Consider the following 57,671-nt stretch of genomic DNA (forward strand, 5'->3'; position numbering starts at 1 on the left):
GCAGCGGGCCATCCGTCGTTGGTAGCGGGCCAGGTTCGCGGCCTTGCGGGCCAGGTGCCGCGGATTCGCGATCCGCTCACCGTCACTGGTCACCACCAGGTCCGTGAGACCAAGGTCGACGCCGATCGCATGCCCGGTGGGCTCGGCCGGGGCGGGCTCGGTGGTGCCGGTGATGTCGATGGCGAACGTTACGTACCAGCGGCCGTCCGGCTCGCGAGACACCACCACCATCGTCGGCTCCAACGAGGCCAGGTCCACCTCGCCGAACGACCACACGAACCGCAGCGGCGTACTGGTCTTGGCCAGCGTCAGCACACCCTCGCGCATCCGGAACGCCGAGCGGGTGTAGTGCGCGCTCTGCCGTCCGGTGCGGGACTTGAACCTGGGCAAGCGGGCACGCCCGGCGAAGAAGTTGCCGAACGCGGTGTGCTGATGGCGCAGCGTCTGCTGCAACGGCACACAGGACACCTCCGACAAAAACGCGAGTTCCCCGGTGCGTTTCCACCCGGTCAGCGACGCATCGGTCTGCCGGTACGACGTGCGCACACCCTCCGTGCGGTAGCGGTGGTTCCGCTCACTCAAAGTCTTGTTCCACACCAGACGCACACACCCGAACGTGCGATTCAACACCGCAGCCTGCTCAGGAGTCGGGTAAGCCCGGCACCTGTACGCCGTTCGCACGAACCACAACCTACCGGGAACACCATGACGACCACGACGCAGGACCGCCGGCCTGCGCACCGCGTACTTGGACCGCCCCGGCTCTGCCAGGACGAACTCACCGCCGTTCACGGCAGGACCGCACCGGAAGAGGTGACTCGATGAAGAACCGGTTGCTGTGGCCGCTGCTGGCGCTGGTCGCGCTGTTGCTGCTCAACCTCGCCGTGACGCCGTCCTTCTTCGCGTTGCGGATGCAGGACGGCCACCTCTACGGCGGCCTCGTCGACGTGCTGAAGAACGGCGCGCCGACGCTGCTGATCGCCCTCGGCATGACGCTGGTGATCGCCACCCGCGGCATCGACCTCTCCGTCGGCGCCGTGGCGGCGATCGCGGGAGCCGTGACGTGCGTCCACATCGGAACGTCCGGCAGCGCCGCCACCGCGTTCGCCGGAATGGCGATCGCGCTGGTCCTCTGCGCGGCGCTGGGACTGTGGAACGGGTTCCTGGTGGCGGGGCTCGGCATCCAGCCGATCATCGCGACCCTGGTGCTGATGACCGCGGGCCGTGGCGTCGCCATGCTCGTGACCGAGGGACAGATCGTCACGGTCAACAACACCGCCTACCGCCAGGTCGGCGCCGGGTTCGTGGTGCTGCCGATCTCGATCCTGATCGCCCTGCTGGTGCTGGGGCTGGTGGCGTTCGTGACCCGCAAGACCGCGCTCGGCATGCTGATCGAGGCAGTCGGGGTCAACCCGGAGGCGTCGCGGCTGGCCGGGGTGCGGTCCCGCACGATCATCTGGACCGTCTACGTGTTCGCCGCGGTGTGCGCGGGCATCGCCGGGCTGATGATCAGTTCCAACGTCAGCGCGGCCGACGCCAACAACGCCGGTCTGTGGATCGAGATGGACGCCATCCTCGCCGTCGTCATCGGTGGCACGTCGCTGGCCGGAGGGCGCTACTCGCTCACCGGCACGCTGCTCGGCGCGCTGATCATCCAGACCCTCACCACCACCGTCTACACGATCGGCGTCGCCCCGGAGGTGACGCTGGTCTTCAAAGCGATCGTCGTCATCGCCGTGTGCCTGCTCCAGGCACCGAAGGCCCGCGCCGCACTGAGCTTCCGGAAGGTGGCCGTCTCATCATGACCACTCTCACCCAACGGGTGCCCTCGCGGTTCCTGCCGGTGCTCGCGACCGTGGTGCTGTTCGTCCTGGCGTTCGGCTTCGGCTCGGCGCGCTACGACGGGTTCGCGTCCGGTCAGGTGATCGCGAACCTGTTCATCGACAACGCCTTCCTGATCGTGCTCGCCGCCGGCATGACGTTCGTGATCCTCAGCGGTGGCATCGACCTGTCCGTCGGTTCGGTCGTCGCGCTGTCCACGATGGTCACCGCATCGGGTCTACAGGCCGGCTGGCCCGTGCCGCTGGTCGTTCTCGCGGTGCTGCTCACCGGCTCCACGCTCGGTCTGCTGATGGGCCTGGTGATCCACAAGTTCGACATCCAGCCGTTCATCGTCACGCTCGCCGGCATGTTCCTCGCCCGCGGCCTGTGCTTCCTGATCAGCGTGGAGTCGGTGTCCATCAAGGACAAGACGTTCCGCACCGTCGCCACCACCGCGATCGAACTGCCCGGTGGCGTGACCATCACCTACAACGTGGTGATCGCGCTGCTGGTCGTCGTCGCGGCGATGTACGTGCTGCACCGCACCCGCTTCGGCCGCACGGTCTACGCCGTCGGCGGCAACGAGTCGTCCGCGCTGCTGATGGGCCTGCCGACCACCCGCGTCAAGGTGGGCGTCTACGTCATCAGCGGCCTGTGCTCGTCGCTGGCCGGTCTGCTGTTCAGCCTCTACATGCTGTCCGGTTACGGCCTGCACGCCGTCGGCATGGAACTGGACGCCATCGCGGCGGTCGTGATCGGCGGGACGCTGCTGGCGGGCGGTGTCGGGTACGTGCTCGGCGGCCTGGTCGGCGTGCTCGTGCTCGGCACGATCCAGACGCTGATCTCGTTCCAGGGCACGCTCAGCTCGTGGTGGACGAAGATCGTGATCGGTGTTCTGCTGCTGGTGTTCATCGCCGTGCAGCGGACTATGGTTCGGCGGTGAGACGCACCCGCCCACTGCTGTTCGTCCTGCTCGCGTTGCTGGTGGCGGTCGCCGGCGTGGTGGTGCTGCGGGATCCGCCGAGTGTCGCGGGCACCGCCGTGGCCGGCTCGAGCGCCGCGCCCGCCACCACCACCGCGCCCCCGGTGACCACGACGACCACGCCGGTCCCGAGTTCCACCACCACGACCACCACGACGACTCGGGCGGGCGCTCCCCTGGCCGGGAAGATCAAGCCGGGTGAGCCTCGTCAGGGTGTCGCGACGTTCTACGACTCCGACGGCGGCGGCGCCTGTTCGTACGACCCGGGCCCCGATCCGCTGACCGCCGCGATGAACGAGGCGGACTACGAGGGCTCGGCCGCCTGCGGCGCGCACGTCCTGGTCCAGGCCGGTGGCAAGAGCATCACGGTGCGGATCACGAACCTCTGCCCCGCGCCGTGCCGTCCAGGGCAGCTGGACCTCAGCGCCGAGGCGTTCGCCCTGCTGGCACCGCCTGTGAAGGGCGAGATCCCGGTCACCTGGTCGCTCGTCAGCCCGGAGACGGCCAAGACGATCGCGATCCGCTACAAGACCGGTTCCAGCCAGTACTGGTGCGGCATCCAGGTGCTCGACCACCGCAACCCCCTGGCCCGGCTGGAGGTCCAGGCGGGCGGGCAGTGGCGGCCGCTGAAACGCGCCGAGTACAACTACTTCCTCGCCGAGAACGGCGCCGGGTGCGGCGGGGCGATCGCGGTCACCGACGTTTACGGCGAACGCCTGGTGGTGAATGCCCTGTCGGTCAAGCCGGACGCGGTGCAGGCGACGAACCTGCAGTTCGCCCGCGCAGGGGAATGAGACGGGCACGGGAGTTGTTGATCGTGGACATGGCAGATGTGAAGCTCAGCCCTACCGAGTGGGTCCAGAACCAGACGAAGCAGATCCTCGAGACCGGGACGACCGAGGGCATCAAGGTCGTCGGCAGGCCGATCGTGCTGCTGACCGTGCGCGGCGCGAAGAGCGGCGCCCTGCGCTACACCCCGGTCATGCGCGTGGAGCACGAGGGCAGCTACGCGGTCGTCGCGTCCAAGGGCGGCGCGCCTGAGCACCCCACCTGGTACTTCAACATCAAGGCGCACCCGGAGATCGTCCTGCAGGACGGCACCGAGGCGAAGGAGTACGTCGCCCGCGAGGTGGACGGCGCCGAGCGGGCCGAGTGGTGGGAGCGCGCCGTCGCGGCCTTCCCCAACTACGCCGAGTACCAGGAGAAGACCGACCGGCTGATCCCGCTGTTCGTGCTCGACCCGAAGTAGGCGTCACCAGGCCAGGGGAAGCGTGGCGAGGTAGTCGCCGAGCTTCCCCGCGATCAACCTGTGGTCGCGGGCGGAGAAGTGCCAGTCGCACCCGAGGCGGTCCAGCGCCGGGTCGCTGTAGTTCCAGTGGCGGACCCGGCTGTCGCCCTGGCTGTTGCGGTCCTGCACGACCTGGCGGACGGCGTCGGCGAACGCGCCGGACGCCTCGGGGACGCTGACGACGATCGTCGTGGCCGGGCCGTAGCGGGTGCGCAGCTTGTCGAGGAAGCCCTGGTACGCGGACTTGTACGCGGTGACCAGGCTGTTCTGGTCGGGCCACTGCTCACCGGGGTTGAGGGCGGTGGAGAAGTCGTTGGTGCCCAGGCCGACCACGACCAGCTGCGGCCGCCACGTGCCGGGGTTGCGCCACACGTCGCCGTCGACGTGCAGCAACGCCCGGTCGTAGTAGGTGCGGTAGCTGGTGCCGGGCGTGTGACCGTTGTAGTTGCGCACCACGCCCAGGCCGGAGAACGCGTTGACCTGGTAGTCGGCGTTCAGCGCCTTCGCCGCCAGTGCTCCGAAGCTGATGTCGGTGTTGGTGTTGCGGGCGACGCCGCCGTTCGCGGAGCAGTCGCGGGTGGTCGAGAGGTTGCCGTAGCCCGCGGTCAGCGAGTCGCCGATGAACTCGACCTGCCGGGTCCGTGCGGCGGGCTTGGCGAGGATGGACCCGCCGTTCGCCGCCACGAAGCCGCCGAACTCCCCCGCCGCCCAGGTGCTCTCGGTCCGCTTGACCAGCCGCACGCGGTGCTCGGTGTTGCTCAGGTCGCGGACCCAGTGCGTGGTCCTGCCCGGCGTCACCAGCGTCGCGACGGTCGTGCCGTCGATCTGCACGTCGTAGTCGTTCACCGAGTCGTTGAGGACGATCCCGACGCCGGTGCCGCGGAACCTGCCCTCGAAGTAGACGCCCGGCCAGGTGTACTGACCGGAAGCGGTGACCCGGCCCGCGGTGTGGGCCTGGGTCAGCGGGTCCGGTGCGGGCGGCGTTCCCGTGCACTCCGTGCCGTTGAGCGAGAAGCCGGCGGGTGCGGGGTTGGCGGCGCCGTTGGTGGCGCCGACGAAGCCGAACCCCGCACTGGTGCCGGTGCCGAGGGAGCCGTTGTGGCCCGCGTTGTCGACCGAGACCTGCGGACCGGACTGGCGCACCGTGCCGTTCCAGAGCTGGGTGACCGTCTGGGCGGCGCCGAACGACCACGTCAGCTTCCAGGCGGTGACCGGGTCGCCGAGGTTCGTGACGCTGACGTCCGCGCTGAAGCCGCCCTGCCACTCGTGGGTGACCTGGTAGGCGACCCGGCAGCCCGCGGCGGCTCCGGCCTGCGGGACGCTGGTGATCGTGACCGCCGCGGTCAGTGCGGCGGTGAGGACGGCGGCCGCCGCCGGTTCGAACCGGTACACCTGTGCTCCTTGAGTCCACTGTGGATGGCTGCGCGAACACGGAACGTCGTTGAGGACCAACGGTAGTGTCGAACGACGTCGAACGGGAGGGGCGATCCCGTTCGACGCCACGACAGATCAGACCGTCGTGCCGGTCACCGAACTGCCCGACCTGACGACGGAGTAGGTGACCTTGACGCCGCTCCAGTAGTGGAACGTCAGCGTCACCCGCGCGTTCTCCCTGACAGCGGCGAAGAAGTCCGGCGTCAAGGTGGTGTGCCCGTCGGTGTAGTCGGGGCGGAACGCCCGGTCGTACTCCTTGAAGGACGTCCAGTCGTGCGGCCCCGCGTTGGTCCCGTCGTCGTACCTGGCCTCCATGGTGGCGAGCTGGTCACCGCGGAAGGCCGTGGGGATCTCGAACTCCTCCGTCGTCCCGGAGGCGTTCGACAGCACCGGGGTGTCGTAGGTGATGACGTAGAACCGCCACGGCACGCCCTGGGAGAAGCGGGCCGTCAGCACCGCGTTCGTGCCGTAGCCCCGCGAGCCGCTCAGCCTCGTCAACGCCGGCGCGGTCAGCGTGAGCTGGTCGCCCGAGATCGTGTAGTCACGGCCGCGCGTCAGCTTCGTGGAGCCGTGGTGGAGGTCGGTGAACCTCGTGCCGTTGAGGTTGAGCGCGATGGTCTTGTCGGTGATGGGGCTCGACTTCTCGTTGAACACCTGGTCCGTGTAGGCGGTGCCGGAGCGGGTCGTCCAGCTCGACCTGATGTGCGCGTAGAGCTCGGGGTCGTTCCACTGCCCCGTGGTGCGGTTGAGGTGCTGGCCGTTGTCCCACAACATGGTGGTGAGCTTCTTCGTGCGGGCGTAGTGGCCGAGGTGCTCGAAGAACTTGAGCTTCTCGCCCTGCTCGATGGTGCCGGTGTGGCGGTCGAACCCGAGCAGGCCGTACTCACCGATGACCACCGGGATGCCACGCGCGACGAAGCTGTCGTGCACGCGGTCGAACGAGTCGGTGACGTCCTTCTGCGCGGTCGCGTCGAAGCGCGTGCCGCCGGCCACGTTCACGCTGAACGGCCAGTAGCCGTAGTAGTGCACGGTCGCGATCAGGTTGGGGTCGGCCAACCCGCGGATCTGCTCCACCAGCGGGTCGACGTACGTCTGCTCGGACGAGGTGTGCAGGGTCGGCAGGACCAGCAGGCGGGTGGCGTTGTTGCCACCGGACCGGCGCACGACGTCGTGGAACGACGCGTTCAGCTCGCTGTTGAGCGCGATCTCCTGCGGCTTGCCGGTGCTCCCGGTGAACTGCGGCTCGTTCCAGCTCTCGAACGTCAGCTTGGGCCCGAACTCCGCGAAGGCGCCCGTCAGCTGCGTCCAGATCGCGTTGAACCGGGTGAGCACGCCGTCGTGGTCCGCCGGCATGTTCAGCATCCACTGCCACGAGTCGTGGTGGATGTTGAGCATCACGTACAGGTCGCGCGCCAACGCCCAGCGCACGACCTCCTTCACGCGGGCCAGGTACGCCGCCTCGATCACGTGGTCAGGCCCCAGGTGCGCGCTCCACGTCACGGGCAGGCGCACGCTCTTGAAGCCCTGCGCCTTCACGTTGTCCAGCAGGGCTTCGGTGATGCGCGGATTGCCCCACGACGTCTCGTCGCTGCCCGTCGAGTCGAGCGTGTTGCCGAGGTTCCACCCCGGCTGCATCGCCGCGGTGTGCTGCATCGCGGTCAGGCGCGGGCCGCCGTGGACGCAGGTGACCCCGTTGAGGGAGAACGACAACGGCGCCGTGTTGGCCTCCGCCCACGTGCCGTAGAAGCCGAACTTCACCGTCGCGCCGGTCGCGATCTTCGCGTTGTAGCCGGCATTCACGGCCGTGACGTGATCACCGGACTCGGTGATCTTCGAGTTCCAGCCGTGACCCGCCTGCTGGCCCGACGGCCACTCCCAGCTCAGCGCCCAGCCGTCGAGGGCGGCACCTCGGTTGGTCACGGCGACGTCGGCGACGAAACCGCCCTGCCACTGGCTCGTCGTGGAGTACGTGATCTCGCAGCCGGTCTCGGCGGCCGCGGACGCTGTCGCCGGCACGACGGCGGCCACCAGGGCCACCACCGCGCCGAGCACTGTCCTGCGTGATCCGTTCATGAACCCTCGCTCTCAGTTGAGCTGCTGGTACTCGAACCAGTCGAAGTGGACGGTCCCGGCCGCGGCGTACAGGCCGATGACTCGGCCGGTGAACCCACCGGCCACCTCGGTCGAGAGGTACTTGCCGTCGAGCGTGGCGAGCGCGCTGAAGGTGCCGTCGGGCCCCTCCACACCGAACGACAGCGTGTCCGGCCCGGAACGTGCGTCCCGCAGCGTCCTCGCCTCGTCGACCCGCACCACCAGCACCAGCGGCCCTTCCGGCACCGGTCTGGAGGCGACTACGGCGCTCACCGGTCCGACACGGGCGACAACCCGCACCTCGCCGTACGCGACCTCGATCTCGTAGTGGTGGTCCTCGTCGAGCCGGACCGCCAGGCCACCGCGCCCCTCCGCCGGGTCGAGCAGCGTGCGGGCGAGGCAGGACAGGTGCTGCTGGCGCCGCCCGGCGAACACGACGGCGGGATCGTCCATTCCGGACCCGCGGGCGTGCAGCGTGAGCCAGCCAGCGCGTTCCTTCGTCGTGCAGTGCTGCTCGGAGCGGTCGCGCGGGGAGATCCAGCACGGCGGCAGCTCGGTGAGGTCGAAGTCGTCCCGTTCCGGTTCAAGGGAACCGGGCGCACCAGGCGACAGCTCGCCGACGACCGGCCAGCCGTCGACCCAGGTGACCGGTGCCAGGAAGGTCTCCCTGCCGAGCACGTGCCAGCCGGGGGTGCCGCCGCCGGGCCGCACACCGAGCAGCACCATCCACCACGCGCCGTCCGGGGCCTGCACCAGATCCGCGTGACCGGTGTTCTGGACGCGCTCGTCGGTGCTGCGGTGACTCAGGATCGGGTTGACAGGACACGGTTCGAACGGGCCGTCCGGCCTTGAGGCACGGGCGATCGAGACGCCGTGGCCGCGTTCGGTGCCGCCCTCGGCGATCATCAGGTACCAGTGGTCGCCGATCCGGTACAGGTGCGGCGCTTCCGGTGCCTTGGCTCCAGGAGTGCCGGACCACAGCCGTCGCGGCTCACCGAACGTCTCGCCGGTGGCCGGGTCGACGCGGTACTGCCGTACTCCGGCGACCGTGCACCAGCAGGTGCCGTCGTCGTCCCAGGCGAGGTCGGGATCGATGCCGGCGACGCCGGGCAGCATGACCGGGTCGGACCACGGCCCTGCCGGATCGGTGGCGGTGAACACCATGTTGCCGCCGCCGTGGCTCACGCTCGTGACGATCAGCCAGAACCGGCCGTCGTGGTGGCGCAGCGTCGGCGCGTAGATCCCCGCCGACGACGGCGTTTCCGCGGTCAGGCGCAGTTGGCTGGGACGCTCGAGGGCGTTGCCGATCTGGGTCCAGCTCTTCAGGTCTCTGCTGTGGAAGACCGGGATGCCGGGGAAGTACTCGAAGCTGGAGCACACCAGGTAGTAGTCCTCCCCCACCCGGCACACGCTGGGGTCGGGGTGCATTCCCGGGATCATGGGGGTCACCGCGGACTCCCCTCCAGCACAACGCATCCGCCGGCCGGCAGGTCCCGCACCGGGCCACCCGTCAGCACGTCGTGAGCGGCATCGGGCAGCGACACGGGTTCAGCGCTGTGGTTGAGCACGAACTGCCAGCGGCGGCCGTCCTCCCCCTGGCGGACGACGACCTCGACGCCGGGCGGCAAACCGGGCAGCACAGGTCCGACACCGGTGGCTTCCAGCAGCCGGGACACCAGCGCCGTGTAGTCCACGTCGTCGAGCCGGGTGGACAGGTACCAGGCTTCGCCCGCACCGCAGTGGTTCCGGGTCAGCGCGGGAGAACCGGCGAGCGCGCCGTGGGTGTAGGCGGCGACGGTCTCCGCGCCCTGTGTCCGCACCGACTCGCTCCAGGCAGTGCCGTGCGAGGAGTCCGAGAGCACGATCCGTTCCTGGTGCCGCAGCGGCCGGTACTCCTCGACCCGGATGCCCAGGGCCTCGCGCAGCGGAGCGGCCGGGTAGCCGCCGAGCCGGGCGTGCGCGCGGCTGTCGACGACCCCGCTGAAGTACTGGACCAGCAACGTTCCACCGCCGACGACGTACCGGCGCAGGTTGTCCGCGCCTGCGTCGGAGAGCAGGTACAGCGCCGGGGCGACGACCAGCCGGTACCGACTCAGGTCCGCTTCCGGGTGCGCGAAGTCGGTGACCGCCCCGTTGTCCCACAACGCCCGATGCGCTTTTCGAAGCGCGGAGTGGTAGCCCAGTTCGGACGACGGCAGGCCGTCCGAGTTCATCGCCCACCAGGCGTCGGAGTCGTGCAGCACGGCCACGTCGGCCGTCACGGTCGAGCCCGCGAGGCCGCCGAGCCGGGACACGGCCTCGCCCGTCGCCTTCACCTCGGTGAAGACGCGGCTGTCCGGGCCGGCGTGCGGGACCATCGCCGAGTGCCACTGCTCGGCGCCCGCCTTCGACTGACGCCACTGGAAGAACAGCGCCCCGTCCGAGCCGCGCGCGATGTGGCCGAGGGAGTGCCGCAGGATCTCGCCGGGTTCCTTGGCCAGCGTCCGCCCCTGCTCGTAGACGGTGCTGGTGCCCTGTTCCATCAGCAGCCACGGCCTGCCGCCGCCGAACGAACGGGCGCGGTCCGCCGCGAACGCCACGTCCGCCGCGGCGTCGAGGCCCGGCCGGTCCGGGTAGTGGTCGATCGCGACCAGGTCGACCTCGCGGCTCAGCGCCCACAGGTCGACGTTCTGGTAGCCGGGCTGCATCATGTTCGTCGTCACGGGCCGGTCGCTGTGCGCGCGGATGGCGTCCCGCTGCTCGGAGTAGGCGGCGACGACCTCGTCGGAGAAGAACCGGCTGAAGTCCAGCGTCAGGCCGGGGTTGCGGTGCCACTGGGTGGCGCGCGGCGGCAGGACCTGCTCCCAGCTGCCGTACCGCTGGCTCCAGAACGCCGTCCCCCACGCCTCGTTGAGCGCGTCCAGCGTGCCGTGCCGGGCGCGCAGCCAGACCCGGAACGCGGCGGCGGTGTGCTCGCACCAGCACAACGTCACGTACTCGTTGTGCACGTGCCACAACGCGACCGCCGGGTGGTCGCCGTAGCGTTCCGCGAGCGCGGAGGCGACGCGCCGGGCCGCCGCGCGGTAGGCCGGGGCGCTGATGCAGTAGGTGTCACGGCTGCCGTGCACCAGCCTGGTGCCGTCGGGGGTGACGGGCATGGCGTCCGGGTGGGCCAGCGTGAACCACGGCGGCGGCGAGGCCGTCGGCGTGGCCAGGTCGACCGCGACCCCGTTGGCGTGCAGGCGGTCCAGGTGCGCGTCGAGCCACGCGAAGTCGTAGCGGCCCTCCTCCGGTTCGAGCAGGGCCCAGGAGAAGACGCCGACCGTGGCCAGGTTGACCCTGGCCTCACGCATCAGCTCGTCGTCCTCCTTCCACACCCGCTCGTCCCACTGCTCGGGGTTGTAGTCACCGCCGAAAGCCATGCCCCCCAGGCGGTCCGCGATCACGCCTCCTCCCGCACGGGCAGCCGGGCGTCGTCGCGCAGGAACAGCGGGATGCGGTCGAGCGGTGCCGCGACGGTGACCGTCCGCCCGCCTTCGTGCTCCTCACCGGTCCAGGCGTCGGTCCACCGCGCACCGGCGGGCAGGTGGACGTCGCGCTCACGAGCGCCCGCCTCGGTGATCGGAGCCACGAGCAGGTCGGGGCCGAGCAGGAAGGCGTCCTCGACCCGCCACGCTTGCGGGTCGTCCGGGAACTCCAGGAACACCGGCCGCATCGGCGGCACACCGGTCCCGGAGGCCGCGCGCATCTGCTCCATCACATACGGGCGCAAGCGTTCGCGCAGCCGCAGGTGCCCGGCGAGGATCTCGTACGCCTCCTCGCCGTAGGACCAGACCTCGTTGGCCAGCCCGGTCATCGCGGGCTCCAGCACCTGTTCGTCGCCGCGGAAACCGTGCAGGCGGAACAGCGGGCAGAAGGTGCCGTACTGGAACCAGCGCACGAGGACCTCGCGGTAGGCGGGATCGTCCGGGTCGCCGCCGTGGAAGCCGCCGATGTCCGTCGTCCACCAGGGGATGCCGGACATCATCACGTTCAACCCGGCCTTGATCTGCGTGCGCAGCGTGGCGAAGTCCGTGCCGATGTCCCCGGACCACAGCGCGGCGCCGTACCGCTGCGCGCCCGCCCACGACGAGCGGTTGAGCGAGATGATCTCGGTCTCCCCCGCCGCGCGCAGTCCGTCGTGGACGGTGCGGGCGTTCTCGCGCGGGTAGAGGTTGCCGACCTCCAGGCCGGGACCCGCGTGGTAGCGCAGGTTGTACTGGTGGCCGGGCTTGAGCTCGGGTTCGCCGGCGTCCAGCCAGTACACGGAGATGCCGAGGTCGTGGTAGCCGCGCCGGATCCGTTCCCAGACGTACTCGCGCGCCTCGGGGTTGGTGGCGTCGTAGAAGGCGACCTGGGCGGAGTAGGCGCCGAGCCCCTTGTCCGGCCAGTCGGCGTGCGCCATCGGCCCGAACTCGGTGCCGACGAACAGGCCCTGGTTCAGCATGGGGTGGTAGTTCTCGCTCGCCGGGCTGACCGAGGGCCAGACCGACACCATCAGCTTGACGCCCATCTCGTCCAGCTCGCGGACCATCGCCGCCGGGTCGGGCCACTCGGCGGGGTCGAACTTCCACTCGCCGAGGTGCGTCCAGTGGAAGAAGTCGCAGACGATCACGGACAGCGGCAGCCCGCGCCGCTTGTACTCGCGGGCGACCTCGAGCAGTTCCTCCTGGGTGCGGTAGCGCAGCTTGCACTGCCAGAAACCGGACGCCCACTCGGGAAGCTCCGGCGAGTGTCCCGTCACGTCGGCGTAGCGCCGCAGCACGTCGGCCGGTGTGCCCGCGGTGACCCAGTAGTCGATCTGGCGGGCGCTGTCGGACACCCAGCGCGTGCCGGTCTCCGCGAGCTCCACCCGTCCGATCGCGGGCGAGTTCCACAGCAGGCCGTAACCGCGGTCGGAGACCAGCAACGGGATGGTGACCTCGGCGTTGCGCTGGACGAGGTCGATGACCGCGCCCTTCTGGTCGAGCATGCCGTGGGTGTGCTGGCCGAGGCCGTAGAGCCGTTCTCCGGGGTAGGCGCGGAAACGCTGCTCCAGCCGGTGGTGGCCGTTGCCCGTCGCGGTGGCGAGACGCGGCCCCGGCCACCAGAAGTGGGCAGGCTCCTCCGCGAGGAGCTCGGTGCCGTCCTCGGTCCTGCTGAACGTCAGCGTGCCCGCGGTCGCCCCCAGTTCCGGGATCAGGCTGCCTTCGGTGCCGGCGTCGATCCGCACGGTGAGCGCGCCGTGGACGAGGGTGGCGTGGTGCTCGGAGATCTTGACCTCCACCGCGCCGCCGTCCGGTGGCGTGCCGAGCAACGCGCCGGGCAGGTCGTCGAGCAGCGGACCGGCCGGAGTGGCGCGCACGCGGACCCCGTCGGAGCCCCACGCCTCGACTCGGAGCGTCTCGCCCCTGGCCTGCCATTCGAGCGCGGTGCCGAGGTCTCGGAAGTACTGGGGCATGCGGAAGCTCCTCACGTTCTGGATGAGTGCGGAGAAGGTCAGGGAAGCAGTGGCGCGGGTCCCGTGCTCTCGCGCACGGTCAGCGTCGGGGTGAGCAGCGCCCGGTCGTCGTCCGGACGGCCGCCGTCGCTCGACGTGGCGAGCCTGCCGACGATCTGCTCCACGGCGACCCGGCCCAGCTCCTGCGCGGACCCGGTCACCGCCGTGAGCCGCGGCGCGAACTGCTCGGCGAGCTGGTCCTGGCACAACGCGATCACCGAGACGTCCTCGGGGACCGTCCGCCCGCTGGTGCGCAGCAGCGTGAGCAACGGCCCGATCGCGCCCTCGTTCTGCACCACGAACCCGGTGGTGCCGGGACGGTCGGCGAGCACGCGGGCGAGGGTGCCCGCGGTGCTCTCGTAGGTGCCCTCGCAGGTCCGGTGCAGGAAGCGCAGACCGCGCTGCCCGGCTCTGTCGCGGAACCCGGCGAGCGTGCGCTCGGCGTACCCGGCGTGCCGGTGGTAGACCCCGGAGCCGTAGCCGATGAACGCGATCTCGCGGTGACCGAGGTCGGCGAGGTGGTCCGCGCACAACGCACCGGCCGCGACGAAGTCGTGGTCCACGCAGGACAGTCCGCGCGCGTCGTCGGCCAGGCCGATGAGCGTGGCCTGGGTGCCCTGCGCGCGCAGCACCGGGATGCGCTCGTCGTCCAGCTCGACGTCCATCAGGATCAGGCCGTCCGCCAGACCGCTGGCAGCGATCCTGCGGACCCCGTCCGGCCCCTCGTCGTTGGTGATCAGCAGGACGTCGTACCCGTGCTGACGGGCCGCCGTGGTCACCGCGATCGCGATCTCCATCATGACCGGGACGTAGACGTCGGTGCGCAACGGCACCATCAGCGCGATGATGTGCGACCGCCGCGCGGCCAGCGCCCGCGCGCCGGCGTTGGGGTGGTACCCGAGCGCCTGCACGGAGCTCCGCACCCGGCGGCGGGTCTCCTCGGAGATCGCGCGCTTGCCGCTGAGCACGTAGCTCACCGTGCTGGACGACACGCCCGCGTGCCTGGCCACGTCGGCAATGGTCACCATGGATGTTCAGCCCTTGATCGCGCCGGTCAGGACGCCCGTGCGGAAGTGCTTCTGCACGAACGGGTAAACGATGAGCAACGGCACGAGCGTCAGCACCACCACGGCCATCTGCAGCGACAGCGGCGCCGTCTGGGAGAAAGCCGTGCCGAAGCCCGAGTTGACCGAGCCCGGCATGCCGTTGCCGCGGTTGACGTACGTGTAGAGCACGTACTGCAGCGGCCACTTCTCGCTGTCCGTCGGCATGTACAACATGACGTTGAAGAAGGAGTTCCAGTAGCCGACGCCGTAGAAGAGCGCCATCACCGCGGTCACAGCGCGCGAGGTCGGCAGCACGATGGACCAGAGGATCCGCCAGTCCCCCGCCCCGTCGATCCGGGCGGCCTCGATCAGGTCGGCCGAGGTGCTCGAGTAGAACGACCGCAGGATCAGGATGTTGAAGACGGAGATCGCGCTCGGCAGGATCAGCGACCACCACTGGCCGTAGCCGCCCAGCCCCGTGACGACCAGGAAGGTGGGGATCAGGCCGCCGTTGACGAACATCGTGACGATCAACAGGGTCAGCAGGAAGCGGTGCGCGAACGAGCGTGAGCGGGACAGGCCGTAGGCGCACATCACCGAGACCGCCATCGACACGAGGGTGCCGACCGCGGTGATGCCGAGACTCACCAGCAGTGCGGTGCGCACCGTGGTGTCCCCCAGCATCACCCGGTAGGCCTCGAACGTCAGGCCGTCGGGCCAGAGCACGAGACCACCGGCGCGGTTGACCGCGCCCTGGGTGGACAGGCTGGTCACCACGATGATCCACAACGGCACCACCATCACCAGCAGCACAACTCCGAGGGTGAGGCCCTTGACGGCCTCGCCGCCGACCGTCGGCGGTTCCTCCCACGCCGGCCGTGGGTTCCGCTTCTTCTTGCGCACCGCCTGCGGTGCGAGAGTGTCCGCGGCCTCGAGCGTGCGTTCGATCGTGAGCATGTCGGTCACCTCCGGTACAACCCGTCCTCGCCGAAGGCGTGCGCCAGCTTGTTCGCAGCCCAGATGAGCAGTAGTGAGATCACGCTCTTGAACAGACCCGCCGCCGCGCCGTAGCTGTAGTCGCCGGTCGCGATGCCGTAGTAGAACGAGAAGGTGTCCAGCACGTCGGCCGTGTCGTAGCCGACGGCGTTGCGCTGGATCAGGAACTGTTCGAAGCCGACGGTCAGCGCGTTGCCCAGGCGCAGCACCAGCATCAGCACGATCACGCCGCGCAGGCCGGGCAGGGTGATGTGCCACAACCGCCGCCACCGCCCGGCGCCGTCCGCCGCCGCGGCCTCGTACAGGTCGGTGTTGATGGCGGCGAGCGCTGCCAGGAAGACGATGATCCCCCAGCCGGCCTCCTTCCAGATCACCTGGGCGGAGACCAGCAACGCGAAGGTGTCCGGGTTCGTCATGACGTCCCAGGTACCGATGTCGTTGTTGCGCAGGAAGTGGTTGAGCGCACCCGCGCCACCGAGCATCTGCTGGAAGATCGTGATGGCCAGCACCCACGAGAAGAAGTGCGGCAGGTAGACGACCGACTGGATGAAGTTGCGGATCCTCAGCGACAGCACCGAGTTCAGCAACAGCGCCAGCGCGATCGGCACCGGGAAGAACAGGACCAGCTGGACGAAGCTCAGGTACAGCGTGTTCTGCACCGCGTTCCAGAAGTTCGCGTCACCGAACAGCCGCTGGAACTGGTCGAGTCCCGCCCACGTGCTGTACCAGATCCCGGCCAGCGGGTCGTACTCCTGGAACGCGGTGACGAGCCCGAACAGCGGGACGTAGTTGAAGACCAGCAGCAGGACGACGGCGGGCAGCGTCATCAGGATCAGCGAACGGTCGCGGCGCAACCTCACCCGCCAGCTCTGCCGCGCCGGTCGCGTCGCGCGGTCCGGCCGCGTCGGGGTCGCCGTGGTCACTGCCCGGTGCCGTGCTTCTGCAGGACGTTGTCATTGGTCCACTGGATCAGCTTGTCCCCGCCGCCACTGGTCTTCCAGCTCGCCACGGCCTCCTTCACCTCGGCCACCGACTTCTTGCCGTGGATGCAGTCCCTCATCGCGTCCTCGACCTGCTGGCCGGCGTCCGCCGTGGCCTGTGCCTGGGGCATGGTGATGTTCATGTTCCAGAAGACCGGCTTGGCCAGCGCCTTCACGTTGGCGGCCTGCCAGGAGGTGTAGTCCCTGGTGACGAGCTCGACGCCGGGGCTGTTGACCACGGCGGCGGGGGCGGCCAGGAACGGGTAGGTCTGCGCCTGGACCTCCTTCTTCCCGGCCTCGGTGGCCGTCGGCACACCGTCGACCATGGTGAAGTGGGTGCCCTCGACGCCGAAGTTGACCATCGTGAACTCGGCGGAGCCGTACGGGGCCGCGAGGTAGTTCGCGACGGCCAGGCACTCCTCGATCTGCTCCGGCTTCAGGTTGATGTTGAGATAGCTCATGATGCTGGCGCCCGCGCCCATGTCGACCCGCGGCGTGCTCTTGCCGTCGGCGGCGATGATGTTGAACGCCCCGCGCCGGTAGTTCGGGTCGGCGGCCCTGCCGGCCTGGAGGTCGGCGAGGTTCCACGTCCCGGTGCCGCCACTGGAGATCAGCGTCTTCCCACCGAAGAACCGGGTGTTGCCGTTGGAGTTGTCCCCTGCCAGCGCGTCGGGGTGCACGTAGCCGGCGGCGGCGAGCCGGTTGTTCCAGTCGAGCGCCGCGTAGAACTCCTCGGTCTCGAACAGGTGGACCAGCTTCCCGTTGTCCACCCGCCACTTCAGCGGCGCGCCGAAGGAGGTATAGAGGTAGCGGTAGACGTCGTCGAAGGCCCACACGCCGTTCTTGGCGTCGGTCAGCTCCTTGCCGAGCCTCATCAGGTCGTCGGCGGACTTGACCTGGTCGGCGGTGATGCCCCTGGCGTCGAAGATGTCCCGGCGGAAGTAGAGGGTGCCCGCGATCTGGAAGCCGGTGGCGAAGGACGGGATCCCGTAGAGCTTCTCGCCCCAGGCACCGGTACGCCACGCGGCGGTCGGGATGGCCGCGAGGTTGGGGTACTTCTTGATGTTGTCGCCGGACAGGTGGGGCGTCAGGTCCGCGAGCTGGTTCCCCACCAGCCCGCCGACGTTCATCTGGGAGTTCCACCAGGTCGGCAGCTGGATCCAGTCCGGCAGCCGCTTCGACGCGGTCATCGTCGGGATGATGGTGTTGTAGTTGTTGCCGTCCGCCGGCTTCATCTCCAGCTGGACGCCCAGCGCCTTGTTCATGGCCGCGTAGAACGCGTTGTCGGCGGGCGGGATCGTCCCCCACAGCGGCGTGACCGCCGAGTACGCGCCGCCCTTGCCCGGGATGCCGGGCACCGTGGCGACCCGGTTCGCCGGGTAGCTGAGGAAGCCCGGGTTCGTCATCACGTCGGGGCCGCCCGCGACGGAGGGGATGTCCGGTTTGATCGACGTGTTCGGCACGTAAGCCGGTAACACGGCCTTGAGAGCTGCTTCCGAACCGACTCCGGCCCGCTGCGCCGGACCACTTCCGCAGGCGGACAGCAGTGGTCCCATCGCGACGAGCCCCGCCGCCGAGACGGCGGCGTTCAGGAAGCTTCTGCGGTTCAACTCGTTGCCCATGGCGGAACCGATCCTTCATCGTTGAAGTGTCGAAGCGCTTAAACAGATGTCGGGGAGGTTAGTGACGCAGGTCGCATGAAACAAGACCGTTGACAGCAGAAACCACTGCGTGACACCGTCGAAACGCTTCAACGCTAGCTCTGAGCTGAGGGGTCACCACGTGGTTTCCGAGTCCGTGCCCGCCGTTGACCGGCTGCCTTTTCGCGACTCCGCGCTGTCGACGCGCAAGCGCATCGACGATCTCCTCGCGCGGCTCACGCCCGACGAGCGGATCGCGATGCTGCACCAGTACTCACCGGCGGTGCCCCGCCTGGGCGTGGACCTGTTCCGCACCGGGTCGGAGGCGCTGCACGGCGTCGCGTGGCTGGGTCCCGCCACAGTCTTCCCCCAGGCGGTCGGCCTGGGCGCGACCTGGGACGAGGAGCTGGTGCACCGCGTCGCCGAGGCCACCTCGGTCGAGCTGAGGGCGTTCCACTACCACCGCCCCGCCGCCGTCGGCACGGGCAGGAACAGCCTGCAGGCGTGGGCTCCGGTGCTGAACCTGCTGCGCGACCCGCGCTGGGGCCGCAACGAGGAGGGCTACTCCGAGGACCCGGTGCACACCGCGCGGATCGGCACGGCGTTCTGCCGCGGCCTCGCGGGCGACCACCACCGGTTCCTGCGCACGGCCCCGGTGCTCAAGCACTTCCTGGCCTACAACAACGAGGACGACCGCTGCGTCACCTCCTCCGGCCTGCGCCCGCGCGTGCTGCAGGAGTACGACCTCGCGGCGTTCCGTCCCGTGGTCGCCTCGGGCGCCGCCACCGGTGCCATGGCCGGCTACAACCTGGTCAACGGCCGCCCGTGCCACGTCACGCCGCTCATCGGGACGGAACTGCGACGCTGGGCCGAGCCGACCGGGCACGAGCTGTTCGTGGTCAGCGACGCGGAGGCGCCGTCCAACCTGGTGGACCCGGAGCACTACTTCGACGACCACGCCGAGTCCCACGCCGCCGCGCTCAAGGCGGGCATCGACAGCTTCACCGACCACGGCGAGGACAGTGCCGTCCCGATCGGCAGGCTCCGCGAGGCGCTGGAACGCGGCCTGATCGACGAGGAGGACGTGAACCGCGCCGTGCGCAGGCAGTTGGAGATCCGCTTCCGCCTCGGCGAGTTCGACCCCGATCTCGACCCGTACGCCACCATCGGTCCCGAGGTCATCGGCTGCGCCGAGCACCGTTCCCTGGCGCTGCGGTCCGCGACGGAGTCGGTCGTGCTGCTGCGCAACGAGGGACTGCTGCCGCTGGACTCCGGCAGCACGCCACGGATCGCCGTGATCGGCCCGCTCGCCGACATGCTGTGCGAGGACTGGTACAGCGGCACGCTTCCGTACGAGGTGACCGTCGCGAGTGGACTCCGGTCCGTCCTGGGCGAGGGTGGCGAGGTGGTCGTCGCGGACGGCTCGGACCGGGTGGCGCTGCGCTCGCGCACGAGCGGCGAACTGCTGGGCAAGACGCCGTTCGACGTCGTCGACTGGGGTGACGGCGTGCTGACGCTGCGATCGGTGGAGTCAGGGCGCTACCTGAGCCTGCAGGACACCTCGCTGGCCGCCGACCAGGAGCGGATCAAGAGCTGGGAGGTCCGCGAGACGTTCCGCCTCGTACCGGTCGACGACTCGGTGCTGCTGCAGAACGTGCTCACGGGCCGGTACGCAGTCGTCGACCCGGTCGACGGCCGGGTGACCATCACCGCGGAAGTCGCCGACGCCGCCGAACGCTGGGAGCGCGAGGTCCTGCGCGACGGCACCGCCGAGGCGCTGGCCGCCGCGCTGTCGGCGGACGTCGCCGTGGTCGTCCTCGGCAACCACCCGCTGATCCACGGACGGGAGACCGAGGACCGCGCCGGAATCGCGCTCCCGGCCGCCCAGGACGCGCTGCTGCGCGCGGTCGCGGAGGTCCGGCCGGAGACGGCGCTGGTCGTGATGAGCAGCTACCCCTACGCCGTGGACTGGGCGGACGAGCACCTGCCCGCGGTGGTGTGGACGTCCCACGGCGGGCAGGAGGCAGGAAGGGCGCTGGCCGCCGTCCTGCTCGGCGAGGCCGATCCCGGCGGGCGCCTGCCGCAGACCTGGTACCGCGGCGACGACGCGTTGCCGCACCCGCTCGACTACGACGTCATCAAGGCGGGTTGGACCTACCAGTACCACCGGGCCGCGCCGCTGTACCCGTTCGGCCACGGCCTCTCCTACACCGGCTTCGCCCACCGCGACCTGATCCTGTCGTCGGACACCGCCACCCCGGGCAGCGCCGTCGACGTCTCGGTGACGCTGACCAACACCGGCACCAGGCCCGGCAGCGACGTCGTCCAGCTCTACGTCCGGGCACTGGGGGCGCGGTACGAGGCGCCGCTGCTGCGCCTCGCCGACTTCCGCAAGGTCGCGCTGGCTCCCGGCGAGAACAAGGTCCTGTCCTTCCGGCTGCCCCTGGACCGGCTCGCCCACTGGGACGTCGCGACCGGTGCCTTCGCGGTGGATCCCGGCGCCTACGAGGTCCTCGTCGCCCGTTCCGCCGGGGACGTCGTGCTCACCGCCCCGCTCACGGTGGTGGGACCGGCTCCCTCACCGCGCGCCGGCCGCCACGTGATCGCCGCCGACTTCGACGACTACGACAACGTGACCCTCGTCGACGCGACGCGCGTGACCGGTGACGCGGTCACCCCCGCCGAGGCCGACCGGCCGGCCACCCTGCGGTTCGCGCGGACCGACCTGTCCGGCGCGGTCCGCGTCGAGGCGGAGGTCTCGTCGGAGGACCCCTTGGCACGACTGGAGTTCAGGACGGACGAGGGGGTGCTGGCGGAGCTCGCGGTGCCGGCCACCGGCGGCCGTTACGAATGGACGACCGTCTCGTCGGCGCTGCCCTCACCGGTGACCGGGGTCCACGACCTGCAGGTGGTCCTGCACGGCTCCTTCAGGCTCACGTCCTTCCGCTTCTGCGCCGCAGAATGAGATCCGCACGCCGACCCGCCTGGAGGAGCCTCGATGCCGCTGACGGACGCCCCGCTCGACGAACTCGTCGTCTACCGCCCGGAAATGCAGGCACCGCCGGACTTCGACGGGTTCTGGGAGCGGACCCTCGCCGAGGCGCGCTCGGCCGGTGGCGCGGTGGAGGCCACCGACGTCACCGACCGGCACCTGCTGCGCACCGTCGAGGTCGCCGACGTCCGGTTTCCCGGTTTCGGCGGCGACCCGGTGGCGGCCTGGCTGTTGCGCCCGCGCGGCAGCGACGGCCCGTTGCCCGTCGTGGTCACGTACATGGGCTACAGCTGCGGTCGCGGCCTGCCCACCGACCACCTGCTGTGGTCCGCCGCCGGGTACGCCCAGCTCGTGGTCGACAGCCGCGGCCAGGGCCACGACACCCCGGACCTCGTGGCGGGCGGCGGCACCCAGTGGGTCAAGGGCTTCATGACCCGGGGCATCGACTCGCCGGACGACTACTACTACCGCCGTCTGGTCACCGACTGCGTCCGCGCCGTGGACGCGGTCGCGCACCTGCCGGGTGTGGACCCGCAACGGGTGGTCGTCGCGGGCGGCAGCCAGGGCGGAGGCCTCACGATCGCCGTGGCCGGGCTGGCGCGGGACCGTGTCGCGGCCGCGCTGCCGGACGTGCCGTTCCTGTGCCACTTCCGCCGGGGCGCCGAGCTGTGCGGGGAAGGTCCGTACGTGGAGATCGCGGAGTACCTGCGCTGGCACACCAGGCACGGCGTGGAGCCGGCCTTCACCACGCTGTCCTACTTCGACGGTGTCCACTTCGCGCAACGGGCGACGGCGCCGGCGTTGTTCAGCGTCGGGCTGATGGACCCGATCTGCCCGCCGTCCACCGTGTACGCGGCCTTCAACCACTACGCGGGCGAGGACCGGACCATGACCGTGTGGCCGTTCGCCGACCACGGTGGCGGATACGGGTCCAACCCGGTCACGCAGCTGCAGTGGCTGCGCGACCGGGCCCTGGCACCGTGACCGGTCAGCCGAAGGAGACGGAGTAGCTGTTGGTGGTGAAGTTGAGACCGCCGCCCGACGACGTGATCTCGTAGCCGAACTGGACGGAGCCGACCGTGACGTCACCGAACCAGCCGCGGTTGCGGATCCAGTCCATCACCGCCTTGACGTTGACCGTGCCGGACCCGGTGTTGGACGTGCGGACGAACGAGAACACCTGGTTCGAGCCGTTCGAACCGCGGTGGACGTCCCAGGTGTGGCCGCCCACCGACACGGTCGTCTCCCGCGCCCCGATCGGGCCGACGGGGCCGACCTTGTTCATCCACAACATGATCTCGTAGGCGTGGTTGTCCGCCCAGATGTCGTAGGCGGTCGTGTAGGCGCCGGAGTTCGGGTAGGAGACGTTGAAGCTGCTCGACAGGCTCCCGAGTGAGCTGAGCCGCCGGTTCACCTGCCGTTCCGAGTGCGGGTACGACTTGATCCCGCCCGTGTTGGGGTGGTTCGCCCAGACGCCCCAGTTGCTGTAGGAGTTGGCCCAGACCGTCTGCGGCCCGTACCCGCTGCCCCAGATGTTGTTGCGCACCGTGTAGCCGCCGTTCGACCACGTTCCCCACCGGTCCGAGGAACTCCAGGCCGCGGCGGTCGCGGTGCCGGCTCCCAGGGGAACCGTCAGGACAGCGGCCATCACGACAACAAGCGCACGCACGATTTTCATCCTTGTTTTTCCTTCCGCACACCATTGAACGGAATTCGCACCACCCGAGAGCCGGAGCGGTTCACTGAATTCAACCTAACATCGAAATCATCGAACACACCCGAGCGAAAAAATTCGATGAAGAATGCGGCTTCGAATCCGATTCGCGGCTCAGCTGACCTGCTGGGGCGGGCGGGCCACCACGAGTCTGGGAGCGGCCTGGCCCGACCGGCTGAACAGCTTCGGCGGCAACAGGGTGAGCGCGGGAGGCCGTTGGCCGTTCAGCTTGGCCACCAGCAGCTCGACCGCGCGCCGTCCCAGCACGTCGGCGGGCAGTTGCACCGAGGTCAGCCGCAACTGCTCAGCCAGCTCGTCCGGGCAGATCGCGACCACCGCGACGTCCTCCGGCACCCGGCGTCCCTCGGCGCGCAGGCACTCCACGACCCAGCCGAGCGCGGCCTCGTTGTGCACGACCAGCGCGGTCATCCGCGTCAGCTCTCTGAGCAGCGTCGCGACCACGGCGCGCACGGCGTCGCGGTGCCGCTCGGCGGGCAGGGCGGTCGAGGCGACCCCGCGCCGCATGGCCGCGGCGCTGAACCCCGCGAGGGTGCGTTGCGCGAACCCCGTGTTGCGCGCGTAGACCGCCCCCGGCGCCCCGAGGAAGCCGATGGTGCGGTGCCCGAGCTCGACGAGGTGGTCGACGCACCGCGCGCCCGCCGCCTCGAAGTCCAGGTCGACGCAGGTCAGGCCGTTCGCCACGGTGGGATGACCGAGCAGGACGGCCGGGCGGCCGAGGTCGCGCAGCACCGGCACCCGTTCGTCGTCCAGCCCCACGTCCATCACGAGGAACCCGTCCGCCCGGGCGGTGCCGGCCACGCGCCGGAGTCCGGCGGCGCCCTCGTCCGCGGTCACCAGCAGCACGTCCATGTCGTGCTCGCGGGCGGTGGTGACGACCGACGAGGCGAACCGCATCACCACCGGCAGGTGCACGCCCTCCCGCAGCGGCAGGACGAGGGCCAGCACGTTCGTCCGGCTGCCGGCCAGTGCCCGCGCTCCCGCGTGCGGCTGGTAGCCGAGCTCCCGAATGCTTTCGCCCACCCGCATTCTGGTCTCGGCCGAAACGGGGCGTTTGCCGGTCAGCACGTAGGAAACCGTGCTGGGCGCGACACCCGCGTGCTTCGCCACGTCCACAATGGTGACCACGCCGACACCTCCGGTCCCGCAGCGCCTGAGCAGAATTGAATCGAAGCGCTTCGAACGTGGTTTCAGAATGTGACACAGGCGAAACCCGCACGTCAAGCACACTGCACCTGTTCGACGAGTTCGACCATTGTCGCGGCGGCGTTCGACAGCTGTTCGACCACACACCTCTCACGCACTACGATGCTCGCGACGAACCGGTGCGAAGGGCGGGCATGATCACGATCAAGGAGGTCGCCCACCACGCCGGCGTCTCGATGAGCACGGTCTCGTACGTGCTGAGCGGCAAGCGCAGCATCTCCGAGGAGACCAAGCGCCGCGTCGAGCAGAGCATCGCGGCCCTCGGCTACCACCCCAACGCCGGGGCGCGGGCGCTCGCCTCGAACCGGTCGCGCGTGGTCGGCCTGGTCGTGCCGCTGCACTCCGACCAGAACATGCCGATCATCATGCGGTTCGTGTCGTCGATCGTGGCACGCGCCCGTGACCACGACTACGACGTGCTGCTGCTGACCAAGGAGGCGGGCCCCGGCGAGGCCCACCGCGTCATCGCGCGGTCCATGGCGGACGCGATCATCGTGATGGACGTCGAGAGCGCGGATCCGCGCGTGCCGGAACTGCGCGACGTCGACGCGCCGGTGGTCCTGCTCGGCATGCCGGACGACCACGAGGGTCTGAGCTGCCTCGACCTCGACTTCGCCACCGCCGGCAGGCAGATGGCCGGCCACCTGGCGGACCGAGGCCACCGCTCGATCGCACTGATCGGCTCGCCTCCCCCGGTCTACCAGCGCGGCACGAGCTTCGCCGCGCGGCTGCTGTCCGGGTTCCAGGGCGAGACCGCCAAACGCGGTCTGCTCGCCTCGGTCCACTCGTGCGCGCCCGGCTTCGACGCGGTGTCCGAATGCCTGGACGACGTGCTGCACCCGGACCGGGGCACCACCGGACTGGTGGTGCACAACGAGGCGGTCCTCGGCCCGTTGCTGCTCGAACTGCGGCGCCGGTCGCTCGCCGTCCCCGGCGACCTGTCGGTGATCACGCTGTGCCCGGACGACGTCGCCGCGGCCCTGCCCGTCCCGCTCACCTCGATCGCCGTGCCCGCGCAGGAACTCGGCGCGATCGCCGTCGAGATGGTGATCGCCCGCCTGGGCCGTGAGCTCGCCCCGGAGGTGCGGCTCCTGCAGCCGCAGCTCACCGACCGCGGCAGCACCGCCGTCCGCTGAAACCCCGCGTCGCCGCCGGAAACGTTGTTCACCATTTTCCCGCGCGCCTCGCGTTCGACGGAAATTCGACGGAAAGCGTCGAAGAACACTTTTCGTCGACGCGGAAGATCTTCCGTGTTCCTCCGAAAGGTCGTAGCCTCCCGGGATCACATCGACCGTTCGGGCGTACGCCTGCTGGTGTTCGCCGGATCCCCGCAGAGGACCAATGACACGATCACGAACCGACGCACGGCCCGCTCTGGCGACCAGGTGGCCGGCGATCGCCGCGGTTCTGCTGATCGGCGTCGCCGGCTGCGGCGGGGAGCCGGCACCGCCGGTCGCCACCACGTCGCCGCCCGCGTTCCCCTCGATCATCGAGCCGCCGCTCAAGACCGCGTACTCCTCGACCGTCCAGAACGTCGTGGACGTCCGGACCGTGCGGCTCTCCGACGGTGAGGAGGTGCGCGTCAAGGGCCTCGCCGCCGCGGACCCGTGCTGGGCCGACGCGTCGACGACGTTCGCGAAGACGATGCTGCTCGAGAAGCCGGTCGAGCGGACACCGGACGGTGAACCGGTGGTGTCCCTGCGCCTGGCGGACGGCACCGACTACGCGCTGCTCGCCGTCGAGTTGGGCATGGTGCGCAACGAGAACCCGGACGACCGCGCGATGGTGGAAGCGGAGACGTCCGCGTCCACCAAGCGGCTCGGGCGGTGGGGTCCGCCCTGCGTCGCTCCGAGCACCACCGCCGCGCCGGCTCCCACCACCCCGGCCGCGCCCGCCGCCCCGCCCGCACCGAAGCCGGTGACCGGCTGCTCGGTCGCGTACGTCGTCACCCACACCTGGCAGGGCGGTTTCCGCACCGACGTCACCCTCCGCAACACCGGTGCCGCGGAGGTCAACGGCTGGACGTTGCGCTGGACGTTCGCCGGCGGGCAGACGGTCTCCGAGATGTGGAACGCGACCCAGCGGCAGACGGGCAGGGACGTCGCCGCGACCGCCGTGCCGTACAACGTGGCGATTCCGGCGGGAGAGTCGGTGCTGATGGGCTTCACCGCGTCCGGCAGCAGCACCACGCCCCGCGCCTTCACCCTCAACGGGCACGCCTGTTCGCTCGCCTGAGGCAGGCGGTCAGCCCGCCGCGACGATCCGCCACTGCTGGTTGACGCTGTTGCTGTCACTCCACTGGCCGAGGTTCGCGGCGGCCGAGGTGCGGCCCATGCCGTCCAGGTAGAGGCCTGTGGCGCGGTTCCTGATGCGCACGTCGTTGCCCCTGCTGGTGCCGGTCAGCACCGTCCACTGCTGGCTGGTGGCGGTGCTGCCGGCGCGCTGGACCGCGTCGGAGCCGTTGGCCGTGCGGCCCAGGCCGTCGAGGTAGAGGCCGGTGGCCGCGTTCCTGAACCGGACGTGCGCACCGGAGTTCTCGACGATCCACCGCTGGCCCGCGCTCGCGCCGCCGGTTCCCTGTCCCGCCGGGGACTCGGTGGTCCTGCCGAGGCCGTCGACGTACCAGCCGGTCCCGACGTTGCGGATCGCGGTGACCTCGGCGCTGGTGCCGCCGAGCCCCCAGGCGTAGCGCAGCCGTTGCAGCCCTGAGTTGTTCGTCAGCGACAGCGACGTGCCGGGACCGCTGCCGCTCCTGGTGGTGAGGCTGTACCAGTCGCCGTCGCGCAGGCCCGGCCAGTACACGCTGCCCATGCCGAGACTGCGCAGCTTCGCGCTGACCCCCCGGACGTAGTCGGCCATGTACGACCCGCTCGGAACGCTGTAGTCGACCGGGTCGAAGTACACGCCGTTCTTGGTGCCCGGTCCCATCGCACCACCCCATTCGGTGGCGATGGTGCGGCTCGCGTAGGCGCCGATGTAGCTCGCGATGTGGTCCGCCCACTGGGTTTCGCTCTCGTACCCGGCGAAGAACGAGTAGTCGTGCACCGCGAGCAGGGTGCCGTTGAGCCTGCTGTCGCCGCCGACCGCGGGGACGTTCTGGGCGAGGCCCGCGCCGTCGAGGACCACCCTGCCGCGCGGAACGGCCGAATACCTGTTCAGCCAGGAGTTGTACATGTTGTTGAGGTCGGTCGTGCTGTAGCCGTGCGGCTCGTTGATGACCTCGAAGTACGCGTTGGGGTGGGCGCCGTACTTCGCGACGACGGTGTCCCACATCCTCTCGAAGGCGGCCTGGTTCTGCGGCCTGCCACCGGTGTGCGCCCAGTACGCGAAGAGCACGTTGCCCTTGCCCAGCGCGGTGTCGATCGCGCCGGTGTAGGTGCCCCAGTAGCTCGTGACGGTCGGCTCGTTGATCGGGATCCGCACCGTGTTGGCGCCGGTGAGCGAGTACAGCTGGCCCACCACGCGGTCCGCGACGACGGCCGCCGAGGAGTAGGTGTCCGACGCGCTGAGCCCGGACGGGTACAGCACTCCGTTGACGAAGTTGTCCCGCTGGTCGGCCCAGTTCACGCCCCGGAACTGACTCGTGGAGGCCTGCGCCACCGCGGGTATGGCGGTCGCCAGCCCGGTGACGAGTAGGAGGGACATCAACAACCGCAATGCGGTAAGCGCTTTCCAACGACGGCTCATGGTCTGCTCCACTACCTCGCGCCACCCGTGCCCGGTGGACCATGGCAGCCTGGACGAGACGCCGTCAAGAAAATGAGCATGCTTATCTTCTCCGCTCGCACCGAACCGGATCATGCTTCCCGGTCAGCGACGATGATGCGTTCGACGGGTTGCCCTGCACGTTCGATCCCGCATGTATTCTCGTTCGACGAAGAGAAAAGTCACACTCATGAAGGAGCCGCCCCGGTGGATGCCGATGCCGCGTTCGCGCCGCCCGCCTACCGGCCCGGCTACGAGGTCGTGGCGGAGAAGATCCTGGAGCTCATCGCCGAGCTGGAGCTGCGGCCCGGCGACCGCATGCCGACCGAGAACGAGCTGGCCGGCCGGATGGGGACCAGCCGGACCGTCGTGCGCGAGGCCGTGAAGATCCTCTCGGCGCTCGGCAGGGTGCGCGCGCACAAGGGCCGCGGGCTCTACGTGGCCGACGACGAGGGCATGCTCGGCGCGTCGCGGTGGGGCGGCTTCTTCCTGCCCACCGACCTCGACCACGTCTACATGCTCTTCGAGTTCCGCCGGGTGCAGGAGACCGCGGCCGCGAGGTACGCCGCGACCCGCGCCACCCCCGCCGAGCTGCACACCATCGAGACCGCCGCCGAGATGTGCCGGGAAGGCCACCTCACCGGTCAGGCCGCCCTGTTCGACCAGGGCGACGACGACTTCCACACGGCCGTCGCGGCCGCCTCGCACAACCAGTTCCTCGTCGCGGCGGTGCGCGAGGCGCGCCGGCTGCAGCGCCAGTCCAACATCATCGGGATGCACGGCACGGTGGGCAGCCACACCGCGGAGGCGGTCGACGAGCACGCCGCGCTCTACCAGGCCATCCGGCGGGGCAACCCCGAGGCCGCCGCCGTCGCGGCCGCCGCGCACGTGGACCGGACCCTGGAGGACTACCGCCGGGAGATCCAGCGCCGCGTGTTCGGCTGACCTGGGCCGGTCTTCCGGATGTGTGCTACAACCGTCACGATGTCCGGTGTGATGTGTCGCGCTGAAAACTGATCCATCCCGGCGCTGCCGCACCTGCAGCCCTTCGCCGGAACACCGGTCGCCACGCCGTGCCCGCACGGCAGCAGACCGTCCACTGAGGACCTCAAACTCAGCCGCACAGCAGTGGCGGGTGGTGGACCACGGGAAGCGGGCTCGACCAGCGGTTCGGGCTCCACCGCCTCCGGCGCGCTCCTCCCGTTCGGTCCTGAACGGACTGTCCTTCCCGCACGTTGCTCCGAACGGCCCTGTCCCCCGCCCCGTCGCCGCGACGTAGGGTGAATCGATCACGGGGTCTGCCAGCGGATTTCAGTGCGATCCCGGCAGATCGCCGCCGCGCGTGACCGGTCATGTACTAGGAGAAGCAGTCGCATGGACATCGAGACAGCGCTCAAGGAAGCAATGACGATCACCGGCGCCGTGGGAGCCGCGCTCGTGGACTACGACAGCGGCATGTCGCTGGGCTCGATCGGTGGTGGCGACTGGCTGAACCTGGAGGTGGCCGCGGCCGGGAACACCGAGGTCGTGCGGTCCAAGCAGCGGGTGATCTCGGCGCTCAAGCTGAACGACGAGATCGAGGACATCCTCATCACGCTGCACCGCCAGTACCACCTGATCCGCCTTCTCTCGACGGGCAAGCGGAGCGACTCGAAGCTCTTCCTCTACCTCGTGCTGGACCGGGAGCGCGCCAACCTCGCGCTGGCCAGGCACAGCCTCAAGTCCATCGAAGCCGACCTCACGGTGTGAACGAGATGTCCACCCAAGCCCCTGGCGCGCTGCCCCTGCGCCGGCGCGGACCGTTGTCGGAGGCGCCGCCCGCACCGGAGCGGCACGTGCCGGCGAGTGCCGCCGCGAAGTTGATGACCGAGGCGCTGGAAGAGGTCCACGGCAGCATCGACTCCGTGGCGATCAACGGCGTGCTGGTCGCGACGCGCGACGGCCTGGTGCTGTGCGGGGTCACGCGCGGCATCGAGGACGACGGCGTCGCCGCGATGGCCTCGGCGGCCGCGGGACTCGCCACCCAGTTCACCTCGCAGGCCGGGGTCGGCAGTCCGCGAGCGGTGTTCTTCGAGGGCGAGTCCGGCCAGGTCGGTGTGTTCGGGATCGACGCCGACACGCTGCTGGTGGTGCTCGGCGAACGCGACACCACGATGGGCATGTTCAACGTCGTGTCCAAACAGGCCCTGTCCCTGCTGCAGCAGGCGGTCGCGGCCCGGCGGTGACCGGTCAGTCGTCCAGGCTCCGGTGGGTGAAGCTGCCGAAGTCCGCCCAGGAACTGCCCGGCACGACGTCACCGGTCACGTACAGTCCGATGTGGACACCGGTGAACCCGCCCGCGGCCTGGGTGCTGAGCACCCGTCCGTCGAACGGCTCGCCGAGCGGCCGCCACTCCTCAGCGGCCCCGGCGACCAGCGCTCTGGTCTCCTGACCGGTGGCCTCGAAGCACAGCCGCACCACGCCTTCCGGCAGCCGCGTCGTCGCGAGGAGCTCGTCGTGGCCACCGGTGCGGCGCACGAGGACGACCTCGCGGCCGGCGCCCAGCAGGAGCCGGACGTGGTGGTCGTTGTTCTGCAGCAACACGAGACCGGCCCACTCGGTCGGCCCCGCGGCCTCGAACTCGACCTCGCAGGACGCGTGGAAGTCCTGGTGCCGCTGGGGCCGGACCACCAGGCTCGGCGTCACCAGGTCCGTGATCGACTCCGGGCGCACCTGCAGCCGGAGGTGGCCTGGCCGGTCCGTGAGCGACCAGAACACCTCGTCCGGCGTGCGCAGGAACTGCCAGGCGGGATCGAGGACCGGCCCGTCGAAGTCGTCGGTCGGCCCGGTCTCCGGCCACGGGTGCGCGGGCAGCGCGGGTACCTCGTACCGGACCTCGACACGGCCGGTGCCCGGACTGAACACCGGGCCGCCCGCCTCCCAGGACACCGGCACGAGGAACGTCTCACGGCCGAGGTTGTAGTAGTAGCCGCCGTACGGCCGGGTCGCGAGCAACACCGCGAACCACTGGTCTTCCTGCGTGCACACCAGGTCCGCGTGCCCGACCGCCGCGATCGGGTGGTCCCGGCCGAGGTGCCGGTGGGTCAGCAGGGGGTTGAGCGGTGAACCGCGGTACGGCCCGGTGACGTCGTCCGCCGTCGCCACGACCACCGAGTGCTCGAAGTCCGTGCCGCCCTCCGCGCACAGCAACAGGTACTTGCCGTCCACTTCGTACAAGTGTGGTGCTTCGAGCCACACGGAGTCGCGCAATGCGCCGGTCCACAGCACGTGCTCGTCGCCGATCAGCTCCAGCCGCCCGGCGTCGAACTCGCGCAGCCAGACCTCGGTCCGGCCTGCCGCGCCGCCGGGCACCTCGCGGGTCCCCGTCCACCACGCGCGGCCGGTGTCGTCGAAGAACAGGGACGGGTCGAAGCCGTCCGCCTCCGGCAGCCACCGCGGTTCCGACCACTCACCGGCCGGATCCGTGGCGGTGACGACGAAGTTGCCGCTCTTGCCCGTGCCGCCGACCAGGGTGCACACCACGTAGAACACGCCTTCGTGGTGGCGGATGGTCGGCGCGTACAGACCACCGGACGCACGCACACCGTGCAGCGGTAGCTGGGACGGCCTGTCCAGCACGTGGCCGAGCAGCCGCCAGTGCACCAGGTCCCTGCTGTGGTGGATCGGCAGGCCGGGGAAGTACTCGAAGGTCGACGTGACGAGGTAGTAGTCCGATCCCGCCCGGCACACCGACGGATCGGGGTGTGAGCCGGGCAGGACCGGGTTCTCGAACTGTGCCAAGTGGGACTCCCGTCAGGAGTTGAGCCGGGTGTAGGCAGGCTTCGGCCTCAGGTTCTCGTCGAACAGGCAGGCCGCGCCCTCACCGGGGAACACGTCCGGCACCCACGAGTGGCGGTCGGTGAAGCCCCACGTGGTGAACTCGACGCACCGCCGAACGGAATGGCAGGCGTCCCAGACCTGTTCGAAGTAGTCCGCCTGCGCTTCGAGCTTCTCCGGCGTGACGGGCAACGGGATCCGCACGTCCGCCTCGGTGATCGCGACGTCCAGCCCGAGCGCGGCGAACCTCGCGATGTTCTCCTTGACACCGGCCGGGAAGCCGTACATCAGCGACAGGTGCGCCTGGATGCCGACGCCGTGGATCGGCACGCCCTGGCGCTTCAACGACTTCACCAGTTCGTAGACCGCGTCGCTCTTCGGGTTGAGCCCCTCGACGTTGTAGTCGTTGATGTAGAGCTTCGCCCTGGGGTCGGCCGCGTGGGCCCAGCGGAACGCGTCGGCGATGTAGCGGTCACCGAGCTTCTCCTGGAACACCGTCGGCCTGCGCGTGCCGTCCTCGTTGAACGCCTCGTTGACGACGTCCCACGCGCGGATCTTCCCGCGGTAGCGGCCCGCCTCGGTCCTGATGTGGTCCTTGACCACGTCCCGCAGCTCCGCCGCCTCGAGGTCGTCGACCCAGTCGGGCAGCTGGCTGTGCCAGACCAGCGTGTGCCCGCGCACGGACTTGCCGGTCTTCTTGGCGTACTTGACGATCTCGTCCGCGCCGGACCAGTCGTACTGGCCCCGGACGGCTTCGACGACGCCCCACTTCATCTCGTTCTCGGGCGTGACGCTGTCGAACTCCCGCGTCAGCACCTTCTTGTAGTCGGCCTCGGCGGTCAGGTGCTGGGCGGCCACCGCACTGCCCACGTACCTGTTCGTGACGCTCTTCAACGGTCCCGCCGCCGAAGCGGGAACTGTCTGGGACAGCACCACCAGGACGGCGATGCCGGCAGCCAATCGGGTTCGCACGATTCACTCCCTTGTGAGTCAGCCCTTCACGGAACCGGTGAGGCCCCCGACCATGCGGCGTTCGGCGAGCACGAAGAACGTGAGTGCGGGGATCATGGACAACGCGGTGAAGGCGAGCACCTTCGCCGTGTCCTGGGTGTGCTCCGACTGGAACATGGCCACGCCGAGCGGCAGCGTGAAGTTCGTGGAGTCGTTGAACACCAGCAACGGCAACAGGTAGAAGTTCCAGCTGGTGACGAACGCGAGCACCGACACCGTGATCAGCGCCGGCCGTGAGAGCGGGAGCAGGATCCGCCAGAAGAAGTCGAGCTTGGCCGCGCCGTCGAGCAGGGCGGCGTCCTCGAGCTCACCGGGGATCGCGTTCATGAACGGCCGCAGGATCACGACCGTGACGGGCAGCGAGAACGCCGCCTCCGGAATCGCGACACCGAGCGGGTTCTCCAGCAGGTTCAGCTCGCGCAGCCACAGGTACAGCGGCAACGTCGCCACGCCGAGGGGGAACAGCAGACCCAGCGTGAACAACGTGTAGAACGCCTCGCGGCCCTTGAAGGCGTAGCGGGACAACGCGAACGCCGCCATCGATCCGAGCACGACCGCCAGCGTGGTCGCGATCACCGCGATCAGCATGCTGTTGCCGAGCAGGCGCCAGAACTGGGGCGAGGTCGCGACGCTGATGTAGTTGTCCCAGACGAACGGACCGGGCAGACCGGCCGGTGACGCGTTGATCTGCGCCGTGGTGCGGAACCCTCCCAGCACCACGAAGAGCAGTGGGACCACCGTCATGCCGATGACGGCGAACGCGGCGAGGTAGCCGACGGTGTTACGACGTGACATCTCAGCGAACTCCCGTCAACGCACCTTGGGTGTCGCGACGCAGAGCGAATCGCTGGTACACCAACGCGAACAAGAAGCAGATGATGAACAGGATCACCGCGACCGCGCTGCCGAAGCCGAACTCGTAGCGCTTGAAGCCGTGGTCGACCAGGTAGGTGGCCATGGTCGTCGACGCGTTGGCGGGACCGCCGAGCGTCATGATCCAGACCAGGTCGAAGAGCTGCAGCGACCCGATCACCGACAGGAACACCCAGATCCTGATCGTCGGTCCCAGCAACGGGAGCACGACGTGCCGGGTGGTCTGCCAGGCGCTCGCACCGTCCAGCGCGGCGGCCTCCCGCAGCTCGGGCGGAACGCCCTGCAGGCCGGCCAGCAGCAGGATCACGCCGAAGCCGATGTACTTCCACGTGATCACCACGAAGAGCGTGTAGAGCACGAGCGACTGGTCGGCGAGCCACAGCTGCACGAAGCCACCGAGGCCCACACCGCGCAGGATCTCGTCGATGAACCCACCCGGCTGCAACATGAGCAGCCAGATCACCGCGGTCACCGCCTCGGACAGCACGTACGGCGCGAAGACCACCATCCGCAGGAACGTCCGGCCGCGCAGCTTCCGGTTGAGCAGCAACGCGAGGCCGATGCTCAGCGGCAGCTGGACGACGATCGAGAGCGTGGCGATGATCAGGTTGTGCCCGATGGCGCCCTGGAAGACGTCGCCGGAGAATGCGGCGACGTAGTTGTCCAGTCCCACGAAGTCCGTGAGCGGGCCGAAGCCGTTCCACGAGTAGAGGCTGTAGTACCCGGCGACGCCGATCGGGATCAGGACGAACCCGATGAACAGCACGAGCGCGGGAGTCAGCAGGAATGCGAGTTCGAGTCGTTGGCGGAGTCGGGACCGCCGCCGGGTGCCCCCGGCCGCTGGCGCGTGCGGCACGGGGGCGGTCGGCGGCCGCGTGGTGATCGCGGCACTCATCATTTGTTCCCGGCTGCTGCTTCGCTCACCGATTTCACGATGGTGTCCGGTCCGCCCTGACCCGCGAAGAAGTTCGCGATGGTGTCGTTGAGGGCCTGACCGACCTTGGTCGGGAACGCGGTGTCGAAGTAGAACTGGAGGTGCGACGCCTTGGCCATGGCCTCGGCGATCGTCTTGTGCGGCTCGCTCTTCAGCGCGGCCACCCCGGCAGGGGTCACCGGCAGACCGGAGTTGGTCTCGGCGAGGATCTTCTGCACGTCGTCGCTGACGAGGTGCCCGAGGAACTCGGCGCACGCCTTGGCCGCACGGGTGGTGCAGGAGAACCCGTCACCGCCGCCGAGCAGCACGCTCGGATCGCCCTGCCCGCCCGGCACGCTCGGGAACGGGAACCAGCCGATCTTCGAGCCGATCTCCTTGTCCTCGGTGAGCGCCTGCATGACGTCGGGGTTCCAGTCGCCCTGCAGTTCCATGGCCGCCTTGCCGTTGGCCACCAGGCCCGCCGAGCTGCCCGCCCCCTGCTGAGCGGGCGTCCCGACGAACCCGTCCTGGAACGGTTTCGTGTCCAGGAAACTCTTGAGGTTCTCGCCGGCCTTGAGGAAGCACGGGTCGGTGAGCTCGGTCTTCTCGACCGCCTTCTTCAGCGTGTCGACCGAGCACTGGCGCACCGCGAAGTAGGCCCAGTAGAACGCGTCGGGCCAGCGGTCCTTGCCGCCGAGCGCGATCGGCACGACGCCCGCGGTCTTCAGCTTCGTGACCGCCGCGTTCAGCTCGTCCACAGTGGTCGGTGTCGAGGTGATTCCGGCGGTGGCGAAGATGTCCTTGCGGTACCAGAACCCGACCGCGTGCATCAGGTACGGCGCACCGTACTGCTTGCCGCCGGTCTTCCAGCCGTCGGCGTTCTTGGCCAGCGGGCCGATCCAGCCCGACGAGGCCTGCGTGATGTCGGCGAGCTTGCCGGACTTCAGCTGGTCGGCGAGCGCTCCGCCGCCCCACTGCTGGAAGAGGTCCGGCGGGGTGTTGCCCTGCAGGGCGAGCGGCACCTTGGTCTGGAACTGCTCGTTCTGCAGCGGTTCGATCGTGAACGAGGTGTTCGGGTGGGTCTTGTGGAAGTCGTCGGCGATCTGCTGCCACTTCGACTTCATGGGCTCGGTGGTCCGGTTGTGCCACCAGGTGAGCGTGACGGGGCCTTCCGTGGAGGCGTCGCCGCCGCCACTACCGCACCCGGCCAGCACGAAAGCCGCGGCGGCGAAGAGGGCAAGGGGCTTTCTGGAACGCATTTCGGGTCCACTCCTGACGACGTCGGCCGGTTGGACTGCCTGTGTTGGGGCCAGAGAATTGCGTGAAATCGGTCTCGTGTCAATCGTTGTCGATAACGTTTTACACGGCTAGCCTGTGCCGGTGCCTCCACGCTCTCGCGTCACGATCAAGGACGTCGCCGCTCAGGCCGGCGTCTCGGTAGCCACCGTGTCCAAGGTCCTCAACCAGCGGTACGGCGTCTCCGCTGAGACGTTCGCGCGGGTCACCGCCGTGATCAAGGACATGGGGTACGAGGCGAGCCTCGTCGCGCAGAGCCTGCGCAACCACCGCACGAACGTCATCGGCATCCTGGTCGCCGACATCGAGCCGTTCAGCACCGAACTGCTCAAAGGCGCGGCGGATGCCATCCGCGGCACCGGTTTCGAGCTGGTCGTGTACTCGGCGGGCGGTCGCACCGGCGACCCCCACGGCTGGGAGCAGCGGTACCTCACGCGGCTGAGCGGCACCCTCGTCGACGGCGCCGTGCTGGTCACTCCGGCCGTCGACCTCGAGGGCCTGCCCGGCACACCCGTCGTCGCCGTCGACCCGCACACCGGGCGTGCGGCGCTGCCCACGGTCGACTCCGACAACCTGCACGGCGGACGGCTCGCGACCGAGCACCTGTTGCAGCTCGGCCACCGCCGGATCGGGCTGCTCACCGGCCGCGAGGACCTGAAGTCCGCGCAGCAGCGCGAAACCGGCTACCGGGGAGCCCTGGCCAGCGCGGGTGTCGCGGTGGACGAGACCCTGGTCCGGCGCGGTGACTACGACGCGGACATAGCCGCCGCGTCCGCCCGCTACCTGCTGAGCCGTCCCGACCGGCCGACCGCGATCTTCGCCGCCAACGACACCACCGCCATCGCGGCCATCGACGCCGCCCGCGAGCTCGGCCTGCGGGTGCCGGAGGACCTGTCGGTGATCGGCTTCGACAACATCCCCGAGTCCGCGCTGTGCACGCCGCCGCTCTCGACGGTGCAGCAGCCGATCCGCGAGATGGGCCACCGCGCCGTCGAGTTGCTGGTGCGGCTCATCAACGGCGCCGAGCCCGACCAAACCCACATCACCCTGGGCACCGAACTGGTCGTCCGGCAGTCGACCCGCCCACTGACCCCCTGAGGTTTGTTGTGACGACAGAAGCCACCACGCCGGACGAACTCTGGCGGAACCCGCACGCCCCCGTGGACGATCGCGTGCGCGATCTCGTCGCGCGGATGACCCCGCAGGAGAAGATCGCGCAGTTGCAGGGGATCTGGGCCGGCATCGACGCCGCCGGCGAGATGGCCCCGCACCAGCACGAGTTCGCCGTGGCACCGCAGGACTTCGACGAGCTGTCCCGCTACGGCATCGGCCAGCTCACCCGCGTCTTCGGCACCCGGCCGATCGCGCCGGAGGTCGGTGCGCGCACGCTCGCGCGCACCCAGCGGCAGATCATCGAGGCGAGCCGCTTCGGGATTCCCGCTGTGGCGCACGAGGAGTGCCTGACCGGGCTGGCCGCCTGGCAGGCGACCGTGCACCCCTCACCGCTGTGCTGGGGCGCGACCTTCGAACCGGACCTGGTGCGGCGCATGGCCGCGCGGATCGGCGACTCGATGCGCCGCCTAGGGGTGCACCAGGGCCTGGCCCCCGTCCTCGACGTCGCACGCGACCTGCGCTGGGGCCGGGTCGAGGAGACCATCGGCGAGGACCCGCACCTCGTGGGCACCATCGGTGCCGCCTACGTCGCGGGCCTGGAGTCGGCCGGGATCGTGTCGACGCTGAAGCACTTCGCCGGGTACTCGGCTTCCCGCGCGGGGCGCAACCTCGCGCCGGTGTCGATCGGGCCGCGTGAACTCGCGGACGTGATCCTGCCGCCGTTCGAGATGGCGCTGCGCGCCGGTGCCCGGTCGGTGATGAACTCCTACTCCGACAACGATGGCATCCCAGTCGCCGCCGATCCGGCGATGCTCACCACGCTGTTGCGCGAGGTGTACGGCTTCACCGGCACCGTGGTCGCCGACTACTTCTCGGTGGCGTTCCTGCACAAGCTGCACGGTGTCGCCGCCGGACGCGAGGACGCGGCCGCACAGGCCCTGACGGCCGGCATCGACGTCGAACTGCCCACTGTGGACTGCTTCGGTGAACCGCTGCTCGAAGGCCTCTACTTCGACCGGGTGGACGTGGCGGTCGTCGACCGGGCGCTGTCCCGGGTGCTGGCGCAGAAGTTCGAACTGGGCCTGCTCGACCCCGGCTACTCCCCCGCGCCCGATGCGAACCTCGACCTGGACGACCCCGAGTCCCGCGCCCTCGCCCGCGAGGTGGCGGAGCGCTCGATCGTGCTGCTGCAGAACGACGGCGTGCTGCCGCTGGCCGGCAAGCGACTGGCCGTCGTCGGCCCGCGCGCCGACGAGCCCGGCGCGATGATGGGCTGCTACTCGTTCCCGCTGCACGTCGGCGTGCACCACCCGGACGCCGAGATGGGCATCGAGGTCACCACCGTGCTGGAGGCGTTGCGCGCGGACCACGACGTGGTGTTCGCGCGGGGCTGCCCGGTGCTCGGCGGGACCGACGACGAGATCGCCGAGGCGGTCGAGGCCGCGAGGCAGGCGGAGGTCTGCGTCGTGGTGCTCGGTGACCAGGCCGGCCTGTTCGGCAAGGGCACGTCCGGTGAGGGTTGTGACGTCGCGGACCTGAAGTTGCCCGGCCGCCAGGAGGAACTGCTGGAGGCGGTGCTCGGCACCGGCATGCCGGTGGTGCTCGTGCTGCTGTCGGGCCGGCCCTACGACCTGTCGCGGCAGGCAGACCGGCTCGCGGCCGTCGTGTGCGGCTTCTACCCCGGCCAGGAGGGCGCGCCGGCGCTCGCGGACGTCCTCAGCGGACGCGTCAACCCGTCCGGCAGGCTCCCGGTCAGCTTCCCCGGCTCCGGCTCCACCCAGCCGTCCACGTACCTCAGCGCGCCGCTCGGCAACCGCAGCGAGGTCAGCAACGTGGACCCGACGCCGCTGTTCCCGTTCGGCCACGGCCTGTCCTACGCGCCCGCCACGTGGGTGACGGCGGGCTGTGAAGAACGCGAGTGGCCGACCGACGGCACCTGCGCGGTGCACGTCGTCCTGCGCAACGACACGGACGTCGTGACCGCCGAGGTCGTCCAGATCTACCTGCACGACCCGGTGGCGGAGGTCGCCCGGCCCGTCCGTCAGCTGATCGGCGCGGTGAAGGTCGACCTCGCTCCCGGCCAGACCCGCACGGTCACCGCCCGGCTGCACGCGGACCTCACCTCCTACACCGGCCGGGCGGGCCACCGCCAGGTCGACCCCGGTGACGTCGAACTGCACGTCGGCACGTCGAGTGCGAACATCCACACCTCGTTGAAGCTCGCGCTGACCGGGCCCGCCCGGCAGGTCGGGTTCGACCGCGTCCTGACACCGGAGTTCGACACACCCTGACGTCCGGACGCGCGCCTCCCCCGCCCGGTAACGTCCATTGCGGACGGACCGGGCGGGTGGAGGGACTTGCGGTGCTGGAGATCAGCGGACTGACGTGGGCGATGACGATCGGGGTGATCGTCGCGCTGCTGGCGTTCGACCTCGTGCTCGCGGCGTGGCGGCCCCACCGGATCGGTTTCCGCGAGGCAACGGTGTGGTCGGTGTTCTACATCGCCGTGGCCATCGGTTTCGGCGTGTGGTTCGCGAGCGCGCACGGCGGCGGGTTCGGCGCGGAGTACTTCGCCGGCTACATCGTCGAGAAGAGCCTGTCGGTCGACAACCTCTTCGTGTTCGTGATCATCATGACCACGTTCCTCGTGCCCGAGGAGCACCAGCACAAGGTGCTGACGTTCGGCATCGTGCTCGCGCTGATCATGCGAGGCATCTTCATCGCGGTCGGCGCGACGCTGCTGTCGTTGTTCTCGTTCATGTTCCTGCTGTTCGGCCTCCTGCTGATCTTCACGGCGGTGCAGCTGTTCCGGCACCGCGACGAGGACCCCGACGTCGAGAACAACGTCGTGGTGAAGACCGCGCGCAAGCTCCTGCCCGTCACGGACGACTACGTCGGCGGCAAGATCTTCACCCGTGTCGACGGCAAGCGGTTCGCCACTCCCCTGTTCGTCGTGCTGGTCGCGATCGGTGGCGTCGACCTGCTCTTCGCGCTCGACTCGATCCCCGCGGTGTTCGGCGTGACCGAGGAGCCCTACATCGTCTTCACCGCCAACGCCTTCGCGCTGCTCGGCCTGCGCGCGTTGTTCTTCCTCGTCAAGGGCCTGCTCGACCGGCTGGTGTACCTGTCGGCCGGGCTGGCGATCATCCTCGCGTTCATCGGCGTCAAGCTGATCCTGCACTGGGCTCACGTGGACATCTCCGCGAGCGTGCCCGAGGTGCCGACGCCGCTCAGCCTCGGCGTGATCATCGCGATCCTGGTGATCGTCACCGTCGCGAGCCTCGTCAAGACGCGCAACGACCCGTCGGCCAAGGCCCACCCCGGTTCGCTGCGCGGGCACCGCGACGAAGATAAGTAACACTTGACTACTTAGTAACAGCTGTTACACGATCTGGCGCATGGAACTGCGCGAGGTCGAGCCGCCACGCGACCGCCGGGTGCGCCGCACCCGCGCGGCCGTTCTGGCGGCCGTGGTCGGCCTGGTGACCGAGCGCGGCACGACGGCGATCACGGTCTCCGAGGTCGCCGAGTCGGCCGACGTCAGCCGGCGGGTCGTCTACCAGCACTTCGGCGACCTGGACTCGCTGCTGCTGGAGGCGGGGCTCGACCTCGCCCGGCGCGAACTGCTGCCCCGCCTCTCCGGCCCCACCCCTCCCGTGGACGCACGGGCCGAGACTCTCGCCGTGGCCAGGCACTTCGCCGGCCACCGGGTGTTCTACCGCGCCCTGTTCACCGGCTCGTGCGCGTTCGCGCTGGACCGGGGGCTGATCAGCCTGCTCCTGCCGGTCAACCGGCAGGCCGTGGAGCACCGGCGCGGACTCTCCGACCAGACCGCCGAGGACCTCGCCGCGTTCATCACGGGCGGCGCCGGATCGTTCGTCACGTCCTGGGTGGTGGCGGGAGCGCCCGACCCGGAGACGTTCACCGACCGCCTGATGGGTGTGCTCTCCCTCCTCCTGGAGCCTCGATGATCAGCCGTCTCCTCCAGCGCGGCCTCAAGCTCTCGCCGCCACTGACCCGCGACGTCGTGGTGCGGCGGGACCTGCGCGTCCCCATGCCCGACGGCGTCGACCTGCTCGCCGACCGGTGGGTGCCGCGCTCGGGTGGTGACGGCCTGCCGACGGCGTTGATCCGCTCCCCGTACGGGCGGCGCATGTTCGGATCGGTCATGGCCAGGCCACTGGCCGAGCGCGGCTACCAGGTGGTGATCCAGAGCGTGCGCGGCGGCTTCGGCTCCGGCGGCACGTTCGACCCTATGCGGCAGGAACGCGCCGACGGGCTCGCGACCCTCGAGTGGCTGGTGGAGCAGCCGTGGAGCGACGCGATCGTGCTCTACGGGCTGAGCTACCTCGGCCACGTGCAGTGGGCGGTCGCCGACCAGTTGCCGCCGCAGGTCAAGGCGATGATCCCGGTGGTCACGGAATCGGCGCTGACGCTGGAGTTCCTGCGCGCGGACGGCATGTCGCTGGAGACGCCGTTCGAATGGGGCGTGCTCGTCGGCACCCAGCAGCGACCGCTGGCCGTGCTGCGCAAACCGTTCCAGGACAAGAAGACCGCACGAGCGCTGCACACGCTGCCGTTGCAGAACGCGGACGTCATGGCGTTCGGCTCGCGTTCCGACTACGTGCAGGACGTTCTGGCCCACGACGCGGGCTCCCCGCGGTGGGAGGGGTTCGACCACAGCCACCGGGTCGCCGGCGTGACCGTGCCGGTCAGTTCGATCGGCGGCTGGTACGACATCTTCCTGCCCGGTCAGCTGCGCGACTTCCAGGCGTTGCAGGACAACGGCCGTTCCGCACGGCTGACCGTCGGACCGTGGACCCACACGGAGGTCATGGCCGCGCCGATCCGCGAGGCCGTGGAGTTCGGTCTGGCGCACGCTCGCGGCGAGGAGCCTCCGCACCGCGCTCCCGTGCGGCTGTACGTGATGGGCGAGGAAGCGTGGCGGCCGTTCGACTCCTGGCCGCCGTCCGGCTACTCGCCCACGCGCTTCCACCTCGGTTCGGGCGGTGCGCTCGGGCCGGAAGCCGGCGAGTCCTCAGTGGACACCTTCCGCTACGACCCGGCCGACCCCACCCCGGCGTCCGGCGGTGTGCGCCTGGCGCGGGACGGCGGCCGCGTCGACAACACCGCCCTGGAAGCCCGTCCGGACGTGCTCACCTACACCACACCCGTTCTCGACGAGGACGTCGAGGTGGTCGGTGAGGTCAGTGCCGAGATCTGGTTCTCGTCCAGCCTCGCGCACGCCGACGTGTTCGTCCGGCTGTGCGACGTCGATCCGGAGGGACGTTCGTGGAACGTCTGCGACGGGCTGGTGAGTCTCACGTCGGCGGAGGAACCGCAGTGCGCCGCCGTCCGGCTGTGGCCCACGGCGTACCGCTTCCGGCGCGGGCACCGCATCCGCGTGCAGGTCTCCAGTGGTGCGTTCCCCCGCTACGCCCGCAATCCCGGCACAGGTGAGCCACGTGCGACCGCCACGAGGATGGTCGCGGCGAGCCAGTCGGTCCACTGTGGACCAGATCGGCCGTCCGCGATCGTGCTGCCCGTGCGCTGACGGGGTGTCAGGCTCCGCCCTTCTTGTCCTTCCCCTTGCCGGACTTGCCCTTGCCGCTGTCGCCCTTGTCGTCGTTGCCCGGTCCGGCCGGCGTGCCCCTGTCCACAACCTGGACCGGGGGCGGCGCGACGACCGGAGCGGTCGGCTGCACCACGACGGGTGTGGGGACGAAATCCGCTGTGCGCCCGGGGTTGGACACCGGCGCGTTCGTGGCCGGAGGTTCGGAAACCGTCGAGGTGACGCTGTTCCACGTGTTGATCCCCATGCCGATGGCCGAGATCGCCACGACGGCCGCCGCGGCCGCGAGCAGTCCACGTGGGCGAGGCGGCCGGGCCACGGCGAGCGTAGGCGGGTCCACCACCGGAGAGAGCAGGGCCTCGGCGCACTCGCGCGCGGTCGGGCGGCGGGTCACGCTGAGGGCGGTCATCCTGGACAGCAGCCGCACGAGGTCGAACGGCAGGCCGTCCGGCATCGCCGGCGGCCGGTGCAGCCGGGCGACGGCGGCCTCGACCTCCGAGCCCTCGTACTCGCGGTGCCCGGTCAGGCACTCGAGCAGCACCAGCCCCAACGCGTAGACGTCGGCCGCGGACGTGACCTCCTGGCCGCGCACCTGTTCCGGCGCGAGGTAGGCGGCCGTGCCGACGACCTGGCCGGTCTTGGTGAGACCGGTCTCGCCCACCATGCTCACCAGGCCGAAGTCGGCCAGGCGGGGGATCTCGTCGTCGTCGAGCAGCACGTTGGACGGCTTGACGTCGCGGTGCACGAACCCGCGGGCGTGCACGTGGGCCAGTGCGTCGGCCAGTGCCGCACCCACCCGGCGCACGTCCTCGACGGCCATCGGCCCGTCCACGACGCGGTCGCGCAGGGTCCGGCCCTCGATCAGCTCCAGCACCACGTACGGCGTCTCGCCGCCGGGATCCGCGTCGTAGACCTTGACCAGGCCGGGGTGGGACAGTCCCGCGAGCGCGCAGATCTCGTTGTCGATCCGGCGAGCGTCGGAGAGGTCCTCGCCCGGCCGGAACAGCTTGACCGCGACGTCGCGCGCCAGCAGCACGTCCCTGGCACGGCGCACCTGTGCGACCCCGCCGGTGCCGAGCACCTCGCCCAGCCGGTACCGGTCGGCGAGGAGACTCGTGTTCGACATGGGTGCGCCTTTCCATTTGACCGGGACCGCACAGGGGTGCCCACCCGATCGGTGATCCAACCGTGGAGCGGGCTCCACCTGAGAACACCAGCTGGCGTCATCGACCGCTCCGCGCCGCACGACCATCCTGACCAGGACAGATGTCCGGCGAACGAGAGAAGATCATGCCCAGCATCAAACCTGCCCTCGTCCTGCTGACGGGTGCCTTGTGCGCCATGGCGATGACGGGAACCGCGGGGGCCGTCGTCAACGGCACCGGCTCCACCGAGCGCTATGACTTCATGGCTTCGATCCCCGAGACCGTGCCCGCCGCGGGTGGCGCGAAAGGCGTCTGCGGGGCGTCGCTGATCCATCCCCGGTGGGTCGTGACGGCAGCGCACTGCGTCGACCCGGGAGGAACGGGCGCGGTGCCGGACGGGACGGTCCGCATCGGCAGCGACCGCAGGACGTCCGGCGGCACCGTGCGCGCCATCGACCGCGTGGTGCGGCATCCGGGATATCGGCTCGGCCAGCCCAACCAGCACGACATCGCGCTGGTCCGGCTCGACCGCCCGGTGCGCGAGCAGCCGATCCGCATCGCCGCCCGCCCCGGCCGGACGGGCACGCCCACCCGGTTGCTCGGCTTCGGCACCACGGTGGACACGGTCGACATCACCAAGGCCGTGTTCGCCGAACGACTCCAGCAGCTCGACACCCGGCGCGGCTCGGTGCACGAGTGCGCACCGGGCTACGCCGACGCGACGCGGTTGTGCACCATCAGCCGCAAGCCGGGTGCCATGGCGTGCGTCGGCGATTCCGGAGGACCGCAGGTCCAGCGTGGCGAGCACGGCCGGTGGGAACTGATCGGCACGACGTCGGGCCCCGGTGACACGGACAGCCTTTGTGCGAACGGCCCTGGCCTGTACACGAACGTGCCGGCACACGCGGACTGGATTCGCGCGACGATCAATGGCCCCTCGCACCGCTGAACACCTCGTGGCTAATGTCGGCGTGCGGCCGCATCCGCCCTTTCACCAGAACGAGGAGAAATCGTGCGTGCAATTTCGGCGCTTGTGCTGACCGCGACCGCATTGCTGGCCACCGCGTTGCCGGCGTCCGCGGCGGCAGTGGAGGCCGCGGTGGCCCTGCAGTCGCAGGCCAGGCTGGAGGCGCGCGGCGTCGCGGTCGTCGTGCCGGTGCGGGTGATGTGCCAGAACGGTGCCACTGGGTCGTTGTGGGTGCAGGTCACGCAGAACGTGCGCGGTGATCTCGCGATCGGCGACAAATACACGGCGAACGTTCCGTGCACCGGCGAGCACCACAAGGTCGACGTGACCGTGGTGGCCCGCACGAAAGCGTTCCGGCCGGGCGTCGCATTCACTTCCGCGTCGTTGAACGTCCACCTGCCGCCGGACGGTTCGGGCATTGCCGAAAGCGACAGGGAAATGTTGCTCGTCAGGTAGTCACTCTCGCCGTTTGAGAGCGGTGGAGGCACGGACCACGAGCTCCGGCTGGAACTTCACGTGCCGGTGCTCGTGGTCCGGCTCGTTCTCCGACAGCAGCAGCTGGGCGGCGGTGCGGCCCAGCTGCTCGCGCGGCTGGCGCACCGACGTCAGCGGGACGGCGGCGGCCGCGGCGAACTCGATGTCGTCGTAGCCCACGACGGCGAGGTCGTCCGGCACGCGCAGGCCCTGCTGCGTCATCGACTGCAGCAGACCGAGAGCGAGCAGGTCGTTCGCGCAGAACGCCGCCGTGGGACGGCGGGAGGCGGGCAGGCCCACCAGCCGCTCCCCCGCACCTCTGCCTTCCGCCACCTGCAGGCTCTTGGTTTCGAGGAACGTGAGCGCGTCCGCGGGCAGGCCCGCGTTCGTCAGCGCTCTCAACGCGCCTTCGCGCCGGTCGCGCACCTGCTGGATGGACAGCGGGCCGCCGACCATCGCGATGCGCGTGTGGCCGTTCTCGACGAGGTGGGTGACCGCCAGTTCGCCGCCGAGCACGTCGTCCACGGCCACCGAGCAGCGCGTGCCGTCCATCGCCTCGCGGTCGACCAGCACGACGGGCGTGCCGCGTTCGGCGATCTGCGCGCTCTCCGCGTCGACCGGGGTGATCAGGATGCCCTCGACGCGTTGTTCGTGCAGCAGCTCCAGGTACTCGCGCTCACGGCCGCCGTCCGAGGCGCTGTTGCACAGGAACAGGGCGAGGCCCGCGTCCCGCGCCGCGTCCTCGACGCCGCGCGCCACGTCCGTGAAGAACGGGTTCGCCGCGTCCAGCACGACGTAGGCGATCACCCTGCTGCTGCCCGCGCGCAGCTGGCGCGCGGACTCGTTGCGCACGAAGCCGAGCTCCTCGATCGCGGCCAGCACCCGCTGGCGCGTGGCGGGCGCGACGACGTCGGGCCGGTTCAGCACGTTCGAGACGGTCGCGTTGGACACGCCGGCGTGCTGCGCGACGTCGCGGATGCCCACTGACGGCTTCACGGGCGGCTCCTTTGTTGAAACGTGACAACGAATCGTACCTGGCAACCCTTGACACAGTGGCGTAACACACCCAGAGTGCTCGTAACTCAGGCGTTAAAACGTTTCAACATCGAGGAGACGGACGTGGACCGACCTCCCGTGGTGGCACTGGACGAGGTGAGCAAGTCCTTCGGCGCCGTCCGCGCGCTGTCCGGGGTGTCGCTGCGACTGCTGCCCGGCGAGGCCCACGCGTTGCTCGGGGAGAACGGCGCCGGCAAGTCGACGCTGATCAAGACACTGGCCGGGGTCCACCGGCCGGACGCGGGTCAGGTCCTGGTCGACGGCTCCGCGCGGCGGTTCTCCGGTCCCGCCGACGCTCTCGCGGCGGGCATCGCGATCATCTACCAGGAGCCGACGCTGTTCGGCGACCTGTCGGTGGCCGAGAACGTGTTCATGGGCCGTCAGCCGCTCGGGTTCGGGCGCCGCATCGACGTCGCCGAGATGCACGCCCGCACGTCGGAGCTGTTCTCGCGCCTGGGGGTCAAGCTCGACCCGGCACGACCGGCGCGCGGACTGTCCATTGCGGACCAGCAGCTCGTCGAGATCGCCAAGGCGTTGTCGTTCGACGCCCGCGTGATCGTCATGGACGAACCGACCGCCGCGCTGTCCGCGCACGAGGTGCAACGGCTTTTCGGTGTGGTGCAGGCGTTGCGCTCGCAGGACGCCGCCGTGCTGTTCGTCTCGCACCGGCTCGGCGAGGTGTTCGAGCTGTGCCAGCGCGCCACGGTGCTGCGCGACGGCGAGTTCGTGTGGTCCGGCGAGCTCACCGACGAGACACCGGACTCCTTGGTGCGCCGGATGGTCGGCCGCGAACTGTCACAGCTCTTCCCCAAGCAGGACACGACAGCGGGTGACGTGCTGCTCTCGGTGCGGCGCCTGACCCGCGAGGGCGTGTTCACCGACGTGTCGTTCGACGTCCGCGCGGGCGAGATCGTCGCCCTGTCGGGACTGGTCGGCGCCGGACGCAGCGAGGTGGCGCGAGCGGTCTTCGGCATCGACCGTCCCGACGCGGGTTCCGTGCACGTGTCAGGACGGCGGCTGAAGTACGGCTCCCCCACCGCGGCGATGGCCGCGGGCGTCGGGTTCGTGCCGGAAGACCGCCGCCAGCAGGGACTTGTGATGGACGCGTCCATCGAACGCAACACCGCCCTGGCCTCGCTGGGCCGGCTGTCGACGTTCGGGTTGCTGCGCCGTCGCAGTGAACGTGGGCTCGCCCAGGACTGGGCGGTGAAGCTGCGGCTGAAGTTCTCGAAGCTGAGCGACCCCGTCGGCGTGCTGTCCGGCGGCAACCAGCAGAAGGTGGTGCTGGCGAAGTGGCTGGCGCGCACCCCTTCCGTGCTGATCGTCGACGAACCGACGCGCGGCATCGACGTCGGCACGAAGGCCGAGGTGCACCGGCTGCTGTCCGAACTGGCCGGGCAGGGCGTGGCGGTGCTGATGATCTCGTCGGAACTGCCCGAGGTGCTCGGCATGGCCGACCGCGTGCTGGTGATGCACGAGGGCCGGCTGGTCGAGGAGCTGTCACGGGCAGAGGCGACCGAGGAACGGGTCGCGCTGGCGGCCGCGGGACAGGCGGTGGCGCCATGACCACGCAGCTCACCCCGTCCGTCACCCCACCCGCCCGGCGCACCGCGGCCCGCCGTCTCACCACCCGCGTCGGCCGGGTCCGCGAGCTCGGCATCGTCGTGGCGCTGGCGCTGGTCGTCATCCCCACCGCGATCGTCAACCCGCGGTTCATCCAGCCCCAGAGCCTCCGCGACCTCCTGCTCAACGCCTCCATCGTCGCCCTCCTCGCGGTGGGCCAGACCCTCGTCGTCATCACGCGCAACGTCGACCTGTCCGTCGGCTCGGTCCTCGGCCTGTCCGCCTTCCTCACCGCCCAGCACTTCGCCGACAACCCGGGCACGCCCCTCCTGCTGGGCATCGGTTTCGGCATGGCGGTCGGGCTGGCGTGCGGGCTCCTCAACGGACTGCTGGTGGCACTGGGCAACGTTCCCAGCCTCGTCGTCACGCTCGGCACGCTGTACGTGTTCCGGGGCATCGACTACGCGCTGGCCCAGGGCAAGCAGGTCAACGCCGCCGACCTCCCCGACTCCCTGCTGGACCTCGGCAGCAGCCGCGTGCTCGGCGTCCCGGTCCTCGTGCTGGTCGCCGTCGTGGTCATCGTGGTGGCCGCCGTCTACCTGCGTTCCTACCGGTCCGGCCGCGAGCTGTACGCGATCGGCTCGAACCCGGAGGCCGCGACTCTCGCCGGCATCCCGGTCGCGAAGCGCACGCTCACAACGTTCGTGCTCTCCGGACTGGTCGCCGGACTGGCCGGCGCGCTGTGGGTCGCCCGCTACGGCACCGTCGACGCGGCCGCGGGCACCGGCCTCGAGCTCCAGGTCGTCGCGGCGGTCGTCGTCGGCGGCGTCGCGATCTTCGGCGGGTCCGGCACCGTGACCGGGGCCGCGCTCGGCGCGCTCCTGCTGGGCACGATCACGAGTTGCCTGGTGGTGCTGCAGATCCCCGCGTTCTGGCAGCAGGCGATCTCGGGCGCGCTCCTGCTCAGCGCGATCACCGTCGACCGGCTCCTGGCACTGCGACTGGCGAAAGCACTGCGCACCTCCGAAGGGACCAGCCATGCGTAACCTCCTGCGGTGGGAGACCGCGCTGGTGTTCCTGCTCATCGTGGTGGCGCTCACCGGTCAGGTCAGCACCGACGGCTCGTTCCTGTCCGGCGGCAACCTCTTCTACCTCGGCCTCGACATCGGCGAGATCGCGTTGATCGCCCTCCCGCTCACGCTGGTGATCGTCGCGGGCGAGATCGACCTGTCCGTGGCGTCGGTGCTGGGCCTGTCCAGCGCGCTGATCGGCTGGCTGTGGAACGCGGGCTGGTCGCTGGAGACGATCCTGCCGACCGTGATTTTGGTGGGCGCGCTGTGTGGAGCGGTCAACGGCCTGCTGGTCACCCGCCTCGGACTGCCGTCGCTCGCGGTCACCATCGGCACGCTCGCGCTCTACCGCGGCCTCGCGCTGGTGGTGCTGGGCGACACGGCGGTCGCCGACTTCCCGGCGAGCTACACGTCGTTCGGCACGACCCCGTTGCCGGGCACCGACATCCCGTACCCGATCGTGCTGGCCGCGATCCTCGCCGTGCTGTTCGGCATCGCACTGCACGCCAGCTCGTTCGGCCGGTCCGTCTACGCGATCGGCGCCAACGAAGAGGGCGCGCGCTTCTCCGGCATCCGGGTCAAGCGCATCAAGCTCAGCCTGTTCGTGCTCGCCGGAGCGGTGGCCGCGATCGCGGGCATCGTCTACACGTTCCGCTTCTCCAGCGCCCGCGCGGACAACGGCGTCGGACTCGAACTGGCCGTCGTCGCCGCCGTCCTGCTCGGCGGCGTGTCCATCTTCGGCGGCAAGGGATCGCTCTTCGGCGTGCTCGCGGGCGTGCTGCTGCTGGGCGGCCTGCGCAACCTCCTGATCCTGCAGGACACCTCCACCGAGGTCCTCACCATCGTCACCGGCCTCCTGCTGCTGGTGAGCGTGCTCGCCCCGTCAATCACCCGACGCGTCGGAACCCTACGAAAGGCCGCGACATGAACACACGTCTAGTGCTCGCCCTGGTGATGTCCGGGGCCGTCGCGCTCACCGCCTGCGGTGGCACCACGAAGGACAGCGCGGGTGATCAGACCGGTGGCGCCACCAACGCCGCCAAGGGTGATCCCAACGCGGCGCTCAAAGAAGGTCTGAAGATCACCTTCTTGCCCAAGCAGGTCAACAACCCGTACTTCACCGTGGCGCAGAAGGGCGCCGAACAGGCGGGTACGGCGATCAAGGCCGAGGTCAAGCCCACCGGACCGTCCGACGCGGCCGCCTCCTCGCAGGTCACCTACATCAACACGGCCGCGCAGCAGAAGCAGGACGCGCTGGTGATCTCCGCGAACGACGCCAACGCCGTGGCGCCCGCGCTGAAGAGCGCACGTTCACAAGGGCTCAAGGTCGTCACCTTCGACTCCGACGCGGCGCCGGACGCCAGGGACGTCTTCATCAACCAGGCCACCTCGACCGAGATCGCGGCAGGCCAGGTGAAGCTGATCTCCGAGGCGGTCGGCGGATCCGGTGAGATCGCGATCCTGTCCGCGACCCCCAACGCCACCAACCAGAACGCGTGGATCGAGGTCATGAAGACCGAGCTCGCGAAGCCCGAGTACTCCGGTCTCAAGCTCGTGGAGACCGCGTACGGCAACGACGACGACCAGACGTCGTTCCAGAAGACCCAGGGTCTGCTGCAGGCGCACCCGAACCTCAAGGGCATCATCTCGCCGACCACCGTCGGTGTCGCGGCCGCCGCCCGGTACCTCAGCTCGTCGGAGTACAAGGGCAAGGTCCAGCTGACCGGTCTGGGCACGCCGAACCAGATGCGGAAGTTCGTCCAGGACGGCACGGTGAAGTCGTTCGCGCTGTGGGACCCGAGCAAGCTCGGCTACCTCGCCACCTATACCGCCGCCGCACTCGCGTCCGGGCAGATCACCGGTGCCGAGGGCGAGAAGTACAAGGCCGGTGAGCTCGGCGACTACACGATCGGCGCCAAGGGCGAGGTCGTGCTCGGCCCGCCGACCGTGTTCACCAAGGACAACATCGACAAGTTCGACTTCTGACATGCGCGTCTGCTTCACCTTGCGGGTCCGCCCGGACCGACTCGTCGAGTACCGGGCGCGGCACCGCGAGGTGTGGCCGGAGATGCGGGCCGCCCTCAGCGCAGCGGGATGGCGCAACTACTCCCTCTACCTCGCCCAGGACGGCCTGCTGATCGGCTACCTCGAGTGCGACGACTTCGACGCGGCGCTCGCGGACATGGCGCGCACCGAGGTGAACGCGCGCTGGCAAGCCGAGATGGCGGAGTTCTTCGTCGGCGACGGCAACGCCGACGAACGGATGCGCCCGCTCGACGAGGTCTTCCACCTCGACTGAAAAGCTTTGGGGAGAACAATGAGCGTGAAGGACGCGCTGCGCGAGCAGCGGATCGAGACGCCGTCGTGGGCGTACGGCAACTCCGGTACCCGGTTCAAGGTGTTCGCGCAGCAGGGAGTTCCGCGCACGCCGTACGAGAAGATCGACGACGCCGCGGTGGTGCACCGGCTCACCGGCATCGCGCCCACCGTCGCGTTGCACATCCCGTGGGACAGGGTCGACGACTACGGCAAGTTGTCCGAGTACGCGCGGGACCGGGGTGTCGCGCTCGGGGCCATCAACTCCAACGTGTTCCAGGACGACGACTACAAGCTCGGCAGCGTCTGCCACCCGGACGCGACGGTGCGGCGCAAGGCGGTCGGGCACCTGCTCGAGTGCGTCGGCATCATGGACCAGACGGGGTCGCGCGACCTGAAGCTGTGGTTCGCCGACGGCCTGAACTACCCCGGCCAGGACAACCTCCGCGCTCGCCAGGACCGGCTCGCCGAGGCGTTGCGGGAGACCTACGACCGGCTCGGCGCGAACCAGCGGATGTTGCTGGAGTACAAGCTCTTCGAGCCCGCCTTCTACGCAACCGACGTGCCGGACTGGGGCACGGCGTTCGCGCACTGCCTGCAGCTGGGCGACCGGGCGCAGGTCGTGATCGACACCGGGCACCACGCCCCCGGCACGAACATCGAGTTCATCGTGTCGTTCCTGCTGCGGGCGGACAAGCTCGGCGCGTTCGACTTCAACTCGCGCTTCTACGCCGACGACGACCTGATGGCCGGGGCGGCCGACCCGTTCCAGCTGTTCCGGATCATGCACGAGATCGTGCTGGCCGACGCGCTGAAGCCGGCCGCCGGCATCGCGTTCATGCTCGACCAGTGCCACAACCTGGAGCCGAAGATCCCGGCCATCATCCGGTCCGTGCTCAACGTGCAGGAGGCCACGGCGAAGGCGCTCCTGGTCGACCACAGCGCGTTGGACGCGGCTCAGCGGGCCGGGGACGTGCTGGAGGCGAACGCCGCGTTGATGGACGCCTACAACACCGACGTGCGGCCGCTTCTGCGGGAGCTGCGCGAGGACATGGGGCTGGACCCCGATCCGATGGCCGCGTACCGGCGGTCCGGGTACGCCGAGCAGATCGTCCGGGAACGAGTCGGTGGCGAGGCCGCCGGGTGGGGTGCGTGATGGAGCAGGTCCAAGCGCTGCTGGGGCGGAGCAACCGGCTCGGCGCCGATCCGCGCAACACCAACTACGCGGGCGGCAACACCTCGGCCAAGGGTGCGGAGACCGATCCCGTCACCGGGCAGCCGGTGGAACTGATGTGGGTCAAGGGTTCCGGCGGTGACTTGGGGACGTTGCAGGAGTCCGGGCTCGCCGTGCTGAGGCTCGACCGGCTCCGCGCGCTGACCGAGGTCTATCCGGGCGTGGAGCGCGAGGACGAGATGGTCGCCGCGTTCGACTTCTGCCTGCACGGCAAGGGAGGCGCGGCGCCGTCGATCGACACGGCCATGCACGGTCTCGTGGACGCGGCGCACGTCGACCACCTGCACCCGGACGCCGGTATCGCCTTCGCGACGGCGGCGGACGGCGAGGCGCTGGTCAAGGCGTGCTTCGGCGACCGCGTGGCGTGGGTGCCGTGGCGGCGGCCGGGTTTCCAGCTGGGACTGGACATCGCGGCGATCAAGCACGACCACCCGCAGGCCATCGGCGTCGTCCTGGGCGGGCACGGCATCACCGCGTGGGGTGCGACGAGCAAGGAGTGCGAGGCGCACTCGCTGGAGATCATCCAGACCGCGCAGCGCTACCTCGGCGAACACGGCCGCGCGGAGCCGTTCGGACCGGTGGTCCACGAGCCGCTGTCCACGGAGGAGCGCCGGGTTCGAGCCGCCGCGCTCGCACCGGTGATCCGTGGCCTGGCCTCCGCGGACAACCCCCAGGTCGGCCACTTCACGGACTCCGGCGTGGTGCTGGACTTCCTGTCGCGGGAACGGCATCCGGAACTGGCCGCACTCGGCACGTCGTGCCCCGACCACTTCCTGCGCACCAAGGTCCGGCCGCTGGTGCTCGACCTGCCGCCGACCGCGCCGGTGGAAGACGTCGTGGAGCGCCTGAAAGAACTCCACGCCTCCTACCGCGAGGACTACCGGGCCTACTACGAGCGGCACGCCGAGCCGGACAGCCCGCCGATGCGCGGTGCGGACCCGGCCGTCGTGCTCGTGCCGGGCGTCGGCATGTTCAGCTTCGGCAGGAACAAGCAGACCGCACGGGTGGCGGGCGAGTTCTACGTGAACGCCATCAACGTCATGCGGGGCGCCGAGTCCGTCTCGCGGTACGCGCCGATCGACGAGCGCGAGAAGTTCCGCATCGAGTACTGGTCCCTCGAAGAGGCCAAGCTCCAGCGGATGCCGAAGCCCAAGCCCCTGGCCACCCGCGTCGCGCTCGTCACGGGTGGCGGTTCGGGCATCGGCCGCGCGGTCGCCGAACGGCTGGCGGCCGAGGGCGCGTGCGTCGTGGTCGCCGACCGCGACGCCGATGCCGCACGGGAAGTCGCCTCAGGCATCGGTTCCTCCGACGTGGCGGTGCCGGTGACCGTCGACGTCACCGACGCGGCGGGCATCGCCGAGGCGTTCCGCGCGGCGGCGCTCGCGTTCGGCGGCGTGGACCTGGTGGTCAACAACGCCGGCCTGTCGATCTCCAAGCCGCTCGAGGAGACCACCGAGGCCGACTGGGACCTGCAGCACGACGTGATGGCCAAGGGTTCGTTCCTGGTCTCCCAGCAGGCCGCCAGGGTCATGCGCGCTCAGGGCATCGGCGGCGACATCGTCTACATCTCCAGCAAGAACGCGGTCTTCGCCGGCCCGAACAACGTCGCGTACGGCGCGGCCAAGGCCGATCAGGCGCACCAGGTCCGGTTGCTCGCGGCCGAACTGGGCGAGGACGGCATCCGCGTCAACGGCATCAACCCGGACGGCGTGGTCCGCGGCTCCGGGATCTTCGCCGGCGGCTGGGGCGCCCAGCGCGCCGCCGTCTACGGCGTGCCGGAGGAGAAGCTCGGCGAGTTCTACGCCCAGCGCACCCTGCTGAAGCGCGAGGTGCTGCCCGAACACGTGGCCGCGGCGGTGTTCGCGCTCACCGCGGGCGACCTGTCGCTCACGACCGGCCTGCACGTGCCGGTCGACGCCGGTGTCGCCGCGGCGTTCCTGCGATGACGGCGGTCGCGGCGGTCGACCTCGGCGCGTCCAGCGGCCGGGTGGTGCGAGGCGTCGTCACCGATGGCCGCGTGCACGTCGAGGAGGTGCACCGGTTCGCCAACGGCCCGGTGCACCGGCGCGGCTCGCTGCACTGGGACCTGCCCGGCCTGTACCGCGAGGTGCTGGCCGGGCTGCGGCTCGCCGGCGAGGTCGACAGCATCGGCATCGACAGCTGGGCGGTCGACTACGGCCTGCTCGACGCGTCCGGCGAGTTGCTCGGAGACCCTTTCTGCTACCGCGACTCCCGAACCGACGCGATCAAGCCGGCCGACGGCCTGTACGAGGTGAACGGGCTGCAGTTCCAGCCGTTCAACACGATGTTCCAGCTCATGGCGGAACCGCTGCTCCCCCAGGCCTCCCAGCTCCTGCTGATCCCGGACCTGCTCTCCTACTGGCTCACCGGCGAACGCGGCGCCGAGTACACCAACGCCACCACGACCGGTCTGATCGACGTCCGAACAGGACAGTGGTCCCCCGAGCTGACACGGGACCTCCCACCCGGTCTGCTCCCGGCGCTGCGCCGCCCTGGCGACCCCGCCGGTACGTACGACGGAGTGCCGGTCATCGCGGTCGGGTCGCACGACACCGCGTCCGCCGTCGTCGCCGTGCCCGCCGAGACGGACCGGTTCGCCTACATCTCCTGCGGTACCTGGTCCCTGGTCGGCGTCGAGCTCTCCGAACCCGTGCTCACCGCCGAGAGCCGTGCCGCCAACTTCACCAACGAGGGTGGCGTGGACGGCACGATCCGCTACCTCCGCAACGTGATGGGCCTGTGGCTGCTGCAGGAGTGCCTGCGGGTTTGGGACACCGAGCTGGCACCGTTGCTGCACGAAGCCGCGACGGCGACCGGTTCGGTGTTCGACCCCAACGACCCGGTGTTCCTCCCGCCCGGTGACATGCCCGGCCGGATCGAGCGGTGGTGCGGGAAGAGCATGTCCCGGGCCGAGATCGTCCGGTCCGTTCTGGACAGTCTCGCGCTCGCCCACCGCGACGCCATCGCGGACGCGCAGCGGTTGTCCGGCAAGGAGGTCGAGATCGTGCACGTCGTCGGTGGCGGCTCGCACAACGAGCTACTCTGCCAGCTCACCGCCGACGCGTGCGGACTGCCCGTCGTGGCGGGCCCGGCCGAGGCGACCGCGCTGGGCAACGTCCTGGTGCAGGCGCGTGCGGTGGGCGCGGCCCACGGAACCCTGGCCGACCTCAGGAAGCTGGTTCGGCGTTCACAGGCTTTGCGGCGTTACCTCCCCCGCTGATCCTTCGCGAGAAGTTTCGAAAACCACTGGTCCGGCTCTGCGGATTGACTGCCGTTCGCGCGCACCCCTAGGTTCGTTGCAGGGTCGTCTTTTCACTCCTTCTCGAAAGGAACGTGAGAGATGCGCAGGCGTTCGTTCCTCGGTCTGGCCGCCACCGGTGCACTCGTCCCGACCGTCGCCCAGGCTGATGCCAGGGGTGAGCGCTGGGTCAGCACGTGGACGTCGATGCCGCAGCTGACGGAACCGCACAACATGCCACCGCCGCCGTTCACCCAGGACAACCTAGTGCTGGCGGACGCCACGCTGCGCCAGACCGTCCAGGTGTCGGTCGGCGGGCGGCGGATGCGGTTGCGCTTCTCCAACGCGTTCGGCGGGGCGGTGCTGCCGATCACCGCGGTCACCGTCGCACTGCCGGTGGACGGCCGCGCGGGCGTCAGCGCGGTTCAGCCGGGCACGGTCCGGCGGGTGACGTTCGGAGGCAAGGCCTCCACGAACGTTCCGGTCGGCGCGCTGGTGCTGTCCGACCCGCTCGGCTTCCCCCTCGCCCCGGGCACGAACCTCACCGTGACCGCCTACTTCGCGAGCGGCCAGGCGTCCGCGGCGATCACCTCGCACCCCGGCTCCCGCACCACGTCGCACCTGGTGGCGGGCAACCACGTCGACTCCCCGGACCTGCCGGGCGCGACCCCCACCGACCACTGGTACTTCGTCAGCGGCGTCGAGGTGCGCGCGGACGCCGCCGGCGTGGTCGTGATCGGCGACTCGCTGACCGACGGCCGCGGCTCCACGACCAACGGCAACGACCGCTGGCCCAACCAGCTCTTCGACCGGGTGCGGGGCAGGGACATCGCGGTCCTCAACCAGGCCGCGGGCGGCAACCGCGTGCTCAACGACGGCCTCGGTCCCAGCGTCCTAGCCCGGCTGGACCGCGACCTCCTCGCGCAGAGCGCCGTCCGGTGGCTGATCCTCTTCGAGGGCGTCAACGACATCGGCACCGCCGCACCGGACGAGACCGCCCAGAAGCAGGTGTCCGACGACCTGATCGCCGCCTACCAGCAGATCGTCGACCGCGCCCACGCACACGACATCCGGGTCTACGGCGCCACGCTGCTGCCGTTCGGCGGCAGCGGCTACGACGATCCCGGCGGCCTGCGCGAGTCGGCCAGGCAGACCGTCAACCGCTGGATCCGCACGAGCCGCCGGTTCGACGCGGTCATCGACTTCGACGCCGCCGTGCGCGATCCGGCCGATCCGCGGCGACTCCTGGCCGCCGCGGACGTCGGTGACCACCTGCACCTGAACCCGACCGGCTACCGGATGCTCGCGGAGGCGGTGCCGATCCGTCTGTTCCGGTAGCCGATCCTCCACGGTGCCGTTCAACCTCAGGAAGCCGGTATCGCGGTCGCAGCCGCCGCGGCGCTCCCTCCCCCGCTGAAGCTCCACCGCCCGTGCGGCACCTTCACCACGGCGACACCGCTGGTGTGCGGCACGTGCACCTCGGCGGTCGACCCCACCGGCACCTCGACGGTCAGCCGCAGCACACCGTCGATCTTCGCCCACGCCACGCTGATGCGTCCGCGCACGCTCTCGAACTCGAACCGCGCCCACGACAGGGCGGTGGCGGAAGGCCGGACCGTGAACGTCCGGTAGCCCGCGTCGCCCGGCCGCAGACCGGCCACGTGCTCGTACAGCCACTGCACGATCGTGCCCTTGAAGTAGTGGTTGCGCGAGCGGGTGCCGGTGTCCCACATCTCCCACATGGTGTCGGCGCCGTTGGAGAACCAGTGGCCCCAGCTCGGGTACGAACGCTCGGTGGCCATGGCGTGCGCGACGTCGGCGTGACCGTTGTCGCCCAACGCCTGCAGCAGCACGCTGGCGCCGAGGCAGCCCACGTTGACGTGGTTGCCGTTCGCCCGGACCTCGCTCGCGAGCTTGTCCGCGACGGTCTGGACGGAGCCCGCGGGCACCATGCCGAACGCGAGCGGGATCGCGTTGGACGTCTGCCGGTAGTCCGTGTCCTTGGCGGTGCGGTAGTAGCCGTCCAGGAACGCCTTGTTGAACGCCGACACCAGGCCGGCCGCCACTTCGCGGTAGCGCGGCACGGGCTTGCCGATCACGTCACCGAGTTCGGCGGTGTGCAGCAGAGCCCGGTAGAGGTACGCGGTCGCGGTGAGCCGGGTGTCCTCGGGCGGGATGCCACCGGAGCCGGGCGGCAGGAAGTCGCCGAGCGCGGTGACGGCGAGGCCGTCGCGCAGCCTGCCGATCTCCCAGTCCAGGTAGCGGGTGAGCACCGGCCAGTGCTGCGCGGGCAACCGGTCGTCACCGTAGATCCGGTACATCTCCCGCAGCACGAACGGGTACACGGTCGTCCACTCGGGTGCGGGCGCGAGCTCGCGGAAACCCCAGCCGCCGCTCGGCACGATCACCGGTAGCTGGCCGGCCGCGTCCTGGCTGTCCGCGAGGTCGCCGAGCCACTTCGTGAAGAACTTCGCCATGCCGAACTCGGCGAGCATCGACGGCGCGCCGACCTGGGCGTCGCCCGTCCAGCCGTTCTTCTCGTAGGTCGGGGTGTCGGTGGGGATGCCGTGCAGGTTGTTCGCG

48 protein-coding genes (1 of these 48 running past the window's edge) are annotated in these 57,671 nt (G+C 70.0%); 27 read left to right on the forward strand and 21 right to left on the reverse strand.

What is annotated here, in order from left to right; translation table 11 throughout:
• The coding region (locus DFR72_RS22290) for an RNA-guided endonuclease InsQ/TnpB family protein (protein ID WP_245983426.1) at positions 1–741 on the reverse strand (741 nt) is incomplete at its 3' end.
• 80 nt (positions 742–821) lie between these two features.
• Here DFR72_RS22290 and DFR72_RS22295 point away from each other — a divergent pair.
• Genes DFR72_RS22295 through DFR72_RS22310 form a run of 4 tightly spaced genes read left to right on the forward strand, consistent with a single transcriptional unit; the run spans position 822 to position 4,052 of the window.
• Positions 822–1,805 carry an ABC transporter permease gene (locus DFR72_RS22295; RefSeq protein WP_090064691.1) on the forward strand — a complete coding sequence of 328 codons (984 nt, stop codon included), beginning with the start codon at positions 822–824 and terminating at the stop codon, positions 1,803–1,805.
• Positions 1,802–2,764, forward strand: coding sequence for a galactofuranose ABC transporter, permease protein YjfF (gene yjfF / locus DFR72_RS22300; protein ID WP_090064692.1), 963 nt, complete (start codon positions 1,802–1,804; stop codon positions 2,762–2,764). Before DFR72_RS22295 ends, yjfF begins: the two co-directional genes overlap by 4 nt.
• Positions 2,761–3,597, forward strand: a complete 837-nt coding sequence (locus DFR72_RS22305) for an expansin EXLX1 family cellulose-binding protein (protein ID WP_090064693.1) — start codon at positions 2,761–2,763, stop codon at positions 3,595–3,597. The genes yjfF and DFR72_RS22305 overlap by 4 nt, the downstream gene beginning before the upstream one ends.
• A 29-nt stretch (positions 3,598–3,626) precedes the next feature.
• On the forward strand, positions 3,627–4,052 hold the full coding sequence (locus tag DFR72_RS22310) for a nitroreductase family deazaflavin-dependent oxidoreductase (protein WP_090065201.1): 426 nt from the start codon (positions 3,627–3,629) through the stop codon (positions 4,050–4,052).
• 3 nt (positions 4,053–4,055) lie between these two features.
• On the opposite strand, the gene DFR72_RS22315 is transcribed toward DFR72_RS22310, so the two are convergent.
• The 9 genes from DFR72_RS22315 to DFR72_RS22355 all read right to left on the reverse strand — a co-directional run bounded on the left by DFR72_RS22315 (position 4,056) and on the right by DFR72_RS22355 (position 17,757).
• Positions 4,056–5,483, reverse strand: coding sequence for a cellulose binding domain-containing protein (locus tag DFR72_RS22315; protein WP_090064694.1), 1,428 nt, complete (start codon positions 5,481–5,483; stop codon positions 4,056–4,058).
• Positions 5,484–5,600: 117 nt separating this feature from the next.
• Positions 5,601–7,598 (reverse strand): cellulase family glycosylhydrolase, encoded by a 1,998-nt coding sequence (locus DFR72_RS22320; RefSeq protein WP_090064695.1) that lies wholly within the window; start codon positions 7,596–7,598, stop codon positions 5,601–5,603.
• Positions 7,599–7,610: 12 nt separating this feature from the next.
• Complete coding sequence (locus tag DFR72_RS22325; protein ID WP_245983428.1) at positions 7,611–9,056, reverse strand: glycoside hydrolase family 43 protein; 1,446 nt, start codon at positions 9,054–9,056, stop codon at positions 7,611–7,613.
• Between the two features lie 5 nt (positions 9,057–9,061).
• Positions 9,062–11,041: a beta-galactosidase gene (locus DFR72_RS22330; RefSeq protein WP_245983352.1), complete on the reverse strand. Its 1,980-nt coding sequence runs from the start codon at positions 11,039–11,041 to the stop codon at positions 9,062–9,064.
• The gene (locus DFR72_RS22335; RefSeq protein ID WP_090064697.1) at positions 11,038–13,074 is read right to left on the reverse strand and encodes a glycoside hydrolase family 31 protein; all 2,037 of its coding nucleotides are present in this window, start codon (positions 13,072–13,074) and stop codon (positions 11,038–11,040) included. Before DFR72_RS22335 ends, DFR72_RS22330 begins: the two co-directional genes overlap by 4 nt.
• A 38-nt stretch (positions 13,075–13,112) precedes the next feature.
• A complete protein-coding gene (locus DFR72_RS22340) occupies positions 13,113–14,141 on the reverse strand; it encodes a LacI family DNA-binding transcriptional regulator (RefSeq protein ID WP_090064698.1) in 1,029 nt (342 codons plus the stop codon).
• Positions 14,142–14,147: 6 nt separating this feature from the next.
• Positions 14,148–15,116 (reverse strand): carbohydrate ABC transporter permease, encoded by a 969-nt coding sequence (locus DFR72_RS22345; protein ID WP_090065203.1) that lies wholly within the window; start codon positions 15,114–15,116, stop codon positions 14,148–14,150.
• A 5-nt stretch (positions 15,117–15,121) separates the two neighbouring features.
• The gene (locus tag DFR72_RS22350) at positions 15,122–16,078 is read right to left on the reverse strand and encodes an ABC transporter permease (RefSeq protein WP_245983355.1); all 957 of its coding nucleotides are present in this window, start codon (positions 16,076–16,078) and stop codon (positions 15,122–15,124) included.
• Positions 16,075–17,757, reverse strand: a complete 1,683-nt coding sequence (locus DFR72_RS22355) for a type 2 periplasmic-binding domain-containing protein (protein WP_090064699.1) — start codon at positions 17,755–17,757, stop codon at positions 16,075–16,077. Before DFR72_RS22355 ends, DFR72_RS22350 begins: the two co-directional genes overlap by 4 nt.
• A gap of 160 nt (positions 17,758–17,917) precedes the next feature.
• On the opposite strand from DFR72_RS22355, the gene DFR72_RS22360 reads away from it, so the two are divergent.
• Both DFR72_RS22360 and DFR72_RS22365 read left to right on the forward strand, forming a co-directional pair.
• Positions 17,918–20,740, forward strand: a complete 2,823-nt coding sequence (locus tag DFR72_RS22360; protein ID WP_211335489.1) for a glycoside hydrolase family 3 protein — start codon at positions 17,918–17,920, stop codon at positions 20,738–20,740.
• A 33-nt stretch (positions 20,741–20,773) separates the two neighbouring features.
• Complete coding sequence (locus tag DFR72_RS22365; RefSeq protein ID WP_090064700.1) at positions 20,774–21,751, forward strand: acetylxylan esterase; 978 nt, start codon at positions 20,774–20,776, stop codon at positions 21,749–21,751.
• Between the two features lie 4 nt (positions 21,752–21,755).
• On the opposite strand, the gene DFR72_RS22370 is transcribed toward DFR72_RS22365, so the two are convergent.
• Both DFR72_RS22370 and DFR72_RS22375 read right to left on the reverse strand, forming a co-directional pair.
• On the reverse strand, positions 21,756–22,445 hold the full coding sequence (locus DFR72_RS22370) for a GH12 family glycosyl hydrolase domain-containing protein (protein ID WP_090064701.1): 690 nt from the start codon (positions 22,443–22,445) through the stop codon (positions 21,756–21,758).
• A gap of 150 nt (positions 22,446–22,595) precedes the next feature.
• Positions 22,596–23,627, reverse strand: coding sequence for a LacI family DNA-binding transcriptional regulator (locus DFR72_RS22375; protein ID WP_090064702.1), 1,032 nt, complete (start codon positions 23,625–23,627; stop codon positions 22,596–22,598).
• 212 nt (positions 23,628–23,839) lie between these two features.
• On the opposite strand from DFR72_RS22375, the gene DFR72_RS22380 reads away from it, so the two are divergent.
• Entirely contained in the window at positions 23,840–24,841 is a 1,002-nt protein-coding gene (locus DFR72_RS22380) for a LacI family DNA-binding transcriptional regulator (protein WP_090064703.1), read from the forward strand.
• A gap of 205 nt (positions 24,842–25,046) precedes the next feature.
• Positions 25,047–25,940 (forward strand): cellulose-binding domain-containing protein, encoded by an 894-nt coding sequence (locus tag DFR72_RS22385; RefSeq protein WP_090064704.1) that lies wholly within the window; start codon positions 25,047–25,049, stop codon positions 25,938–25,940.
• 9 nt (positions 25,941–25,949) lie between these two features.
• On the opposite strand, the gene DFR72_RS22390 is transcribed toward DFR72_RS22385, so the two are convergent.
• Positions 25,950–27,350 (reverse strand): RICIN domain-containing protein, encoded by a 1,401-nt coding sequence (locus tag DFR72_RS22390; RefSeq protein ID WP_090064705.1) that lies wholly within the window; start codon positions 27,348–27,350, stop codon positions 25,950–25,952.
• Positions 27,351–27,617: 267 nt separating this feature from the next.
• Between DFR72_RS22390 and DFR72_RS22395 the strand changes: the two genes are divergently transcribed.
• The 3 genes from DFR72_RS22395 to DFR72_RS22405 all read left to right on the forward strand — a co-directional run bounded on the left by DFR72_RS22395 (position 27,618) and on the right by DFR72_RS22405 (position 29,635).
• Positions 27,618–28,355, forward strand: a complete 738-nt coding sequence (locus DFR72_RS22395) for a FadR/GntR family transcriptional regulator (protein WP_245983357.1) — start codon at positions 27,618–27,620, stop codon at positions 28,353–28,355.
• 429 nt (positions 28,356–28,784) lie between these two features.
• Entirely contained in the window at positions 28,785–29,159 is a 375-nt protein-coding gene (locus tag DFR72_RS22400) for a hypothetical protein (RefSeq protein ID WP_090064706.1), read from the forward strand.
• Positions 29,160–29,164: 5 nt separating this feature from the next.
• Entirely contained in the window at positions 29,165–29,635 is a 471-nt protein-coding gene (locus DFR72_RS22405; protein ID WP_090065207.1) for a roadblock/LC7 domain-containing protein, read from the forward strand.
• 4 nt (positions 29,636–29,639) lie between these two features.
• Here DFR72_RS22405 and DFR72_RS22410 read toward each other — a convergent pair whose 3' ends face one another.
• Genes DFR72_RS22410 through DFR72_RS22430 form a run of 5 tightly spaced genes read right to left on the reverse strand, consistent with a single transcriptional unit; the run spans position 29,640 to position 35,282 of the window.
• Positions 29,640–31,190, reverse strand: coding sequence for a glycoside hydrolase family 43 protein (locus DFR72_RS22410; RefSeq protein ID WP_090064707.1), 1,551 nt, complete (start codon positions 31,188–31,190; stop codon positions 29,640–29,642).
• A gap of 12 nt (positions 31,191–31,202) precedes the next feature.
• Entirely contained in the window at positions 31,203–32,198 is a 996-nt protein-coding gene (locus DFR72_RS22415) for an endo-1,4-beta-xylanase (RefSeq protein WP_245983360.1), read from the reverse strand.
• Positions 32,199–32,216: 18 nt separating this feature from the next.
• On the reverse strand, positions 32,217–33,032 hold the full coding sequence (locus tag DFR72_RS22420) for a carbohydrate ABC transporter permease (RefSeq protein WP_090064708.1): 816 nt from the start codon (positions 33,030–33,032) through the stop codon (positions 32,217–32,219).
• Position 33,033: 1 nt separating this feature from the next.
• A complete protein-coding gene (locus DFR72_RS22425; RefSeq protein ID WP_090064709.1) occupies positions 33,034–34,005 on the reverse strand; it encodes a carbohydrate ABC transporter permease in 972 nt (323 codons plus the stop codon).
• On the reverse strand, positions 34,005–35,282 hold the full coding sequence (locus DFR72_RS22430; RefSeq protein ID WP_090064710.1) for an extracellular solute-binding protein: 1,278 nt from the start codon (positions 35,280–35,282) through the stop codon (positions 34,005–34,007). The genes DFR72_RS22425 and DFR72_RS22430 overlap by 1 nt, the downstream gene beginning before the upstream one ends.
• 121 nt (positions 35,283–35,403) lie before the next feature.
• Between DFR72_RS22430 and DFR72_RS22435 the strand changes: the two genes are divergently transcribed.
• The 5 genes from DFR72_RS22435 to DFR72_RS22455 all read left to right on the forward strand — a co-directional run bounded on the left by DFR72_RS22435 (position 35,404) and on the right by DFR72_RS22455 (position 41,986).
• Complete coding sequence (locus DFR72_RS22435; RefSeq protein ID WP_090065209.1) at positions 35,404–36,417, forward strand: LacI family DNA-binding transcriptional regulator; 1,014 nt, start codon at positions 35,404–35,406, stop codon at positions 36,415–36,417.
• Between the two features lie 8 nt (positions 36,418–36,425).
• Positions 36,426–38,723 carry a beta-xylosidase/alpha-l-arabinosidase gene (locus DFR72_RS22440; protein ID WP_090064711.1) on the forward strand — a complete coding sequence of 766 codons (2,298 nt, stop codon included), beginning with the start codon at positions 36,426–36,428 and terminating at the stop codon, positions 38,721–38,723.
• 71 nt (positions 38,724–38,794) lie between these two features.
• On the forward strand, positions 38,795–39,790 hold the full coding sequence (locus tag DFR72_RS22445; RefSeq protein WP_090064712.1) for a TerC family protein: 996 nt from the start codon (positions 38,795–38,797) through the stop codon (positions 39,788–39,790).
• A gap of 40 nt (positions 39,791–39,830) precedes the next feature.
• Positions 39,831–40,403: a TetR/AcrR family transcriptional regulator gene (locus tag DFR72_RS22450; protein ID WP_090064713.1), complete on the forward strand. Its 573-nt coding sequence runs from the start codon at positions 39,831–39,833 to the stop codon at positions 40,401–40,403.
• The gene (locus DFR72_RS22455) at positions 40,400–41,986 is read left to right on the forward strand and encodes a CocE/NonD family hydrolase (RefSeq protein WP_090064714.1); all 1,587 of its coding nucleotides are present in this window, start codon (positions 40,400–40,402) and stop codon (positions 41,984–41,986) included. The genes DFR72_RS22450 and DFR72_RS22455 overlap by 4 nt, the downstream gene beginning before the upstream one ends.
• A gap of 7 nt (positions 41,987–41,993) precedes the next feature.
• On the opposite strand, the gene DFR72_RS22460 is transcribed toward DFR72_RS22455, so the two are convergent.
• Positions 41,994–43,130, reverse strand: a complete 1,137-nt coding sequence (locus DFR72_RS22460; protein WP_170176352.1) for a serine/threonine-protein kinase — start codon at positions 43,128–43,130, stop codon at positions 41,994–41,996.
• 164 nt (positions 43,131–43,294) lie between these two features.
• Between DFR72_RS22460 and DFR72_RS22465 the strand changes: the two genes are divergently transcribed.
• Both DFR72_RS22465 and DFR72_RS22470 read left to right on the forward strand, forming a co-directional pair.
• Entirely contained in the window at positions 43,295–44,098 is an 804-nt protein-coding gene (locus tag DFR72_RS22465; RefSeq protein ID WP_245983362.1) for a S1 family peptidase, read from the forward strand.
• Positions 44,099–44,161: 63 nt separating this feature from the next.
• A complete protein-coding gene (locus DFR72_RS22470) occupies positions 44,162–44,572 on the forward strand; it encodes a hypothetical protein (RefSeq protein WP_143086673.1) in 411 nt (136 codons plus the stop codon).
• Here DFR72_RS22470 and DFR72_RS22475 read toward each other — a convergent pair whose 3' ends face one another.
• On the reverse strand, positions 44,573–45,586 hold the full coding sequence (locus DFR72_RS22475) for a LacI family DNA-binding transcriptional regulator (RefSeq protein ID WP_245983364.1): 1,014 nt from the start codon (positions 45,584–45,586) through the stop codon (positions 44,573–44,575). It abuts the gene before it with no gap.
• 108 nt (positions 45,587–45,694) lie between these two features.
• On the opposite strand from DFR72_RS22475, the gene DFR72_RS22480 reads away from it, so the two are divergent.
• The 9 genes from DFR72_RS22480 (at position 45,695) to DFR72_RS22520 (ending at position 56,426) form a co-directional block, all read left to right on the forward strand.
• Positions 45,695–47,212: a sugar ABC transporter ATP-binding protein gene (locus DFR72_RS22480; RefSeq protein ID WP_114773745.1), complete on the forward strand. Its 1,518-nt coding sequence runs from the start codon at positions 45,695–45,697 to the stop codon at positions 47,210–47,212.
• Positions 47,209–48,255 (forward strand): ABC transporter permease, encoded by a 1,047-nt coding sequence (locus tag DFR72_RS22485; protein WP_090064719.1) that lies wholly within the window; start codon positions 47,209–47,211, stop codon positions 48,253–48,255. Before DFR72_RS22480 ends, DFR72_RS22485 begins: the two co-directional genes overlap by 4 nt.
• A complete protein-coding gene (locus DFR72_RS22490; RefSeq protein WP_090064720.1) occupies positions 48,248–49,207 on the forward strand; it encodes an ABC transporter permease in 960 nt (319 codons plus the stop codon). The genes DFR72_RS22485 and DFR72_RS22490 overlap by 8 nt, the downstream gene beginning before the upstream one ends.
• Positions 49,204–50,265: a rhamnose ABC transporter substrate-binding protein gene (gene rhaS, locus DFR72_RS22495; RefSeq protein ID WP_211335490.1), complete on the forward strand. Its 1,062-nt coding sequence runs from the start codon at positions 49,204–49,206 to the stop codon at positions 50,263–50,265. Before DFR72_RS22490 ends, rhaS begins: the two co-directional genes overlap by 4 nt.
• 1 nt (position 50,266) lies before the next feature.
• Complete coding sequence (locus tag DFR72_RS22500) at positions 50,267–50,578, forward strand: L-rhamnose mutarotase (RefSeq protein ID WP_090064721.1); 312 nt, start codon at positions 50,267–50,269, stop codon at positions 50,576–50,578.
• 18 nt (positions 50,579–50,596) lie between these two features.
• Entirely contained in the window at positions 50,597–51,751 is a 1,155-nt protein-coding gene (gene rhaI, locus DFR72_RS22505; RefSeq protein ID WP_090064722.1) for an L-rhamnose isomerase, read from the forward strand.
• A complete protein-coding gene (locus DFR72_RS22510) occupies positions 51,751–53,775 on the forward strand; it encodes a bifunctional aldolase/short-chain dehydrogenase (RefSeq protein ID WP_090064723.1) in 2,025 nt (674 codons plus the stop codon). Before rhaI ends, DFR72_RS22510 begins: the two co-directional genes overlap by 1 nt.
• Positions 53,772–55,070: a rhamnulokinase gene (locus DFR72_RS22515; protein ID WP_090064724.1), complete on the forward strand. Its 1,299-nt coding sequence runs from the start codon at positions 53,772–53,774 to the stop codon at positions 55,068–55,070. The genes DFR72_RS22510 and DFR72_RS22515 overlap by 4 nt, the downstream gene beginning before the upstream one ends.
• 120 nt (positions 55,071–55,190) lie before the next feature.
• Positions 55,191–56,426 carry an SGNH/GDSL hydrolase family protein gene (locus DFR72_RS22520; RefSeq protein ID WP_090064725.1) on the forward strand — a complete coding sequence of 412 codons (1,236 nt, stop codon included), beginning with the start codon at positions 55,191–55,193 and terminating at the stop codon, positions 56,424–56,426.
• A gap of 26 nt (positions 56,427–56,452) precedes the next feature.
• Here the strand turns inward: DFR72_RS22520 and DFR72_RS22525 are convergent, their stop codons facing one another.
• Positions 56,453–57,671, reverse strand: partial view of a family 78 glycoside hydrolase catalytic domain gene (locus DFR72_RS22525; RefSeq protein ID WP_090064726.1) — the end only. It continues 1,901 nt past the right edge of the window; 1,219 of the gene's 3,120 nt are visible here — the last part of the coding sequence; its start codon lies off the right edge, out of view; its stop codon occupies positions 56,453–56,455.

The sequence above is a fragment of the Lentzea flaviverrucosa genome, assembly GCF_003350445.1.
GTDB classification, from domain to species: Bacteria; Actinomycetota; Actinomycetes; order Mycobacteriales; family Pseudonocardiaceae; genus Lentzea; species Lentzea californiensis.

Bases quoted from the DNA above. Each gene is read 5' to 3' on its own strand.
- DFR72_RS22510 (WP_090064723.1), top strand. From the start codon at position 51,751: ATGGAGCAGGTCCAAGCGCTGCTGGGGCGGAGCAACCGGCTCGGCGCC.
- DFR72_RS22345 (WP_090065203.1), bottom strand. From the start codon at position 15,116: ATGCTCACGATCGAACGCACGCTCGAGGCCGCGGACACTCTCGCACCG.
- DFR72_RS22420 (WP_090064708.1), bottom strand. From the start codon at position 33,032: ATGTCACGTCGTAACACCGTCGGCTACCTCGCCGCGTTCGCCGTCATC.
- DFR72_RS22380 (WP_090064703.1), top strand. From the start codon at position 23,840: ATGATCACGATCAAGGAGGTCGCCCACCACGCCGGCGTCTCGATGAGC.
- DFR72_RS22455 (WP_090064714.1), top strand. From the start codon at position 40,400: ATGATCAGCCGTCTCCTCCAGCGCGGCCTCAAGCTCTCGCCGCCACTG.
- DFR72_RS22390 (WP_090064705.1), bottom strand. From the start codon at position 27,350: ATGTCCCTCCTACTCGTCACCGGGCTGGCGACCGCCATACCCGCGGTG.
- DFR72_RS22485 (WP_090064719.1), top strand. From the start codon at position 47,209: ATGACCACGCAGCTCACCCCGTCCGTCACCCCACCCGCCCGGCGCACC.
- DFR72_RS22430 (WP_090064710.1), bottom strand. From the start codon at position 35,282: ATGCGTTCCAGAAAGCCCCTTGCCCTCTTCGCCGCCGCGGCTTTCGTG.
- DFR72_RS22295 (WP_090064691.1), top strand. From the start codon at position 822: ATGAAGAACCGGTTGCTGTGGCCGCTGCTGGCGCTGGTCGCGCTGTTG.
- DFR72_RS22450 (WP_090064713.1), top strand. From the start codon at position 39,831: ATGGAACTGCGCGAGGTCGAGCCGCCACGCGACCGCCGGGTGCGCCGC.
- DFR72_RS22425 (WP_090064709.1), bottom strand. From the start codon at position 34,005: ATGAGTGCCGCGATCACCACGCGGCCGCCGACCGCCCCCGTGCCGCAC.
- rhaS (WP_211335490.1), top strand. From the start codon at position 49,204: ATGAACACACGTCTAGTGCTCGCCCTGGTGATGTCCGGGGCCGTCGCG.
- DFR72_RS22365 (WP_090064700.1), top strand. From the start codon at position 20,774: ATGCCGCTGACGGACGCCCCGCTCGACGAACTCGTCGTCTACCGCCCG.
- DFR72_RS22465 (WP_245983362.1), top strand. From the start codon at position 43,295: ATGCCCAGCATCAAACCTGCCCTCGTCCTGCTGACGGGTGCCTTGTGC.
- DFR72_RS22405 (WP_090065207.1), top strand. From the start codon at position 29,165: ATGTCCACCCAAGCCCCTGGCGCGCTGCCCCTGCGCCGGCGCGGACCG.
- DFR72_RS22325 (WP_245983428.1), bottom strand. From the start codon at position 9,056: ATGATCCCGGGAATGCACCCCGACCCCAGCGTGTGCCGGGTGGGGGAG.
- DFR72_RS22385 (WP_090064704.1), top strand. From the start codon at position 25,047: ATGACACGATCACGAACCGACGCACGGCCCGCTCTGGCGACCAGGTGG.
- DFR72_RS22320 (WP_090064695.1), bottom strand. From the start codon at position 7,598: ATGAACGGATCACGCAGGACAGTGCTCGGCGCGGTGGTGGCCCTGGTG.
- DFR72_RS22335 (WP_090064697.1), bottom strand. From the start codon at position 13,074: ATGCCCCAGTACTTCCGAGACCTCGGCACCGCGCTCGAATGGCAGGCC.
- DFR72_RS22355 (WP_090064699.1), bottom strand. From the start codon at position 17,757: ATGGGCAACGAGTTGAACCGCAGAAGCTTCCTGAACGCCGCCGTCTCG.
- DFR72_RS22370 (WP_090064701.1), bottom strand. From the start codon at position 22,445: ATGAAAATCGTGCGTGCGCTTGTTGTCGTGATGGCCGCTGTCCTGACG.
- DFR72_RS22460 (WP_170176352.1), bottom strand. From the start codon at position 43,130: ATGTCGAACACGAGTCTCCTCGCCGACCGGTACCGGCTGGGCGAGGTG.
- DFR72_RS22515 (WP_090064724.1), top strand. From the start codon at position 53,772: ATGACGGCGGTCGCGGCGGTCGACCTCGGCGCGTCCAGCGGCCGGGTG.
- DFR72_RS22340 (WP_090064698.1), bottom strand. From the start codon at position 14,141: ATGGTGACCATTGCCGACGTGGCCAGGCACGCGGGCGTGTCGTCCAGC.
- DFR72_RS22490 (WP_090064720.1), top strand. From the start codon at position 48,248: ATGCGTAACCTCCTGCGGTGGGAGACCGCGCTGGTGTTCCTGCTCATC.
- yjfF (WP_090064692.1), top strand. From the start codon at position 1,802: ATGACCACTCTCACCCAACGGGTGCCCTCGCGGTTCCTGCCGGTGCTC.
- DFR72_RS22520 (WP_090064725.1), top strand. From the start codon at position 55,191: ATGCGCAGGCGTTCGTTCCTCGGTCTGGCCGCCACCGGTGCACTCGTC.
- rhaI (WP_090064722.1), top strand. From the start codon at position 50,597: ATGAGCGTGAAGGACGCGCTGCGCGAGCAGCGGATCGAGACGCCGTCG.
- DFR72_RS22400 (WP_090064706.1), top strand. From the start codon at position 28,785: ATGGACATCGAGACAGCGCTCAAGGAAGCAATGACGATCACCGGCGCC.
- DFR72_RS22500 (WP_090064721.1), top strand. From the start codon at position 50,267: ATGCGCGTCTGCTTCACCTTGCGGGTCCGCCCGGACCGACTCGTCGAG.
- DFR72_RS22310 (WP_090065201.1), top strand. From the start codon at position 3,627: ATGGCAGATGTGAAGCTCAGCCCTACCGAGTGGGTCCAGAACCAGACG.